This window comes from Pseudomonas sp. TH39(2020) (assembly GCF_016650715.1).
GTDB classification, from domain to species: Bacteria; Pseudomonadota; Gammaproteobacteria; order Pseudomonadales; family Pseudomonadaceae; genus Aquipseudomonas; species Aquipseudomonas mandelii_C.
In genome coordinates, this window is sequence record NZ_JAEKFF010000007.1 from 1,607,076 (window position 1) to 1,661,688 (window position 54,613).

Genomic DNA, 54,613 nt, shown 5'->3' on the forward strand with positions numbered 1-54,613 from the left:
AGCTGCTGGCAGCGTCGACCTGACCGGCTTCAACGATGCCAAGAACCAACTCACGGCGATTCTGGCCGATTACAGCAACGCCCAGAAGCAACTGGATGCTCAGCAGAAGGCCGGGCTTATCTCCCAGGCGGAGTACGCGCAGAAGCGTGATGGCCTGATCGGCAACGAACGGGATGAAGTCACGGCTGCATACGAGGCCGAGATCGCGGCGCTGGAAGCTGTAAAGAACAAGTCCAGCACCACGGCAGCGCAGCGTATTCAGTTGGACCAGAAGATCGTTGACGCACGCACAGCCATGGTCAAGGCGCAGAAGGATGCCGACAGCCAACAGGAAGTGCTGGCCACCGCCGAGACCGGTCGTCTCGACAAGCAGAAGTACGCGATCAACCAGTACGTTGCAGCCCTAGGGCAGCAGCAGAAAGCGTTGGAGCTTGCCGGGCAGCGCGCAGTCAATGGCGTCGGCCAGGGGGATCGGCAGAATGCGCTCAACGGCGAGCTGAACAGCCAGCAAGACCGGTTTGCTCAGCAGGTGCTGGATCTTGCCAATCAGCAGTCTGACCCATCACGGAAGATGGACCCCGACGAGTTCGAGAAGAAGTCGCGGGCGCTCGCAGATGCGAACAAGAAGGCAACCGACCAAATCCGGCAGAACTATGCCGATGTCGAAGTGGCGCAGGGTGACTGGACGAAGGGCGCGACATCGGCCTGGGCCAATTACCTGGACTCCGCCCGGGACATTGCCGGCCAAACTCGGAACCTGTTCACCAATGCGTTTAGCTCCATGGAGGACTCGATCGTCAACTTCGCCATGACCGGGAAGGCATCGTTCGGTGACTTCGCGAAATCGATCTTGGCCGACATGGCGCGCATTGCAACCCGGCAGGCCAGTTCGGCATTGCTGGGTAGCTTGGTGGGCGCTGCAACGAACTACTTCGTTGGTGGTGGCGGTAACGGGCTGGCCTCCGGTTCTGCCGGTGCTGCTTCGTCAGCCGCAGGAGCGTCTCAGGCCGGATACACCAACGTCGACTTCTCTGGCTACAGAGCGGCCGGCGGACCTGTCGCCCCCAACTCTCTGTATGAGGTCAACGAGCTGGGGCCGGAGCTGTACAACGAGGGCGGCAAGTCCTTCCTCATGACTGGCGCAAATGGCGGCAGCGTCACTCCGCTGACTTCCGGTGCAGGGCCCGGCGTCGCGGCCATCAGCAGCAGCGGTGGAGGCTCGTCAATCAGCATCAACGCACCGGTCAGCGTGATCACGCAGGACAGAAGCTCGGAAGGCATGCAGATCGACCAGCAAGCACTTCAGCAGAACCTCCAAACGCAAATGAAGGCGGCGGCAGAAAGAGCTGTAGCCGAATCATGGCGTGCGGGCGGCGTCAGTTTCCGAAACGTTAATGGGAGAGCCTGATGGCGATCGAGCGCTTCACCTGGCCAACACAAAATGGAGACGCACCCGATATCACCTATCGAGTGCGTACTGCCCAGTTTGGTGACGGTTACAAACAGGAGTCCGGCGACGGGCCGAACAACAAACAGGACTCCTATCCGATCTCCTATACCGGGCCAAAGACGAAGGTGCTGGAGATCATGGCGTTCTTTGATCGGCATGCCGGCGCCAAGGCGTTTCTCTGGACCACTCCACTCGGTGAACTGGGGTTGTTTACCTGCAAAAAGCCGGTTCCTACCCCGATGGGCGGGGGCGCATTCAAGCTCACGGCCACTTTCGACCGTGCATTCCAACCATAAGGGGCACCCATGCCACTGATCACTGACATCCAGGTCCTAGAGCCTGGCAGCGAAGTGCTGCTCTTTGAATTGGACGGCTCGGATTATGGGGCGGACGTGTTGCGCTTCCACGGGCACGCTATTCCGCATACTCCTGAGGAGTTGATCGCCGCCGGCGCAGATGCTGACCAACTACCCGCGAAGCCGATCTGGTTCCAGGGCAACGAGTACGGCGCCTGGCCAATGCAGATCGACGGCATCGAGGCCAATGGCGACGGCACAGCGGTACGGCCTTCGCTGTCGGTCGGCAATGTCAACGGACGCATCACTGCGCTGTGCTTGGCATTCGATGATCTGCTCGAGTTCAAGCTGACAATGCACCACACCCTGGGCACGTACCTGGACGCGGAGAACTTTCCGGCTGGCAATCCTGGTGCTGATCCGACCCAGGAGACGATCGAGGTCTGGTACATCGACCAGAAGACGAACGAGGACGGGGAGACGGTCAGCTGGGAGTTGGCCAGCCCGGGTGATGTCGGCGGTGAATCCATTGGCCGGCAGGCAACCACCTTGTGCCACTGGTGCCTCACCGGCGGCTACCGTGGGCCGAACTGCAACTACACCGGACCGTACGTGACGAAGGACGGGGTTGTTACTGATAACCCAGAACTGGATGAGTGCGACGCCACGCTGGGTCGGGGTTGCATTCCGCGCTTCGGTGAGGGCAACCCACTGCCGTTTGGTGGATTCCCTGCTGTTTCACTGATCGCCCGGAGCTGACCATGCGTAAGCACATTTTGAACGCGATCCAGGCTCACGCAGCCGCCGAGTACCCGAAAGAGTGTTGCGGTGTGCTGCTGGGCATTGGCCGCAAGCAGCAGTATTACCCGTGCCGGAACATCTCAATCGAGCCGAACGAAGAGTTTCGGATCGATCCGGAGGAGTACTCCGCAGCGGAAGACCAGGGTGAAGTGATCGGCATCGTTCACTCGCATCCTGATGCTACGAGCAGACCTTCGCCGCGGGACCTGGCCATGTGCGAAGCGACCGCGATGCCGTGGCACATCATCAGCTGGCCCGAGGGCGACCTGCGAACCGTAATGCCGACGGGCGATGTTCCGCTGCTGAAGCGACCGTTCGTGCACGGTGCCTGGGACTGTTGGCAGGTCTGCGCTGACTGGTACAAGCGTGAGTGGGGGTTGGAGTTTGAGGCCTTCAAGCGCGCGGATGGTTGGTGGGAAAGCACCGACAACACCAGCCTGTACGAAGCGAACTACGAGGCGGCCGGCTTCTATAAGGTCGACCAGCCGCAACGTGGCGACATGATCGTGATGGAAGTAGGGCGGACGGTTTACCCAAACCATGCCGGGATCTTCCTCGGCACTGATCCGACACTGCCAGACGAGGATTCGGCAACCTTCGGCCCAGGTCCGTTCCTGCTGCACCACCTGTACGGGCGCCCGAGCGAGATCATCGTCTTCGGCGGTCCTTGGCTGGACCGAACGCGCCTGATCCTCAGGCACAACGATGCACAACCAAACACATGACGCGGCAAGTCCGCGGGAGAGCGTTATGAATCAGCAAGATCCATTTGCCCCGGGCATCGCTTGGCGTCGAGGCTTTGCCAATCCTAATCGAGAGCCAGTTGTGATTGATGTTCATGATGGCCGCGCTGAGTACGTACTCAGCGGGCCTTATCGAATGGCCGAGGGATCCAAGATCGAGGTCATCGATGGCAAGGTACTCTGGACCGGCGGGCGGTCACGACTCAGTTAATGTGACCCATGATTCCCGACAATTTGCCATCGGCAAAATTGTATCGAGCTTCTTCTACTTGTACGAGCGCGAAGCCTTTTCGTTCCGCGCTAAACGCTGAAAACAGTTCAGCATAGGGCTTTTCTGTCCAGAACGAATAAATCCCGGTATCGCCTACAAACTGCCTATTTATTGAAACCGAAGAGATGATCACCATCACCTCCGGATGATCAGTTATCAGCAGATATGGGAATTGTGTTTGTCCTTCTCTCACAGTTGACCTCCAGGTCCTATCCGCGCCGAAATTGGCGCAATCCCAGTCCTTGGGCTTGCAGGCAAAGGACTGGAGAATGAGTCTTAAAGCCCTAAGTCAGCTGAAAGCTTTTCACCCAGCAAGTGATAGCCAGGGTGTGCATTCGGGCTTGTGTCGATTACTGCGAGAAAGTCGGAAAATTTATGAAGTCGATCATAATCATCAGGCGTGAGATGACGGTCGATTGGAGCGAGAATACGACAAATTTCGCTAGCATCCAGTGAGGGCGGAAGCCTTCTCGTAGCTGTGAATTGCTCCATTTCTTTATAAATTGCTGACCGAATAAGAGCCGTTTGATGGGGGCCTCTATTGGGGTTGCTTAGGGCCGCTTTTAGGATGTCACCTTTTGCCATTTTGTTTGCTTCCAATGCGTTTGGAGGCAGAAGGCTACTATTGGTCGGTTGTGGGGCGTTACTGGGGATTCGTACAGGCAACAAAAAGCCCGGACTTTGCCGGGCCTCTTTGGACATCACTCAGCGAGAATAAAGCTTCCTCACTTGCTCCGTGCGATCGTAAATGGATTTACTTCTGCGCCTTTGAATCCAGCCCCAGAATGCGTGTGCGGGGTGAAGAACGGCTCCAAGCACGCAAAGCAGCATGATGATGGAGAGCGAAATAAGCGGGATGCTTTCGTGCGAGAACATGGTGGGTTACTCCTGTATTCACTATGTCGGAACCTTGAGGGTAGACACCTACGACTGCGGCTGGATGAATGTATGTTCATCTTTCTAGGCTTGAATTGCGCCAGGTCAGCTGTTAGCCAACAAATCGTTTATAGGGGTGGAACAAGCAATTGCGGGGGGGGCTCCACTGATAAGAGTTTCATTCCGCATACGGTTCGTACAGGCGCAAACCGGTGATATGGTTGGCGCTTTCCACAGGAGTGACCTGCATGAAATGGATCGTAGGAGCCTTGGCTCTGACGCTGCTTTCGGGCTGTACCGATAGCGGCCCAATTAAGGTTGGCCCGGACACCTACACGATTTCTACTCGTGTTCCTTTCGGCGGCCCGGCGTCTGCTAAAGGGCAGGCCCTGAAAGAGGCGAACGTATTTTGTGAGTCTCAGGACAGGGAAATCCTGCTTGATCACATGCAGGCGAGTGAGTGCGCATTGCATGGCGGTTGCGGGGAGGCTGAGATCTATTTCTTTTGCCTGGCTAAAAACGATCCGCAGCTAAAACGTCAGAAGTACAGCCCTGATCCGACGCAGAAGATTGAGATCGATCAGCGCTGAAGCTGCTTGGCGATAAAGTCGGCTGCTACAGTCGCTCGCTTTCAGGACGAGGAAGAATCATGAGGATTACCAATTTCGCCGCCGCTGCCATTCTGACGCTGGTGCTTTCGGGCTGTGCCGGAACAGATTTTTCGTATGATGAAGCTAGGAAAGTGAAGATCGGAATGACTGAGGATCAGGTCACCCAAATCATGGGCCCACCGTACTCAGTGGTTTCCCGGGCAGATGGCCAGATGTGGATTTGGAGCCATGCAAACGGGATGACCGGTGCGAGCCGTGTGATTTCTTTCAGAATGGTGGATGGGAAGGTTGTCGAAGTGCCACCCATTCCGTCGAGCTTCAAATAAAGCCGCTTCAACCAAATAAGATGAGGGAACGACATGCGGATGTTGATAGGGGCGGTGACGGTGATGCTGCTGGCTGGGTGTGTGTCGCCGAGCGACTTAGAAAAAAATGATCCAAGCGTCAAGACCTCCACTACAAAGGACCCGAAGCGATACGCCTTGTGCGTATTCCCTAAGTGGCAATCAGAACGCACTGATTCGTCGATGGTCGAAACTGAAACTGGGTATCGGTTGTGGGTGGCAAGCAACAACATGGCCGATGAACTGCTAGAAATCAAAAAGACCTCAAGTGGCAGCTCTGTAACGCTTCATCAGCGAATGGCCTGGTCTGCTATGCCTGGTAGAAGTGGTATCGAATCGGCAGTCAAAAGCTGTCTCTGAATCATAAGTGTCCAATGACCGCCTCAGCAGGCGGTTTTTTTATGTCCGAGGAAAACATGGCCGCGATCGCAATCAATTACCAACCAATGACCACGATCAAATTGTCCGGATCGCTTGCAAAGAAGTTCGGACGCATTCACCGTCGTCAGCTGGACTCGGGTAGATCTTGGGAGCTGTTCAAGGCCTTGAAGTGTACGATCGAAGGCTTTGAAGAAGAAATCAGGCGCCTTGATCGTTTAGGGATGCGCTTTGCAATTTTCCGAAACGGAAAGAACGTCGGTATGGCCGGTTTTGATTTGTCCGGCACTCGCGAAGTTCGGGTTGTTCCTGTCGTTGAAGGCAGCAAGCGCGGCGGAATTCTTCAAACCGTTCTTGGGGCGGTACTACTGGTTGCCAGTATCTGGTTTCCATCACTGGCTCCCGCTGGTATTGCATTGATTGCCGGTGGTGTTATCCAGATGCTCAGTCCCCAGGCCTCAGGTCTCAAGCAAAGCGCATCCCCCGAGAACTCGCCGTCGTATGCATTCGGCTCCGCCAAAAACACCACAGCCAGTGGCAACCCAGTACCGATCTGCATTGGCGAACGCCGGTGGGGCGGCATGATCATTTCCGCATCGATCTACGCCGAAGACAAAACTTGAAAGTATGCTTGCAAAAATATTTTGACGTGCTTGCATTGCTCTGCTTATATGCAAGCATATAAATCGGAGTGCAAGCATGAGCGAGCCAACAGGAAAAGCTAAAGGCGGTTTGGCTAGGGCTAAATCTCTTACCGCTGATGAGCGGAAAACCATTGCATCCAATGCCGCTAAGCAGAGATGGAGTGCTCCACTTGCGGAATATAGTGGCAGTTTGACGTTGGGGGACTTGGTTATTCCATGTGCTGTTCTCTCAGACGGCAGTCGAGTTCTCACCGAAACCGATTTTATGAACAGCATGGGTATGTATCGTAGCGGCGCGCTTTCTGTACGACGGGAGCGTAGTGAGGACAGTGCACAAATCCCGCTTTATTTGGCATTTAAAAACCTAAAACCATTTATAAACAAGCATTTGGGCGATGTGCACGAGCTTGTTTTGAAGTACAGGACAGAGACAGGCGGGACTGCACACGGAATAAGGGCGGATTTGATACCTAAAATCTGTGATGTTTGGATGGATGCACAGGAGGCGGGTGTTCTTGGAGCGAGGCAGGAACAAATTGCAGCAAAAGCCAAGCTGATCATGCGGGCGCTGGCTCACGTCGGGATTATTGCACTTGTCGACGAGGCTACCGGATTTCAGCGTGATCGAGCGGCAAACGCTCTTGCCGAAATTTTGGAGCGATACATCGCTAAAGAGTTACAACCATGGATCAAGACATTTCCAGACGAATTCTACGAGCACCTTTTTCGGCTCAGAGGTCTTGCGTTTCCTGAAGACAGCGTAAAAAGGCCACAGTATTTTGGTCATCTCACAAACGACATAATCTATCGCCGACTTGCTCCAAAGGTTCTCGAAGAACTGAAAGCAGCTAGCCCGAAAGCTGATAGCGGCGCCCGAAAGCACAAGCTGTTTCAGAAATTGACGAGTGACCTGGGTCATCCAAAGCTTAGAGAACATATGTCCTCGGTATTGACCATGATGAAACTCAGTGACACTTACGCTGATTTCATCGAAAAGCTGGATCGTATCCATCCTGCCTACAACCGAACGTTAGAAATTGCATTTGATAATGGTAAAGGACTGTAGCAGCGCATTTTGCTGCTGATTTGTTTTGACAGTGCAGATAGCTCGAACAGATAAAACCCGCTCCGGCGGGTTTTTTTTCGCCTGGAGGAAAGCATGGGCGCAGCACAGAAGATCGACATCCACGGCGAGAAGGGCGGCAACAGCAAGCCGAAGTCGCCGACCGAGGCCAGCGATAGCCTGCGCTCGACCAACCTGGCCAAGCTGCTGATCGCCGTGGGCGAGGGCGAGTTCGACGAAATCCCGACCGATTACGACATCTATCTGGATAACACCCCGATCCGGGACGCGAGCGGCAACTACAACTTCCCCAATGTGAAGTGGGACTGGCGCTCAGGCTCTGTCGATCAGACCTATATTCCGGGCATTCCCGCAGTCGAGAACGAAACCTCATTGAACGTGGAGTTGCGCAGCGATTCCCCGTGGGTGCGATCGATCAGCAACATCCAGCTGTCTGCCGTGCGCGTGCGCCTGGCCTGGCCGGCGCTTCAGCAGCAAGACGATGAAGGCAACGTCGGCGGGTACCGAATCGACTACGCCATTGACGTGGCCACCGACGGCGGCGCCTATCAGCAGGTGCTGGTAGACGCTGTGGATGGCAAGACCACCACGCGGTACGAGCGCTCGCCGCGCATCAACTTGCCGGACGCCACCGTCGGCTGGCAGATCCGCGTCCGCCGCCTGACGCCGAACCAGAACAGCAACAAAATCGCCGACACGATGCTGATCGCCGGTTACACCGAGGTGATCGACGCAAAGCTGCGGTACCCAAACACCGCGCTGCTCTACATCGAATTTGATGCCGAGCAGTTCACCAACATTCCAGCCGTCACCGTGAAATGCCGTGCACGCAGGTGGCAGGTGCCGAGCAACTACGACCCGCTAGCGCGGACCTACACCGGGACTTGGGACGGCTCCATGAAACAGGCCTGGACCAATAACCCGGCCTGGATCACGTACGGCGTTTGTACTGAAGACCGCTTCGGCCTGGGTAAGCGCATCAAGTCGTTCATGGTCGACAAGTGGGAGCTCTATCGGATTGCGCAATATGCCGACCAGCTGGTGCCGAATGGCCTCGGCGGTGTAGAGCCGCGCTTCCTCTGCGACATGAACCTGCAAGGCAAGGCTGATGCCTGGTCGCTGCTGCACGACATCTCTGCCATTTACCGTGGCATGACCTACTGGGCTCAGGGCCAACTGGTGATGCAGGCGGATATGCCGCGTGCGCAGGACTTTGACTATGTGTTCACCCGCGCCAACGTCATCGATGGGAAGTTTTCGTACGGCAGCGCCTCGGCGAAGACCCGCTACACTCGGGCGCTGGTCAGCTACGACAACCCGGCGAACAACTATGACACTGACGTCATCCCGTTTGCTGATCTGGACCTTCAGCGCCGCATGGGTGACAAGCCGACCGAGCTCAGCGCCATTGGTTGCACTCGCGCATCGGAAGCCCAGCGCCGCGGCAAGTGGGCGATCCTGAGCAACAACCAGGACCGCACCGTCTCATTCAAAACCGGCATGGAGGGCGTGATTCCACTTCCTGGCCACATCATCCCGATAGCGGATTCGCTGTTGGCGGGGCGAGAGGTGGGCGGGCGCATCTCTGCGGCATCCGGCCGCGTTGTGACGCTGGACCGTGACACCCAAGCCATGGCTGGCGATCGCCTGATCATCAACCTGCCGGGTGGCCGGGCTGAGGGCCGCACCGTGCAAAGCGTCAGTGGTCGCGCAGTGACCGTCACCACCAACTACAGCGAGCCGCCACTGCCGCAGCTTCAATGGGCACTGGACGCCGATGATCTGGCGATCCCGCTTTACCGCGTGTTAAGTACCCGGCGTACCTCTGAGGGCGACTTCGAAATCAGCGCGCTGCAGTACGACCCGAGCAAGTTCGCCTACATCGACACTGGCGCGCGTCTGGAAGAGCGGCCGATCAGTGTGATTCCGATCACCGTCGTTCCGGCGCCGGCTAGCGTGACCGTTACGTCAAACTCGGTTGTGTCCCAGGGCATCGCCGTCACCACCATGACCGTCACCTGGCCTGCTGTGAACGGCGCAGTCGGCTACGACGTTGAGTGGCGCAAGGACAGCGGCAACTGGATCAAGCTGCAGCGCACTGGGATGACCAGTGTTGACGTGGTCGGCATCTACGCCGGGGCCTACGTGGCCCGCGTCCGCGCGGTGAGTGCTTTCGATATCTCGTCGATCTGGCGTAACTCGATCCTGACCAACCTCAAGGGGAAGGAAGGTTTGCCACCGGCGGTGTCGTTCCTGACGGCCACGCCGCTGCTGTTCGGCATTTACCTGAAGTGGGGCTTCCCGGCTGGGGCAGAGGACACGCAGCGGACGGAAGTCTGGTACGGCCCGACGACCAGCCTTGAGGCTGCCACCAAGCTGACGGACCTGTCCTACCCGCAAAGCGATTTCTCCATGCTTGGCCTGAAGGCTGGTGTGACCTTCTACTTCTGGGCGCGGCTGGTGGATCGGATCGGCAATATCGGTCCATGGTATCCGATCGGCATGGGCGTGCAGGGTCAGTCCAGCGCAAGCGCAGCGGACATCCTTGAGATGATCGCCGGGCAAATCACTGAAACAGAATTGGGCCAAGATCTGCTGGACGAGATCAATAAGATTCCCGGATTGCAGGATCAGATCGATGCGCTGGACGGCCTGTCCGCTTACAAACCGGATCAGGTTTACGAGAAAGACCAGATGGTCGTGGAGGACGGTCGTATCTTTCAGGCCAAGGTCGAGGTGCCAATCAACACGCCACCGCCGAACGCGACTTACTGGCTGGATGTCGGTCAGTCGATCGAGACCGCGAACGGATTGGCGCAACAGGTTTCCTTCAATACCAACGATATTACCGAACTGGATGGCGTTGTAACTGCCCAAACGACAGCGTTCCAGGCATTGCGGGCGTCTTCCCGGGATGACAGTGGGGAAGGGGATTTGGCGGATGCCCTGAAGGGCTGGACCAGCACCGCTGCGATCGCTTCGGAATCAAAGGTTCGCACCTCTGAAAACGAAGCGATGGCGCAGCGGATCACTACCTTCGACGTCGCCATCGGCGAGAACGCGGCGAACATCACCGAACTGGAACAGGTGGTCGCCACCAACGATTCAGCAACGTCCACGAAGATCGATCAGTTGAATGTGTCGGTGGGACAAAACACCGCCGCGATTCAGCAAACATCGACGGCCTATGCCGACACCGCTGGCAAGCTGAACACGATGTGGTCGGTGAAGATGCAAGTCACGGCGGGCGGGCAGTACGTCGCCGCCGGTATCGGTCTGGGCATCGAGAACACCGGTGCAGGCTTGCAAAGCCAGTTCCTGGTGAGCGCTGACCGGTTTGCTGTCGTCAACACAATCGCCGGCGGTGCCATCTCGGTTCCGTTTGCGGTGCAGGGTGGGCAGGTCTTCATAAATTCGGCATTTATCGCGGACGGCACCATCACCAACGCCAAGATCGGCAGCTACATCAGCTCGACCAACTACATCGCCGGTCAACAAGGCTGGATTCTCAATAAAGACGGAACGCTTGAAATTAACGGCATTGTTCCGGGGCAAGGGCGGTTGGTCATCAACTCGCTGAATGTCTCTGTTTACGACGCCAACAACGTGTTGCGTGTACGTCTCGGCTATTTGGGGTGAACTATGGCTTCATTTGGCCTGCGTGTTTTTGATGAAAGCGGTGGCCTATCCATGGACACCAACAGCTTCACCTACCAGGTGATCTGGCAGGGCGTGATCGACTTCAGTGGAGTCGCGCCCGACTACACGCTGAGCATTCCGGGGTTCAACCCGGCCAACTGCGTGTTCATGATCATTCCGACCAGGGCACAGGATGTGCAGTCATCCGAAACCGACGGGAGCGGGAACCAAAAGTCCTATCCGTTCGTCACGACTGCGGTGGGCCAGGTGGTTGTCAGGAGAAAAAATCCATCTTCAAGTGCTTCCACTATCGGCTCAACGGTTGCCGCCAAGGCCTACGCGATAAGGTACTCGACATGAGTTTTGGATTTCAGAGCATCAACGACAATGCATTTGTTCAGATTGACGCCGAAGCCCCTAGACTTTGTATGCTCACCAAAGGGGCGTATTCGGGGACTACCAATGCGTCGGGGGTGTTTGCCAGAGCAATCACAAGTCAGGACCCGCCGCTAGTGTTCGTTCGACCGGATCAGGGGGCGATCCAGGTTCCGATATCGGTGTGGTTCACCGGCGGGCCGGGAAACTGGACCGGGTTCACCATGAAGGCATCCAACGTCAACGCCACGTTAAGCGGTCAGTATTTCGTGGCCGCCTGGGCGTCCATGGGTACGGCAGCCTATGGACTGCGGTTGTGGGACCAGAACGCGGCGCTTGTTTACGACAGTGGCGCGCCGGCGGTTGTCGTGACCTTCGCGGCAGGAAACTGGACGTACCTCGGAGACGAGCAACTGACCGTGGGTCACCGCTATTTCTGGGGAATTAACAAGATGCTCGGCTCAGGCGAGTATGTCTCCCTGAACCCTTTCGCCATGAACTGCCACAACAATGCGTCGGGTGGCGGTTGCGCACTTGGCGTCGATTACGCCAATGGCCGGATCATGATGTACAGCCTCGCAACAACTGCCTGGACTGACCAAGGTCACCGTCCATTCCTCTGCGCCAAATTACTGGCCTGACTTCTTCCGCTTCGCACCTATTCATTCTGGAGATACTCAATGCCCTGGTACAAATCAGGAACGGTCTCTGTCGCCCTAAATTCCAATGCCGTGATCGGTACCGGCACCGCTTTTATAGCCAATGGCCGCGTGGGCGATGGCTTTCGCGGTCCCGACGGCGGCTGGTACGAGGTGACCAACATCGTCAGCGATACCGCGATGTCGATCTCGCCGCCGTTTCAAGGTGCGACCAATGCATCAGGCAGCTACGCGCTGGCGCCACTGCAAGGCTACGTGAAGGATTCAGCCGATACGCTGAGAGCCTTGGTCAATACCTACGGCGCCAAATTGGCTGCACTCGGTACGACCGGCAACTACGATGTCCTGCCGCCGAGCAAAGGAGGGACCGGGATCACCGACCTTGCACCGTTCGCCCAAGGGCTTCTCAATGACACGGACGCAGCTGGTGCGCGCTCTACATTGGTCGCCGCAAAGTCTGGCGCAAACTCTGATATTACATCGCTTGCTGGGTTAACTACGGCGTTATCTGTGTCACAGGGCGGTACCGGTGGAACAAGCCAGTCTGCGGCCAGAACAGGGCTGGGCCTGGGCTCCGCCGCTGTTGCTCCGATGGTCGGCACCGTATCCCAATCGGGCGGCTCTCCGACCGGGGCAATCATCGAGCGCGGGAGCAATGCTGCCGGTGAGTTCACCAAGTACGCCGACGGGACAATCGTGCTGTCAGGCCGAATGAGCCTGGCCGGTCTGACCTGGACAACGGGGGTCGGGGTTCGATACGCATCTTCTCCTAATGTGAGCATACCGGCGCCGATCGTCTCTGGGCGAATTGCCTTCCATACCAATAATGGGGACGTGAGCGGACTTTCCGCTTACGTGGCAGCCGCCACGCTTGGGACTTCGGCGATCACCAATATTTATTACGCCGCGCCAAGCGGAACGAGCGGCTCAGCCGTACCAACAACCGATTACGTCATTCACGGGAGATGGTTTTGATGAATATCATTCTCACACCACAGCGCCGCGACGATACGCTGGAAGTTATCAAGGCTGGGAGCGTTCTGACGGTGAATGGGCAGGTGTTCGATTTCTCAAGGATGCGCGATGGCGACACATTGGCCAACTCGGCAATCAACTCCGAATGGTTCGCGGGTGATGTCGAAAAGGTGGAAGGCGAACTCACTCTCACCCTGCTGCTTCCAAACCCGTGGAATTACAGCCCCGAGCAGGCGTTCCCGGTGCCGCTGGAAAACCTACCGGATGGACAGGTTGTGTTTCCCAGACCTCTACCAGAGCCAGAAGTCGAAGCAGTATCAGAGGGCATTGTATGAACATCGACTGGTCCCAGCTAATTACCAAAGCCATGAAGGACGCCGCCGCCCAGGCTGCTCAGCTTGCCGCCGCAAGGGCAGAGTTATCGGCAAGGAACGCAAAGGCGGTGACGCAGATAGCCCGCATTCAGGATCGCATCGATACGATCGGTTACGGCATTGATGCTGGCGAGGCGACAGAAGAAGACGAGGCAGAGCAGGCAGCACTGCTGATCAGCATTGCGGCCTGGAAGACCTACAAGTTTGCCTTGGGCAAGGTCACCGTTCAGCCAACCTGGTACGCCGCTCCTGTTTGGCCCGTCGAGCCCGCGGCCCCCGTGATCATCGCCGACCCTGAGGCTCGCGCCGCAGACCTGATGTAACGCGCCTACGTCGCACAAAGCACCCGCCATCGAGCGGGATTTTTTTTGCCTGGAGAAAAGTGATGACTGCAACCGAGAAAGACCGCGACATCCTCGCGCGCACGTTGTGGGGTGAGGCCCGGGGCGAGAGCCTGGCCGGCCAGATCGCCGTGGCCTGGACGATCCGCAACCGCGTGAACGATGGAAAGGAAAAGTCATGGTGGGGTGAGGGCTACGCCGGAGTGTGCCAAAAGCCGTATCAGTTTAGCTGCTGGAACAAGACCGACCCGAACTACCAGTTCCTGATCGGCCTGAAGCAGATCCCGTTCCGCGAATTGGCTCAAGCACGAATCGTTGCTGATCAGGTGATCGACGGCAAGGTGCCAGATCCCACCGGAGGGGCCACGCACTATTACGCAATCGCTATGAAGACGCCACCGGCCTGGGCAGCGAAGGCGAAGCAGACCCTCAAGCTGGGCGGGCACGTCTTCTTCAAGGATGTGCCGTGATGACGCTGGCGCAAAAGTTGATCGGTCTGCTGGCGCTGATTCTGGTTCTGATGGCCGGCACCGCGACATCCGCCTGGAAGGTACAGGACTGGCGCTACGGTAAGCAGCTCGTCGAGCAGGCCGGTCTGCATCAGGACGACCTGACCGCCATCAGCAACGCGGCGCTGCCCAGGTTCGTGCCGATCAGGAAAAGCGCTTGGCGCTCGAACGGAGAGTGTCGGCCAGCGACAAAACCCACCACAAGGAACTGACCGATGCTCAAACCAATCAGGCTCGCCTGCGCGATCGCCTTGCCACTTCTGATTTGCGGTTGTCAGTCATCCTTGCCGAGGATTCAGCCAGTGGCGGATCAGTGCCTGCCACCGCCTGTGCCGGCAGCGTGGTTCATGGAAAAACGCGTGCCCGACTTGACCCAGCGCTTGCTCAACGAATTGTCGCCATTACCGACGCCGGCGATCAGGGATTGATCGCGCTGCGTGCGTGCCAAACCTACGTGCGAGAATTGTCGCAATGACGATCGGGATAAGACAGGGCTATTTTACTGTGAAGCGGTGAGCGTGCTTGTTGTGTCCTTGCATGCCTCAGACAACAGGGAAGGAGGCACGAAGGTCTCACCCACTTTCGAAAAATATTTATCCTGCAGCCCTGCGTCGAAACCGGTAGGACTAGCGCTAGATCCAAGGTAACGAACAGTGGAATCAGCGCAATTAAATTCTAGCTTCACGTACGTCTTGTAATCCCCAAAGTCCCTTTTCGTGATGACGATTCGGGTTTGGTCGGCTTGGCTGATTGAAACGGTCGAGTCTTGGCTGAGTGAATGCGAGGGCAAGATAATAGAGTCAGCACCATGGGCAGCAGAGCAGGAAAATACGGCGCAGGCGATAAGAACGCGACTCATGGGGAACCTTCCGTGGAGAATATGATCGAGTGGGGGGGATGATAGCCATTTCGTAGACATTGCATAGTAATTATTGCAACTGTATGTCGAACCTAAATGATCGTTTTGGGCCGGGGCGTCAGGCCCTCCAGCATTCCCTTGAGCCGCTCAGCCTCGCGTTTGTGACCTCTGGCCGAGATTTCGAGGTTGTACAATTCCTTTCGGACGCTTGCCAGTTGAGCTGACCTCTCCCGAAGATTGCTCATTGCGTCGTCTCGTTGCGTGATCGCTTCGTCATACATCTGCACCAGGCCGAAGATATCCTCTCGCGCCTTCCGAAGGTGCAGGTTTAGTTCTTGGACCTCGTTTTCCAGCATGCGCAAATAGTGGGTGCACGTTTCAAGTTCGGTGGGGCAGCCCAGCCAGTCGGAGGTGTCTTCGATTTCGTACGGGTCCACGGCCATGCCTTATCGATACTGTTCGCATATACAGTAGTCGAGGCGGGCGGGATCGGGCGAGGGTGAGGCGACGAACCGTAGGTTATGAGAGATGTACGGTCGGTGGAACACTTGAGCTAAAAACTGACCATTAGGTCAGGATAGTTGGCTGTACTTCTCCCATTATGAGGATGTCCCCATGCGCAACTTCACCTTGGAATACCTGTTCAATGGCGAGCCTCGCACATACATGTTCGAATTAAAGCAGCCTCAGCTGCCCGTCCATGAGGCGGCAATGCACCTGCTACAGCTGCATTTTGGGGATGGAGAGAACAGCCTGATCATGCCCACTGCGGACGCGACGCCGGAGGAGATTTTAGAGCAGGCTGAGCTGGTAGGGCTGGCGCAGATTAGGGTCGTCGATCAACCCAGTTGATGCCAGGTGCAGCGACCGGTTGAATTCCCAGCCGATAGCAGTCACTCCGGCGTCATTAGGACCGCGAGCGTCAGCTTGATGAACTCTTCGTTCTTGTCGATGGTGTCCAGAGCGCCGCGTACGTTGTCGGCGACGTCAGCCGAACCGCGAGCCTCGACCCAGTTGGAAAGCTCCAGGATGGCGGCTTCGAGGGCGAGTTGGTTTTCGTTGATCTTGAAGAGCAGGGAAGGGAGCAGGTCTGAATGGGGCATAGGCGATTACTCGGCGGATGAGGGCATTGCAGCAGTGGCAGTTCTGGTTCGCGTGATTGCCATGTAGTGGCCATGTGTCTGCACTTTTCAGCTACCATTGCGCATCTAGGAATAGTTAGCGACTACTCGCACGCGTTGCACATGGAAGGTAATCAATAACATGGATGGTGTGCGTTCTGTACAAGTTATCGCCGTGACCGGCGGAAAGGGCGGCGTCGGTAAGACGACGGTGGCTGTGAATCTTTCATTGGCGCTGGCGAAGTTTGGAAAGCGAGTCGTATTGCTTGATGGCGATCTTGGCTTGGCGAATATCGATGTCCTGTTGGGGCTTTCCCCGCAGTACACGCTTATCGATTTAATCGAAGGTCGCTGTGAGCTATCCGATGTACTTTTGCGCGGTCCAGGCGGGATACGAATCGTCCCCGCGGCTTCAGGCATCCAGAGCATGGTGCATTTGTCTCCGACTCAGCACGCAGGCCTGATCCAGGCCTTCAGTGAAATCGGTGACAGTCTCGATGTGCTGGTGATTGACACAGCTGCGGGCATCGGCGCGTCGGTGGTCAGTCTCGTCCGGGCGGCCCACGAAGTCCTGCTGGTGGTCTGCGACGAACCGACTTCGATCTCCGATGCCTACGCAGTGATCAAACTGCTGAACCGCGATTACGGCATGAACCGCTTCCGCGTCCTGGCCAACATGGCCCAGAGCCCGCAGGAAGGGCGCAACCTGTTCGCCAAGTTGACCAAGGTAACGGATCGCTTCCTTGACGTCGCCTTACAATACGTCGGCGCGGTGCCTTACGACGAAAGTGTGCGCAAGGCTGTGCAGAAGCAGCGAGCGGTCTACGAACACTTTCCGCACTCGAAGTGCGCCCAAGCATTTCACGGAATCGCTTTAAAGGTCGACGCTTGGCCTTTGCCGGTTACCCCTAGAGGGCATATGGAGTTCTTCGTTGAGCGACTTGTCCATAATTCGGGAAGGTGACATGTCTCAGGCCGTATGAATGGTGCGATTGGGCGTCCGCTTTCGCCTGGTAAGCATGGAGGCGCTCATAGGGAGGCCACTTCATACGTCAAGATATTCGTGCTGATTGGCGTTGAGGCAATCGACGGCTGCCTGTATGCGCAGTCTTGGTGGTGCAGGGAGGTGTGATTGTCGGCAGAACGCCGGAGGAGAGGTTGCGTGACTTTTGCGTGACTCTCTCACGCACTTGTAAGCACTTGTGGGCATTCGATTGCAGCGAGCGCCAATAAAAACGGCCATTTCACAAGGTCTTACAGGGGTACTGCGTGCATGGGGTGCTAGGGGTCGAGTGTTCGAATCACTCCGTCCCGACCATATAATTCAAGGGGTTGCGAGATTTTATCTCACGACCCCTTTTTATTTTTAGGAGTTTTTACCCCTACAAAACGACTGGCTCTTGGTGGAATCTTCAGTTGATACCAAGGTCGGAATTTATCCCCAGTTTGATGAGTGAGTTGGACCGACAACTTTGGCCACAATGACGCAGCGCGATCCAGCAGTAAGAGCGTCCTCAGAAGCTTTGTTTTCAATCTTTCTCTGCCATCTACAGCTGTGTGACAGATATTGCCAGAGCACACTAGGTGACGATGCGCATCACCCAGTGCGTCGATTTTTACAGAATATTTAGCGGATAGCTGATGATCACGCGATGCTCGTCGCTGTCCCGTTGCGTGGACACTTCAGTGCGTAGCGAAGCATGACGCAAGGCAATGCTCAGGTCCTTCAGCGGCCCCTGCTGAACGACGTAGCTCACCGTCAGGTTGCGTTCCCACTCGCTTTTGTCACCTGTCGGGGTACGGATGTTCGAGCCGCTTTCGTACATGCCGAGGAAGCTCAAGCCCGGAACCCCGACCCTGGCGAAATCATAACCGTATCGAACCTGCCAGGTGGTTTCCCCGGCGCGCTGGAACTTGCCGATCATCGACTCCGTCATGAAGTAAGCCGTAGAACCGTCACCCTGGTTCAACCAGACGGCATCGCTGTCGCCGCTGACTTGCTGCAGGCCGGCGGCGATGGTGTGGCCGTTCACCAGATAGGTGAATTGCGCACTGTCCAGGCGGCTGTCGACCTTGCCTTTGGTGACGCCATTGCCGTAGTAACCGAAGGTGTAGAAATCCGGATCGTGGCCGTTGGCGCCATCGGAGCGGTTGTCGAAGTGACGCAGGTCGGTACGCAGGGTGCCAGGACCCACCTTCATATCGTATTTGAGACCGAGGAAGTTCTGTTTGTAGAAGTCCTGCAGGTTGCCGTAGTAGTACTGCAACGTCAGGTCTTTAGTCGCTTTGTAATCCACGCCGCCGTAGTAGAACTTGTTCACGAACTCGCCGGTCTGCGCGTTGTTCGCGCCGGGAATCGACATGCCCATCTGGTTACTTGAGCCGCGACCTTTGACGTGCTCCAACTGGCCCACGGTGAAAGTGAAATTCTCCAGGTCTTTGGACTGAATCTGCCCGCCATTGAAAGTCTGTTGCAGCATGCGGTCGGTGGACATCACCACCGGCAACATCGGCACCAGCGTGCCGTATTTCAGTTCGGTGTTGGAGAACTTCGCCTTGGCCGTCAGGCCCAGGCTGCCGAACTCATCCACGGCACGCCCATCACTGTCGGTCGGGAAGATATTGCCGTTGAAGGCCTTGCTTTCAGGGTTGTAGTGCCGACCTTTGCCAGAGTCCAGCCGCACCCCGAACATGCCAATCGCATCCACGCCGAAACCGACGGTGCCCTGAGTAAAGCCTGACTGAAAGTTGGCGATGAAACCCTGGCCCCATTCCTGAGTGTAATTGGGGTCGGCGGCGCCGCTGCGGTTGTCGGCATTACTGAAAAAGTTACGGGCCAGCACACTGAGCTTGCTGTCTTCCACCAGACCGGCGGCGTAACCCTGTTGAGCGATAATCAGGCCGCAAATGCCGGCCACTACTTTAGGTGCGCGATTGAAAAGCTCCATCGGAGTCATCCCCATGAGTTGTCGAATGTTGTGAGAGGCAGTCAAAAGCGGCAGTAGAAGTTTTTATTGTTTTTCAGGAGCGACGATGGCCGGTGAAACGTTCAGTTTCACGGGCGGCAAGCGGTACAGGATGAACAACGCCAACACGCCGAGGCCGGTGCACAGCAGCAGGCCGACGCCCACCGATTGGGCCAGTGCATCACGGGCCAGGTTCAGCCATTGCGGGTGTTCGAGCAGGGCGGCGTCGGGGCGCAAAATGACCTGTGGGTCGGCGTACAAGGCCAATTCCCCGAGGTGCCCTTGGGCAATGAACAGTCGTTGCAGGTTGGCGCTGTACAGCAGGTTGACCAACACCCCCATTCCCGCCGTTCCCAGCAAACCACCGACCAAGCGCAGCGATTGGGTCAGCGCGGTGGCGATCCCCAGGAACTGACGCTCGGCCAGGGTCTGGGTGAAGACCGTCAGGTTCAGCAGGATGAAGCCCAGGCCAAGCCCCGCCAGCAGGATCAAGCCGAGTAGCGCATTAAACGAGGCACTGCGTCCAGCAATGGCCAGCCCAAGGCAGGCCAGCAACAGCGCGACAAAACCACACAGCGGCAACAGGTTTGGATTGCGCAAGCGGGTGACGATGCGACTGTTAACGATGGCGCCCAGGGTGATGCTCAACGCCAGTGGTGTAATCAGCAGGCCGGCATCTTGCGGCGAGTAGCCATAGCTGCCTTGCAGTAACAGCGGCAGATAGAACAACAACGAAAACATGATCGCCCCGGCGGCCATCGACAGCAGAAACAACAGGCGCATGCTCGGTAATCCGAGTAACGCCGCTGGCAGCAGCGCGTGTCGGCAGCGCCGTTCCCAGTGCCATAGGGCAACGGTCGCCGCGATGCAGCTCAGTCCCAGCACCGTGCTCACTATCAGACTGGAATGGCCCAACCATTCGACGAACAACTGCAGGCTGCCCAGCGCCAGGGCAATCAGTAATGCGCCGGGCCAGTCGAGGCTGATTTTTGCCCGTTGCTGCGGGCGGTAATAGGGCAGATAGCGCCAGGCAAAAAACAATGCCAGGCAACCCAGCGGCAGATTGATGTAGAACACCGAACGCCAACCGTAGGCCCCGGTCAGATAGCCGCCCAGCCCAGGCCCGATGGCGTTGACCACGCTGAACAAGGCACTTAGCAACATTTGCCAGCGCAAGCGTTGGCGGGTGTCGGGAAACAGTTCCGGGATGCAGGCGAACGCGGTGCCGATCAACATGCCGCCGCCGACACCCTGCAAGGCGCGGCCGATCACCAGCCACAGCATGTCGTTGGCCACGGCGCAGGCCAGCGACGCCAGGGTGAAGATCACGGTGGCGGCGATGACGAAGGGTTTGCGCCCGTAGTAATCCCCCAGTCGGCCGAAGATCGGGATGGTGACAATCGACGCCAGCATGTACCCCGTGGCCACCCAGGCGTAGAGTTCAAACCCCTTGAGCTCGGCGACGATGCTCGGCAAGGCATTGCCGATCACGGTCTGATCGAGCGCCGAAAGCATCAGCACCAGCGAGATGCCAAGCATTGCCAGCAAGGCCTGCTTGAAGCTCAAAGGAGGGTGGGTGGCCGCGGTCATTGTCGGTCCTCAGCCCAGCGCCGAAACGGCAGCGGCAATCCGCGAACACCCTTCGTCGAGGGTCTTGATGTCGGTGGCGATCGACATCCGGAAGAACGGCGCCAATCCATACGCGGTCCCGGCGACCACGGCCACTCCCTGGCTTTCCAGCAGGTACATGACCACGTCGTAATCGGTGTTCAACTGCTTGCCTTGAACTGTGGTTTTACCGAGCAGCCCCGAGCAGTTCACATAGAGATAGAACGCGCCATCGGGTTTGCGGCAACTCAGACCGTCGATGGCGTTGAGCAGGTCCAGGCAACGATCACGGCGTTGCTGGTAAACCACCACACTGTCCTTGACGAAAGTCTGGTCGCCGTTGAGCGCTTCAACCGCTGCGGCCTGACTGACCGAGCAGGCATTGCTGGTCGATTGCGATTGCAGGGTTGCCATCGCGCCGATCAAATCAGCCGGGCCGGCGGCATAGCCGATGCGCCAGCCGGTCATGGCGTAAGTCTTGGACACGCCGTTGACCACGACGGTGCGCTCGGTCAACGCCGGTTCGATGGCGAGGATGTGCGGGTTTTCCAGACCTTCATAGCGGATGTGCTCGTAGATGTCGTCGGTCATCAGCAACACCTGCGGATGGTCGAGCAGCACATCGGCCAAGGCGCGCAGTTCGGCAGCGCTGTAACTGGCGCCGGTCGGGTTGCTCGGCGAGTTGAGCAGCAGCCACCGAGTGCGTTCGGTAATCGCACTGCGCAGTTGATCCGGGGTCAGTTTGAAGGCGTGTTCTTCCGGGCAGGCGAGGGTGACTGGTTCACCTTCGCAGGCCAGCACCATGTCCGGGTAAGACACCCAGTACGGCGCCGGAATCAACACTTCATCGCCAGCGCCCAGGGTCGCGGCGAAGGCATTGAAAATTGCACTCTTCGCGCCGCTGGTGACCAGAATCTGATTCGCGCCGTAAGTCAGGCCGTTTTCCCGAGCCAACTTGTCGGCAATCGCCTTGCGCAGTTCCGGGGTGCCGGCATTTTGTGTGTAACGGGTTTCGCCACGTTCGATGGCAGCACCGGCCGCTTGCCGAATGTGCAGCGGGGTATCGAAGTCCGGCTCGCCGACCACCAGATTGATAATGGATTTGCCCTGCCGGCGAAGTTCGTTCGCACGGTCAGAAGCGGCGCTGCTTGGGGACGGCTTGATACGTTGCACACGGGCGGCGATGCGGGAGGCGGTCACGTGTCGTTCCTCGTTGATGACATTGACGAGGCCCTACAGTACGAGTCGCTGCTCGCACCGCCATAAGACGAGATCGTTCTGGTCGGATAGGAATCGCTTATGGCTGGAACTGAACACGGCTCGCACCAAGGTGGTGCGCTCAAGCCTGTATGCCCGTGGCGGGTGTTGAGCAAGATCGCCCCGATCCAGCCATAGCAAAGGCTTATGGTTGAAACGCAAAACTTGTAGGAGCGAGGCTTGCCCGCGAAGAATGCACCGCGGTTTTTCAGGTATTACGCGTCATCGTTCTTCGCGGGCAAGCCTCACTCCTACAGGTTCCGGGACTGCTGGCCTGGCTCTTGCTAAAGCCTGTGGGTTGTCTCCCTTTTTCAAGCAAGAGCATCGCCACCGTGAACCTGCGCCGTTTGAAGTATTTCGTGAAACTCGTCGATATCGGCAGCATGACCCAGGCCGCCGATGTGCTGCATGTCGCGCAACCTGCGCTCAGTCAACAACTGGCGACGCTGGAAGCGGAGCTGCAACAGCAACTGCTGATTCGGACCAAACGCGGCGTCACCCCGACCGAAGCGGGCAAGGTGCTCTACGGCCATGCGCAAATCATTTTGCGCCAGTGTGAACAGGCTCAAAGCGACATCAATGCCACGGGGCATGCCTTGTCCGGGCAGGTGTCGGTCGGCCTGGCACCGGGCACCGCTGCGTCGACGCTTTCGTTGCCGCTGTTGCGCCGGGTGCGCGAGCGTCATCCGGGCATTCTGCTGTACCTCAATGAAAACTTCGGCACCACCTTGAGCGAGTTGATCATGAACGGTCGGATGGACATGGCGGTGCTGTATGGCGGGCGCGAAGTCCATGGCTTGAGCTTCGTTTCGCTGCTGCGCGAGAACCTTTACCTGGTCAGCGCCGATCCGGCTGTCAGCGCGCTCGACGAGATTCCTCTGGCCGAGCTGGCGGACATGGACATGCTCCTGCCGCGTCCCTACAACGTCATGCGGCGGCTGGCGGATGAAGCCTTCCAGCGCATCGGCATGAGCGCGCGAGTGGTGGCGGAAATCGAATCGTCGATCACCCTGACCGCTGCCGTCGCCGAGCATTTCGGCTCGACCATCCTGCCTGAGTCCTCGGCACGGGTGATGGTCGCCGCCACCTCGGTGCACATGTGCCGCATTGTCGAGCCTGAAATCGAAGCGCCACTGGCGCTGTGTTTGTCCGGGCACCTGCCGCTGTCGGTGCCGGCCCAGGCGGTCAAGGCGATCCTGCTGGAACTGGTCGCGGAGATGCGCGGCAGCCTGATCTGAACGGTCATAAGGACGGCTTATCACCCCAAAGCCAAAGCGTCTTGGTCGCCGCCGGACAGGCTCGCTACATTGACCCCATCCACTCAGACACGCTCGACAGGCAGGGGCCCACGCATGGATTCAGAACGCATCAAAGGGTTGATCGATCTGCTCGCCGAATCCGATTTGCTCGAACTGAGTCTGACCGAAGGCGACAGTACGATTCGTCTTTTCAAGCAGGCAGGGAAGGTCGTGACGACCCAGTCGATGGCTGAGCCTTCGCGGACACCGACCGTGGATTTGCCCACGTCAGACACCCCGGCGACGGCCGCTACCGAGATCAAGGCCAGCCTGTATGGCGTGCTGCATCTGACGCCAGCAGCCGGGGAAGCACCATTTGTTGCGGTCGGTGACCAGGTTGAAGCCGGACAGACCCTGGCGGTCCTCGAAGCGATGAAAATGTTCCACCCGGTCAAGGCTAAAACCGCAGGCCGGATCACCGCGATCCTTGCCCAGAGTGGCGCCGAAGTCGAAGCCGGACAGTCGCTGTTCCGCCTCGGCTGATCTCACGCCCAATCTCTTTCAGGTGAATTCAATGTTCGACAAAGTGCTGATCGCCAACCGTGGCGAAATCGCCCTGCGCATTCAGCGTGCCTGCCGTGGCCTGGGGATAAAGACCGTGGTCGTGCACTCCGAGGCTGATCGCCACGCGCAGTACGTACAAAACGCTGACCAGGCCCTGTGCATCGGTCCGGCTTCTCCCAGCCAGAGTTATCTGAACCAGACGGCGTTGTTGTTTGCCGCCAAGGTCAGCGGCGCACAGGCGATCCATCCGGGTTATGGATTTCTGTCGGAGAGCGCCGGGTTTGCCGAGCGTATTGAAGCCGCTGGGCTGACCTTTATCGGGCCCAGCGCAGCCTGTATTCGCACCATGGGCGACAAGGTCGCCGCCAAACGGGCGATGCGTGAAGCCGGCGTTCCGTGCGTGCCGGGGCCGGACTCGGTGATGCCCACCGACGATGCCAGCATCCAGGCGATTGCTCGTGACATCGGTTACCCGGTGATCGTCAAAGCCGCCGGCGGCGGCGGTGGTCGTGGCATGCGTGTGGTGAAGGAAGAGCGCGAGTTGCTCGACGCCATCGCCCTGACCCGCGAAGAAGCGCGGCTGGCGTTCGGCAATCCAGAACTCTACATCGAGAAATTTCTCGGCCATCCACGGCATGTGGAAATCCAGGTGTTGTGCGATGCCCATGGTCACGCGATTTGGCTCGGTTGCCGCGATTGCTCCTTGCAGCGTCGACACCAAAAAGTCCTGGAAGAAGCGCCGGCGCCCGGCATCGATCCGGAACTGATCGCCAAGGTCGGTGAACGCTGCGCCGCCGCTTGCCGGCAAATCGGCTATCGCGGTGTCGGTACGTTCGAGTTTCTGTACGAGGACGGTGAGTTCTTCTTTATCGAGATGAACACCCGGCTGCAAGTCGAGCATCCGGTGACGGAGATGACCACTGGCATCGACATCGTTCAGCAGCAATTGCGCATGGCCCGTGGCGAAGTGCTGGAGCTGCGCCAGCAAGACGTGCAGCTCAACGGTCATTCACTGGAATGCCGGATCAACGCCGAAGACCCGGTCACCTTTATGCCGACGCCGGGGCTGATCCAGCGCTGGGAAGTGCCTGGCGGTTTTGGTGTGCGGGTCGACTCCCACGTCACCACCGGGTACCGGGTGCCACCGTATTACGACTCGATGGTGGCCAAGGTCATCACCCACGGCGCGACCCGCGACGAGGCCATGGCCCGTATGCGCCTGGCCCTGAGTGAGCTGGTTGTGGAAGGCATCTCGACCAACATTCCCTTGCACCGCGACATTCTCGACGACCCGGCGTTCTGTGCCGGTGGCGTGGACATTCATCACTTGGAGCGCTGGTTGCAGCAACGGAGTCCGACATGAGTATTGCTTCTGTATCGCTGCGTCCGCACATCAGCCTGCTCGGCTCGACCGCTCTGTTGTTCGAAGCGCCGGGCGAACTGGATCTGGCGCCGCAACAACGGATTTGGAGCCTGGCCTTGCAGGCTGGTGAATGGGCCGAAATCCACGAAGCGGTGCCCGGCATGAACAACCTGATGCTGACGTTCATCAAACCGCCGCGCGACCTCAACGGGTTGTGCGAGCGATTGCTGGAGGCCTGGGAAACCAGTCAACCGCTGCCACTCGAAGGACGCATCGTTGAGTTGCCGGTGGTGTACGGCGGCGAGTTCGGCCCGCACATGAATGACGTGGTGGCCCACACCGGGCTCGACATCGAGACCATTGCGAACCTGCATTGCGAGCCGTTGTACCCGGTATACGCCTTGGGCAGCCACCCGGGCTATTGCTACCTCGGCGGCATGGATTCGCGCCTGGCCACACCACGACGCCAAGTGCCGGTGATCAGCATCGCCGCCGGCTCGGTGTCAATTGGCGGGGTGCAGACCGGCGTCTCCGCCTCGGCCGGCCCCAGTGGCTGGAACACCATCGGCCGCACTGAAATGTCGTTTTTTGACCCGAACCAAAACCCTCCGGCGATGCTCAGGCCGGGCGACATGTTGCGTTTGCGAATCGCGAGGATCATTCGATGATCGAGATTTTATCGGCCACCGCTTTGGCCACCGTGCAGGACTTCGGTCGTTTTGGCAGCCTCGGTTTCGGCGTCGGAACCTCCGGCGCAATGGACCATTTGGCGCTGGCGCTGGGTAACCTATTGCTGGGCAATCCCGAAGACGCGGCAGCGATCGAAATCCCGTTGTTCCCATTCGAAGTACGGTTTACCCAGGACTGTGCGTTTGCGTTCACCGGTGCAGCTTGCGAAGCAACCCTCGACGGTCAGCCATTGTTGCCGTACTGGGTGGCGCAGGCTCGGGAAGGCCAGGTACTGAGCCTCGGCTACCCAGCCTGCGGCAGTCGGGCTTATCTATGCCTGGCCGGCGGCGTCGATGTGCCATCGGTGCTCGGTTCGCGCAGCACGCAATTGCGCGGCGAGTTCGGTGGCTTGCAGGGGCGGGCGTTGCAGCAAGGCGACCGGATCGCGGCGCTGCGTCCAGGCATGAGTGCGCTGCCAACGGATTTCGGCGTCGTGTCACCGAGTCTGGCCTTGCCATTGCAACGCGATGGACTGCCGGCGATGCGCGTACTGCCTGCGGCCGAATACGAGTGTTTTCTGGACGAATCCCGTGCGGCGTTCTGGGCCGGCGAGTGGAAGGTCACGACCCAGAGCAACCGCTACGGCTACCGGCTCGAAGGCGCGCCGATCTTGCCCAAGGTGCCGATGGAAGTCCGTTCCCACGGCATCGTCCCCGGCGTGATTCAGGTGCCCCACGGTGGCCAGCCGATCATCCAGATGCGCGATGCGCAACCGAGTGGCGGTTATCCGAAATTTGGCACCGTGATCGAGGCCGATCTCTGGCGTCTGGGTCAGGCGCCGATTGGCAGCAAGGTACGGTTTATCGAGTGCAGCTATGCCGAAGCCGTCGCGGCCCTGGAAGACAATCAGCGCTATCTCGCGGAGGTCAGCCGCCTGGTTGACCTTCACGGGCTGGCCTCGCGTTAAGGACATTCAGACATGACAAATCAGGAAATCCGCCAGTTGGCGGTGTGGCTCAAGGAGACCCACCTGGCTGGCGCGGAAATCCGTCGTCCGGGGCTTTATTTGGTGCTCAAGCGCTGTGTCGACGAGGTCGCGGCGCCGGTTCAGATCACGGCGCCAGAACCTTTGAAGGCGCCCGATGAACAGCTGTTGAAGACCCCCGGCCTGGGCCGGTTGCTGCTGACGCACCCGCAACAGAGCGAGGTGCTGGTATCGGTTGGCAGTCGGGTGGCGCCAGGGCAACTGGTCGCGTTGCTGCAAGTCGGCGATTTGCTGTTGCCGATTCTCAGCCAGAAGGCCGGACGGGTGGCGGCGGTGTTGACGGTGTGTGGCACGACGGTGGGTTTTGGCGAGGCGTTCATGCGCCTGGATGCGGCATGACGAGTGAGGGCAAGTGATGAAGATTGATTTGAACGCGGATCTGGGCGAGGGCTTCGGACCTTGGCGCATGGGTGAAGATGAAGCGTTGATGAGCCTGATCTCATCGGCCAACGTGGCGTGCGGTTTTCATGCCGGCGATCCGCTGATCATGGATAACACCGTGCGTCTGGCCAAGGCCGGCGGCATCGATCTGGGTGCCCATGTGGGCTTCCCCGATTTGATGGGTTTTGGCCGGCGGCAGATGAACATTGAACTCAAGGAACTGGCGACCTACGTGATTTATCAGCTCGGGGCGCTGGCCGGGATGGCGGCGGTCAATGGCCATCGCATAACCCACATGAGTTTTCACGGCGCGCTGGGCAACATGGTCGCCGCCGACGCGGCGTTGGCCGAGCCCCTGGTCTGTGCGGTGGCGGCGTTCGATCCGACGCTGATTATCAGTTCATCGAGCAGTCGGGCCATCGAAAACGCCGCTGACAAATGCGGGTTGCGGGTCGCCACCACGTTTCTGGCTGACCGTGCCTACGACGACGACTGCCTGCTGGTGCCGCGCAAGGTGCCGGGCTCGGTGATCAAGGAACCGGCGGCCGTGTTGCAACGGGTTCGACAGTTGCTGGAGGAGGGCACCGTGACCACGCTCAACGGCAAGCACATTGCGGTGCCGGCGCATTCGATCCTGCTGCACGGCGACACCCCTGGCGCAGTGGACCTGGCCCGCACCATCCGTCGAGAAATCGAGCTGGCGGGCGGTTGCATCACGCCTATTTCGCAACTGTTGGCGTAACGGTTGCACGGTCATAAGCAGGGCTTATTGCCACACAGTCATTCCGTCTTGGTCCACGGCTTCAGGGCTGGATAGAGTCGAAGTCATCGCGATCACCGAGTGATCCGCACACGTAATACGAGGACAAACTCATGCCATTTTCAGATTACAAAACCGCGCTGGTGACCGGCGCCTCTTCCGGGATTGGCGCCGCCGTCGTCGAGCGCCTGTGTCAGGAAGGCGTGCAGGTGCATGCCTTAGCTCGCAGCGCTGAGAAGCTACAAGAACTGGCGGCGAAAACCGGCTGCATCGCACATGCCATCGATGTTACCGACCTGGCCGGGTTGACCCGTCTGTTCGGAACCCAGCAGTTCGACATTCTGGTGAACAACGCCGGGGTCGATAAACCGGGTTCGATTCTCAAGGCTGACGCCGAAGGCATCGACTTGCTGATCGACGTCAACCTGCGGGCGGTCTTGCACCTGGCACGTCTGGCGTTGCCGGGTATGGTTGAGCGCGACTGTGGCCACATCATCAACATCAGTTCGATTGCCGCGGCTTACAACTTCGGCGGCAACTCGACTTATCACGCCACCAAAGCGGCCGTGAGCATGCTCTCGCGACAGCTGCGCATCGACGCGTTCGGCAAGCGGGTTCGGGTCACCGAGATCTGTCCAGGCCGGGTGGCCACCGACATCTTTGCCCACGTCCATGGCGATTCCGAAGATACCTACAAGCGTTTCGTCGAAGGTTTCGAACTGCCGCAGGCCAAGGACATCGCCGACGCCATCGCGTTTGCCATCGCCGCGCCGATTTCGGTCAACGTCGGGCACATGGAAATCACCCCGACCCTGCAAGTGCCAGGCGGTCTGTCGACGGCCCGTCCGCAGGATTATCAGGGCTGAGATCCTCCACGAAAGACGCCTGCCAGAAGAACGGATCAATCCGTCATGCCATACCCACGCCACGCTTGTCGCTGGCGACTTAATTCTGCCCTAGCCCAATGCCGATAGGGATTGACCATGAAGCATGACTTCGATTTGGCCGCGGTTCTGCAAGGCGAATATGCCGAGCTGATCGTCAAGGGCATTGAAAAGACTCTACAACTGGCGCTGTTCGCCTGGCTGCTGGCGATGGCCCTGGCGCTGTTGCTGGTGACCGTGCGCCTGACCGGAAACAAACTCGCCGACCGGTTAGTGGCCGGTTACGTGTCCTACCACCGAAACGTGCCGACGCTGGTGCAACTGATGCTCTGGTATTTCGGCGTACCGACCTTGCTCAGCGAGTCCACTCAACTGTGGCTGGCGAACTACAGTACTGAATACCTGTTCTCGGTAATTGCCCTGGGGTTGTGCCAAGCCGCGTATTTCTGTGAGGACATCCGCAGTGGCCTGCGCGCCATTCCCGCCGGGCAGACCGAAGCGTCCCGAGCGCTCGGGTTGGGTTATGTGCGCTCGATGCGCTACGTGATCCTGCCGCAAGGTGTGCGCAACTGCCTGCCATCACTGATCAACCACACCGTGCTGTTGTTCAAGAACACCAGTCTGGCTATGGCCATCGGTGTGGTCGAGCTGACTTACGCCACCCGCGAAGTCGAGAACTACACCTTCCGTACCTTCGAGTCGTACCTGGTTGCCACGGTGTTCTACCTGGTGTTTTCACTGCTGTTGATGGGGCTCGGCGCGTTGTTGGCGCGACGCTTCAACAAAGCGCTGGCGAGGTAGATGACGATGTTTGATCTCTTCTCGATTTTGCAAAACAACTGGACGCTTTTTCTGATCGGCCAATATCCCCACGGCCCGTTGGGCGGTTTGGCCAGCACCTTGATTCTGGCAGCGCTGGCGCTGGTGATGGCATTCCCGTTTGGCTTGCTGCTGGCGCTGGCTCGGGTTTCGCCGTGGAAGGGCCTGCGTTGGGCGGCCACGGTCTGGGTCTATGTACTGCGCGGCATTCCATTGCTGATGGTGATTTTCTGGACGTACTTCCTGGTGCCGTTGCTGATCGGCCACAACATCACCGGGTTCGTCACCATGCTCTGTACATTGGTGATCTACCAAAGTGCCTACCTGTGCGAAATCATCCGTGGCGGTATCCAGGCGTTACCGCCGGGTCAGTACGAAGCGTCCCGCGCACTCGGCCTCGGTTACCTGCGCACGACGATCTGGGTGATCTTGCCGCAAGCGTTGTACAACGCGTTGCCCAGCCTGATCAGCCAGTTCATCTCGATCATCAAGGAAACCTCGCTGGGCTATGTCATCAACGTCCAGGAAGTGACCTTCGCTGCCAACCAGGTCAATAACCAACTGCTGACCAAGCCGTTCCAGGTGTTTTTCATCCTGGCGATCATCTACTACCTGCTCTGTTTCGGCCTGACCCATCTGGCGGGCTGGGTGGAACGCCGTATCGCTCGCAAGCGCCTGGGTAATGGCGGTCCGGCCGTGGCTGCCGACCCTTTATTGGCCATCGATAATTGAAGAGGGTTGCGACCATGCATCCAATGATCATGTTTTCGAATATCAACAAATGGTACGGCGAGTACCACGCACTGACCAACATCACCGCGGAGGTGAAACCCGGTGAAGTGGTGGTGTTGTGTGGCCCGTCAGGGTCCGGCAAGTCGACGTTGATCCGCACGGTCAATCGCCTGGAAGACATTCAGAAAGGCCAGATCCTGTTCGACGGCCAGGACGTCCACGGCACGGACGCGCACATCAACCGACTGCGCAGCCGTGTGGGTTTCGTGTTCCAGAGCTTCAATCTGTTTCCACACCTGTCGGTGCTGGAAAACATCACCCTGGCGCCGAGCAAAATTCGCAACCTGAAAGGTTCGGCCGCCAAGCAACACGCCATGCAATTGCTGGATCGGGTCGGGCTGGCGCACAAGGCCGGCGCCTATCCTGCGCAGTTGTCCGGCGGTCAGCAGCAGCGGGTGGCGATCGCCCGGGCGTTGGCGATGGAGCCGCCCGTGATGTTGTTCGATGAACCCACCAGTGCCCTCGACCCGGAAATGGTCGGTGAGGTGCTGAGTGTGATGAAAGGCTTGGCCAAGGAGGGCATGACCATGATGTGCGTGACCCACGAGATGAACTTTGCCCGTGAAGTCGCTGACACCATCTGGTTTATGGACGCGGGTCAGATTCTGGAAAAGAGCACGCCCGAAAGCTTCTTCAATCAGCCCGCGCACCCGCGAGCGCAACGTTTCATTGCCGATCTGCGGGCTCATTGAGTCGCAACGGTTTTGCTTGCTCTGCCATTCGACTTTCTCATCCCCGGAGTTTTTCCATGCGTATGAAGCATCTGTTAGTCACGCTGGCGTTAGGTCCTTTGGCTGTTGCCGTCGCCCAGGCCGATCAATTGAGCGACATCATGGCCAAGAAGTCGTTGAGCTGCGGCGTGTATGCCGACGTGCCACCGTTCTCGGCGCCTGATCCGAAAACCCGCGAACTGGTGGGCATGGATGTCGATTTGTGCAAGGCCCTGGCCAAGACCATGGGCGTTGAACTGGAGCTCAAACCGCTGTCGGTGGAAGCGCGGATTCCTGAGGTGAAAATGGGCCGTGTCGATGTGATCTTCGCCAACCTGGCCTACACCAAGACCCGCGCCGAACAGATCCAGTTCAGCGACCCGTACTACATCGCCAAGGAAACCCTGGTGGTGCGCGCGGTCAACGCCGATCAGCCGAAAAGCTTCTTCAAGGACAAGCGCATCAGCTCCACCAAAGGCTCGACCTCCGAGCAGTCGATCCGAATTGCCGGGGCAACTCCGGTGACGTTCCAGGACACCGGTTCGGCCTACATGGCCTTGCAACAAAACAAGGTCGTGGGCCTGGTGACCAACACCATGACCGCGTTGAAACTGGTGGGTCAGGCCAAGGAAAGTGGTGTCGAACTGGCATTGGCCAAGGAGCCGATGGCCCTCGAACCAATTGGCGCGGGCATGCGCCGTGATGAGCCGGCCTTTCTGGCCAAGGTCAACGAATCGCTGGCGTCGATGGAAAAGTCCGGCGAGATCGATGCAATCTGGGACCGCTGGATCGGCCCAAACACCGCCTACAAAATGGTTCGTGAGGACAAAGTACAGAGCCTTGGCAACTTGAAGTTCGATCCATTGCCTTGAGCCCGATGCACCGTCATTGTTGAGCAATGACTCGCTGAAAAAGCCCGACGACTGTGACAGCGCCGGGCTTTTTCACGTGGAGTAAGCGTTGGCTTGTAGCTCAGCTCAAACGCTGATAAGCCAATAAACGGCGCTCGACCAGCCGGAATATACCCACCAGCGCACACGCCACCAGCATGTAGAGCAGGGCGGCAATCCCATAGGCCTGAAAGGTCTTGAAGGTGGCCGCGTTAACATCTGCTGCGATTTTCAGGATGTCGGGAACGGTTGCGGTAAAGGCAATGGCCGTGGCATGGAGGACAAAAATCACTTCGTTACTGTAAGCGGGGAGTGCTCGACGCAGCATGCTCGGGATCAGTACGTGAACGAACAGTTGGCTGCGGGTCATGCCCAAGGCCAGCGCCGCCTCGATCTCGCCGCGTGGGGTGGTACGCAGTACGCCGGCAAGAATTTCAATGGTGTAAGCGCACGTATTCAAGGCCAGCGCCAGAATCACACAATGCATGCCGTCACGAAAGAACCACCACAGGCTCGATGATTCTCTGATGAAGCTCAAACTGGCCAGGCCGCTGTAGATGATCAGCAGTTGCACGAACAGTGGGGTGCCGCGAAACACCAGGGTGTAGAGCCGAATGGGCAGTGCGAGCCACTGACTGCCGTAGGTGCGAATCAGCGCCAGCGGTATCGCCGCGCACAAACCGATGACGGCGGACGTCACCAACAGCCATAGCGTGATAGACAGACCGCTCCAGCGGTAACCGTCGGACCACAGGAAATTCGGCCCGAACTCTTTCAGTATCTCGATCATGACGCTCTCCGCTGCGGTTCGACGCTGTAGCGCCGCTCAAGGTGCTTAAGCGCCAGACTTGAAAGGATCGCAAAGGCAAAAAATATCGCGGCAATCACCAGGTAGAAAAACATTTGCCTTGAGGTCGCGTTGCCCGCCTGTTTGGCGACCTGAACCATGTCATTGAGGCCCAGCAGCGAAATCAGGCCGGCACTTTTCAACAGCACTTGCCAGATATTGCCGATGCCGGGCAATGCGAAACGCATCATCTGTGGGAAGCGGATACGCCGCAGTACTTGCCAGTGGCTCATGCCATAGGCTCGAGCCGCCTCCAGTTGCCCGAACGGGATGGCCTGGAAGGCCCCGCGAAAGGTCTCGGTGCAGTAGGCACCGTAGATGAATCCCAGCGTACCGATCGCGGTGCCGTAAGGGTTCAACTGAAAAGAGTCCTGGCCGAACGCTTCCGCCACCTGGTTCAGCCCGATTTGCGCGCTGTAGTAAATGAGCAGCATCAAGACCAGATCCGGGACACTGCGCACCAGCGTGGTATAGACCGTTGCGATCAGCCGTAGCGGTGCCAGTGGCGAGAGTTTCGCCAAGGCCCCGAGCAGGCCAAGCGTGATGGCCACGCAGGCAGCCCAGGTGGCCACCTGCACCGTCAACCATGCGCCCTGAAAAATAAGATGGCTGTATCCCTCAAGAAACATGGTTCCTGGCTCCGCGATGGTGGTTTATTTAGGCGAGATGTCGAAGTCGAAGTGTTTTTTGGCGATGCGCTCATAGGTGCCGTTTTGGTGGATCCGCTCGAGCGCCTGATTGATGTCGCTGGCCAGCGCGGTATCGCTTTTGCGCAAGCCGATCCCGGTTCCCGGCCCGAAGATTTCAGGGGATTTGACGATCTCACCGGCATAGCCGAAGCCTTTGCCAATCGGCTTCTTGAGCAGGCCTTCGGAGACCGCAATGGCATCGTCGAACGCTGCATCCAGCCGACCGTTGATCAAGTCCGAGTAGGTCAAGTCACTGCTTTGGTAAGGCACCACCTCCACGCCTTTCAAGCCCCACATCTGCTTGGCATAGACTTCGAACACGCTGCCTTGCTGCACGCCGATGCGCTTGCCGCGTAAGGATTCGGCTGTCGGTTGCAAGGGGCTGCCCTCTGGTGCCACCAGGCGGGCCGGGGTGTCATACAGGGTGTCGGAAAAGGCGATTTCGGTTTTGCGTTCTTCGGTGATCGACAGGGCGGACAGGATGCCGTCGAATTTCTTGCCTTTAAGCGCCGAGACCATCCCGTCGAAGGCGTTTTCTACCCAGACGCAACGACGTTTCAACTCGGTGCACAGGCTTTCCCCCAACTCGATATCGAAACCTGTCAGCGAACCGTCCGGGCGCTTGGACTCAAAGGGTGGGTAGGTGGGGTCGACCCCGAAACGCAGCTCTTCGCTGGCGCCCCAGCTCATCAGCGGGCTGGCCACGAGCATCAAACCGATCAGACATTTTTTCATCGACAGGTATCCACGACAGGTTGGTTGAACAGCCCCGGGATTGGCCCGGGGCAGCACGCATCAGCCTTGAGTGTTCAAGGCTTGTTTCAATTGCTGGGAACGCTCGGCGTCCATGGCTTGACCATGGCCGAAACCACCAGTCCAGCCACACACGCGGGCGGCATAATCGACGCCGTGCAAAAGGCACTCCGCGAGGCTGTGCCGGGCTTGCCATGTCAGCAGAAACGCGGCGATGAAGCCGTCACCAGCGCCCATGCTGTCGACAACCGTGCAGGGCAGGCTGGGCTGTTCATGGATGCCGTGGGCATCGACCGCGAGGGCGCCCAGAGCACCGCGTGTGATGACCACAATCGAGGGGCCCAGCGCCCGCATCGAGTGCGCCAGTTCATAGGCTTCTCCCGAAGACAGGTCGGCCGCCGAGAAAAAGGCAATATCGACATGCTTGATCAGGGCCGGCCAATCGAACTCGACCCAGTTGTCCGAGAAGTCGAAGGACAGGCAGCCGCTGGCATGACGAATCTGCGCCAGCTGGTTTTCGAGACCGCTGTAGAGGCTGCTGTATGCCAGCGGGAACTTCGTGATGTAGGCCAGATCTTCGGCAGTGAGTCGCAGTTGACGACAGACACCAGAATCGCTGCCGAGAAAGACGCGTTCGCCGTCGATGCTGTCGACACACGCCCAACCATTGGCGCCCGGCAGCGTTCGGCAACGGGAAGCATCGACTTCTTCTTCTTGCAGGCAATCGAGCAAGCGCTGGCCATACCGATCATCACCCACGCAACCCAGGTAGGCGCTGCGAGTGCCAAGCCGGGAAGCGAATACCGCAACGTTGAGCGCATTCCCGCCCGGATATTCAATATTCCGGTCCAGGTACACATCGAGGGTGTTGTCGCCGACCGCGATCAGGCTGGCCATGCTCAGTACTCCGTTTTCCACATGTAGCGGCGAGTCGTCAGCGGTTGCTGATGCCAGACCGCCAGATGGGCAGCGATGCGTTCAGCGGCGATGCCGACGACGTAGGGCGCGACAATCGCGCGGATCTCCGGGTCGATCCCGACCATCGGGAAGTCCTTGGAGTCATAGACCATGACCCGTTCGGTATACCGTTGGCAGAAGCTCACGACCCGTTCCATCTGCGCTCGGCTCGGGTCTTCCCCGACCAGCAGAAGCAGTGGGGTGGAGGCATCGATGGCTTCGAACGGGCCATGGAAAAATTCCGCCGCTTCCACCGGCAGGCAATGCAGCCATTGGCTTTCCATCACCACACAAACGCCGAACACATAGGCGGTGGTGAACATCGGGCCCGACGCGAGGAAGTACATGACGCGATCATCTTTGTAGAGGCGTGCCTCTTCGGTCGCGCGTTGGTCGTTGTTGATCGCCGCATCGGCCAGCGCCTGCGGCAGCGCTTTGAGTGAACGGGTGAGCTTGTCCAGCAGTGGCCAGCCTTCACGTTTGGCCAAAATACCGCCGATCAATGCTTGAAGGATCATGAAGCAGCCGAAGTAAGCCTCGTCCGTGCGTCCCAGCAGGAAGCAATGTTGAACGGCTTGGGCCAGCGGTAGCTCGGCGGTCTGTGTCACGCCCACAGTGAGGCATGGCTTGCCTTGCAGGAAGCGTGCAGCGGCGATGGTTTCCTGGGTCGTTCCGGACTTGGAGGCGAGGACGACCAGGGTGCGCTCATCCAGGCGCGGCGGATCGATGTCCATGAAGTCGGCCGGGAAATATCGACGGACTTCCAGTGAGTGGCTATAGCGCTCAAGCCAGTACTGCAGGCCGAGCATGATGCGGTTGGGGGCGCCGCAGCTGACGAAATAGATGCGGTCAATCCGCGTTGCAAGCTCTTGGCCAAACTGCTGGGCGTCGTCGACGATTTGAACGGATTGCTGCAAGGAAGTGATGAAGCCTTCCCGGTTGAACTGGATCGCCATGTGGACTCCTTGGTGCCTTGTTAAGGGGGGTTCATGTTGCTGTTCATGACCACCATTTAGACCAAAAGCTATACCATGAAAAATACCATTACAAGGCTTTTTCCCCGTGGTCTAATGGGCCGAATAAGCGGTTTTCAGGGTTTTCCTGAGCCGGGTATTCTTTGTCATTGCCAAGTTGGCGGGTTTGCGTCGGTTCTTGGTTTTTACAGTCGCAGTGGATCGCCAGAAAAATAATCCAGGATGTAGACCATGAAAGTTACCAGCACAAAACCCTCCGAAGTAGCGTTTCCCGCGCCCCAACGCAAGCAGGTTGCCTGGCAGGCCGTCCAGGCGCTGCTTGAAATGCTGGAACGCCCGGAGTTCGGACCGACTGAACGTATCCCGGCGGAAAGGGACCTGGCCGAACACCTGGGTATCAGCCGGATGACCTTGCGCAAGGCTCTGCAAACGCTGATCGATCGAGGGATCCTCGAGCGCCGAGGCAATCGCGGCACCTTCGTCACCGCTCCGGGCGTCGAGCGGCCACTCAATACGGTGGCGCGTAAAGGCATCGCTGAAGTGGTTGAACAGGCGGGGGCCAGGCCCGGCAGTAAATTGCTTTACTTCGAGCAAACCCAGGCCAGCGCTCGTGTCGCCAAATTGCTGAAAATCCAGGAAGGGGATGCGTTGCTGACAATTCGACGCCTGCGCACAGTGGACCAAAAGCCGTTCTGCATCGAGACCAGCTACATTCCTGCCGCCCGCGTGCCGGAACTGGTAGCGGGGGATCTGATCGAGGGGGCCTCGTTGTATGCCTTGTTGTTGGCGCGGTATCAGATCGAAATAGAAAGCGACGAGGGCACGTTAAGCATTGCCGCGATGAACGACCAAGAAGCGCGCCTGTTGGAAGTCGAACCCGGGACGGCCGCGCTGGTTTATCGGGGCGTGATTTTCGACACCCAAGGGCAGCCAGTTGAGTATCTGGTTTCGATCAACCACCCGCAGCGTGTGGTGTTCAAATTGGCAGACAGCCGGGTCAATAGTTTTCATTCCAGTCATCAGGCCTGAATCGTCGGAGGGACTATCGCAGGCACAATCGAGTCCGGCATTGTTAGTTCATGAATTTCTGAACTAACTATTTGCTGAAACCTATTCAATTATTTGCCGTCGTAGGCTTAGGATCCGTCGCACGGGACCGAAGCCATCAGAGCAGCAGCCCGCAGTACCCCCTTTCGACTGCCCAGTAACGCCAACAGCTCAAATAGCTGGTGGCCTGACGCAGCCGAGAGGAATGCATGAAGTTAGACATTTTTCGTACCTTGTGGGGCTATACCGCCAGTCACACATCCGCCCTGGATGAATTGCTCGCCGCCGGCTTCGATGGCATCGAAGCACGCCTGCCACTGCAGGCCGATGAGCGTGGCGAGTTCGGCGCTTTCCTGCGCAGTAATCACGTCCCCTACATCTGCACCCTCTTCAGTGCTTACGATGTGTTGCCCGATCAGCGCGCCACGCCTGCCCAGCATTTGGCCGACATTGATCGCAAGCTGGGCTGGGCCTCGGAACTGACACCTCGTTTCGTCAATCTGCTCGCGGGCAATGACCGCTGGTCATTGGCGCAGCAGGTCGAGTTCTTTGGCCAGGCCATGGAACTGGCCGCCAGGCATGGGGTGTTCTGCAGTTTCGAGACTCACCGCGCCCGCTCTCTGTACAGCCCTTGGGTGACTCTGGAACTGATTCGCCAACTGCCGGAACTGCGTTTCACCAGTGACATCAGCCATTGGGTGGTGTGCTGTGAGCGGTTGCTGGACGACCCGGCCGACGATCTGTCGTCCTTCGTCGAGCGTGTGCATCACATTCAAGCCCGGGTCGGTTATGACCAGGGCCCGCAAGTTCCCCATCCCGCCGCCCCGGAATATGCCCGTGAACTGGCGTTTCACCAGCGCCACTGGGAGGCGGTCTGGGCCTCTCAGGTTCAGCGCGGCTATGCAGTCAGCACCCTGACCCCAGAGTTCGGTGCCGACGGTTATCTGCATCATTTGCCCTTCACCAACATGCCGGTGGCCGATCTCTGGACCTTGAACCAGTGGATGGCGCGAACCGAGCGCGAACACTTCGACCGTTTCACCCGTGAAGGAGCCCGCCATGAGTAAGACGTCGCCGACCCAGGCCAATTTCAACAGCATCCCGGTGGTGAACATCGCCGGCCTCTTCAGTATCGAACTGGAGCATCGCCTCGCCGTGGCCGAGCAACTGGGCCGTGCCGCCAGTGATGTGGGCTTTCTGTACATCACCGGGCACGGCATCGATCCGGCGTTGATCGAGGGCCTGCGCCAGGCGGCCAGGGATTATTTCGCGCAGCCCCTGGAGACCAAGATGCGCCATTACATCGGCGCCTCGGAAAGCCACAAGGGCTTCGTGCCCGAAGGTGAGGAGGTGTACTCCAAGGGCAAGCCGGACCACAAAGAGGCGTTCGATATTGGTTTTGAAGTGCCGGTGGATGATCCGCTATTCCTGAGTCGAACGCCGCTGCTGGGACCGAACCACTGGCCCGACGTGCCGGGGTTTCAGGCTGCAGTACAAAACTACTATCAGGCCGTGTTTGCCCTCGGCCGCCGACTGTTCGATGGCTTCGCCCTGGCCCTGGGCCTGGAGGAGGGCTACTTCGACGCACTGGTCACCCGTCCGCCTTCCAAGCTGCGGCTGATCCATTACCCCTTCGACGCCACCGCCGTGGACGCTCCGGGCATCGGCGCGCATACCGACTACGAGTGCTTCACCATCCTGCACGCCGATCAGCCGGGGCTGGAGGTGCTAAACGACCAGGATCAGTGGATCGACGCACCGCCAATGCCCGATGCGTTTGTGGTGAACATCGGCGACATGCTGGAAGTCATGACCGCTGGGACCTTTGTGGCCACCGCTCACCGAGTGCGCAAGGTGGCTCAGGAGCGCTATAGCTTCCCGCTGTTTTACGCCTGCGACTACCACACGCTGATCAAGCCGTTGCCGGCATTCATCAATGACGCTCAGGACTACGAGGCGCTGGCGATTGGCGAACACATGTGGAGTCAAGCCCTGCAGACCTACCAGTACCTGCGCAAACGCATCGAGAACGGCGAGCTTGAGCTGCCGTCCCGAGCCCGCAAGCCATCGAGCTTCGGTCGCCTGAAGAACACCGCCACTCATTCCTAAAAAAACAACCAACGGAGCTTCCCATAATGAAAACCCCCTACGCCTTGACCCGACTGAGTCTGCTCGCCGCTAGTCTGTTCTGCGCCAGTGCGGCCTTCGCCAGCACCGCGACCCCCGGTGTGTTGAAGGTCGGTATGGAAATCACCTACCCGCCGTTCGAGTCCTATGACGCCAACAAGAACGTGGTCGGCTCCGACCCTGAGTTGGCCCATTCCCTGGCCAAGGCAATGGGCGTCAAGGCCAACTTCGTCGATACCAAGTTTCCCAATCTGCTCAACGGCCTCAACTCCGGGCATTACGACGCAATCATTTCCGGCATGTACATCACCCCGGAGCGCCAGGCCCAGGCCCGGACCATCGCCTATGCCAATACCGGTGCGGCGATCATGGTGCCCAAGGGCAGTGAGTTGAACCCGCAGGTTCCCGAAGACTTGTGCGGCCTGAAGGTCGGGCTGGAGCAGGGCACCACCTGGGTTGGCAAGTTCCGTCAGTTGTCCAACGACTACTGCGTCCCGAACAACAAAGGCGCCATCACTGTCAGCGAGTTTCCCTCGGCACCCGAGGTGACGCAGGCGCTGTTGTCAAAGAACATCCAGGCCCAAGTGGAAATCGCCGGCGCCGCGCACATGATCGCTCAGCGTACCAACGGCCGTGTGATCGTCAGCTCGCAGAAGCTGGTTTACCCCCAAACCTTGGGCATCTACGTCAAGAAAGACGCCGACGCGACCTATCAGGCGCTGGTCAAGGCGTTGGCTGAGAGCAAAGCCAACGGCGAGTACGCCGCCATTCTCAAGACCTATGACCTGGAACCGGTCTCCGAGTAATGCCTGAAACCGCGCCCTCGATCGGGGGCGCGGCTTGCGCGAGGTGTCTATGCAATTCGATTGGGCTTACTTTGTTTCGCTGTTCACCATGGCTGACTTCTGGACGGCGAGCCTGACCGTCATCGAACTGAGCACCCTGGCCTGGTTCCTGGGCATGCTGCTGGGGTTCGTCCTGGCATCGGCCAAACTGTCGAGCGTGCGCTGGCTTCGCATACCCGCATCACTCTACATCTGGTTCTTTCGCAGTATTCCGCTGCTGGTGCTGGTGGTCTTCGTCTACAACCTGCCGCAGTTGCTGCCCGGTGCCGGGCCGGTATTGTCGGTGCCGTTTTATTCCGGTCTGTTGGCGCTGGTGGTCACTGAGGCCGCTTACATGGCCGAAATTCATCGTGGCGGGCTGATTTCGGTCGCCAAGGGCCAGAAGGAAGCGGGCCGTGCCCTGGGCATCGGGCTGCTTGGCCTGCAACGGCTGATCGTGATTCCTCAAGCGTTTCGTATCTCACTGCCGACCTTGATTAACGAATACATCACGGTGGTCAAACTGACCTCGTTGATCTCGGTGATTTCACTGACCGAGCTGCTGACGGTCGGCCAGCGCCTGTATGCCCAGAACTTCCTGGTGATGGAGACCCTCGCGGCCGTGGGTGTGTACTACGTGTTGATCGTCACAGTGTTTGGCTTCGCCTTGCAGCGTCTGGAACGTTTCCTGGACTTGAACCTGCGCACACCACAAACCCTGGAGAGCGCCGCGTTACAAGCGTTGCGTGACAGCCTGGCGCCGATAGTACCGGACAGGGTCAGCCTGCCGGCCAAAGGCGCGGCCCCGGCCCTGCAACTGCAGGACGTGCACAAACGCTACGGCGATCATCATGTGCTCAAAGGCATCGACCTGAAGGTGCAAAGCGGCCAGGTGATTTCCATCATCGGCCCGTCCGGCTCCGGCAAGACTTCGTTGATCCGCACCATTAATGGCCTGGAACGCATCGATCAGGGCGAAATCCTGTTGTTCGGAGAGGGCTTCATCAATGCCGAGGACAAACCGGATGGCCGCCGGGTTCGTCAGGGCGTGCGGCGCATCGGCATGGTGTTCCAGAACTTCAACCTGTTCCCGCACCGGACACTGTTGGACAACATCAGCCTCGCCCCGCGTTATCACGGTGTCAGCCGGGCACTGAGCGAACAACGCGCCTGCCAACTACTCGACAAGGTCGGCCTGCTGGCCCACGTCCACAAATATCCGCATCAACTGTCTGGCGGCCAGCAACAACGTGTGGCGATTGCCCGGGCCATGGCCATGGACCCGGACATCCTGCTGTTCGACGAACCCACCTCGGCACTGGATCCAGAGCTGGTCGGCGAGGTACTCGCGGTCATCCGCAGCCTGGCCCGCGAAGGCATGACTCTGCTGATTGTCACCCACGAAATGGACTTTGCCCTGTCGATCTCCAACCGGGTGATTTTCATGGAAAACGGTCACGTGCAGCTGGATGCATCGCCCCAGGCGATCCGCAAGGAGCCAGAGGCTCAAAGAGTGCGACGGTTCATCGGGCTGGAGGAACCGGAGCAGGAGGAGTGCCTGGACATCTAAAACCGATAATCCGGCGGAACCTCCCGAGCGATGAAGTGCTGCATGTGCTGGAGAAAGCTGACTTGCAGTTTCGACGCCGGTCCTTGAACCGGCAACAGCATGCTGAAGTCCATTTCGATCGCCGGTTCGAACGCTCTGAACACGATGCCATTGCCCCGGTACTCGACGGCGCTGATGGCATCGACCAGCGCGACCCCCAGTCCTTGTTCGACGAACGCGCACATTGGCAGCGACAGCTGGGTCTCCAGACGCAGTTCACGCTCGACCCCATGAGCGGCAAATATCGCGTCGATGTGTTGGCGCGAACCGATGGATTGCGGATAGGAAATAAACGCTTCGCCTCGTAGATCCTCCGGCCGGATCGTGGCCTTGTCCTGTAAGCGATGATGGGCCGGTAGGGCGCACAGCATGCGGGTTGCCAGCAGTTTTTCTGCGCGCGGGCTGGGATAGGTGTTGGGCAGTACGATGATGCCCAGGTCGCAGCGCTGACCGACCACCAGATCCACGACTTCCCGCGATGAATGCACAACCAGCGATATCTGTACTTGATCGTGCTCGGCCATGAAGGCGGCGATGGCTCGCGGCAGGAATGACAGGCCCATGGCCGGCGCGCAGGCGATGTGCAGTGAACCGCGTTTCAGGCTGCGGATGTCCTGCGCCGTTCGGGCAATGCGTTCGACACCGAGCAGTGAGCGTTGCACTTCCTGATACAGCGTCATGGCCTCGGGAGTGGGCTGAAGTCGGCCTTTGATCCGGTCGAACAGGCTGAAGCCGATGTCCTCCTCAAGGCTGGCAATCAGTCGAGTCGCAGCAGGTTGGGAGATGTGCAGCATCTCGGCGGCGCGGGTCACCGTCTGGCCCAGAATCACGGCGCGAAAGGCTTCCAGCTGACGAAGGTTCATGGCGTTATCCCTTGAAGAAATCCATAACAAAAAGACATGGGCTTGCCAAAATAAAGCATTTTTCACGACGCTGTCAGCTCTCTAGGATCTTCTAAATCAAGATAATCCAGGTGTAGTGCCTGCGCTGCAGGTGATTCCTCAGCGTTGAGAGAGCGATCGCGGGACTTATGCAAAAAACTGATGTCATTGTCGTTGGCGGTGGTTTGGTGGGGCTGTCCATTGCTTATGGGCTGGCCATGCTCGGTCGCCAGGTCAGCGTCCTGGATGAGGGTGATGACGCCTTTCGGGCTGCGCGCGGCAACTTCGGCCTGTTGTGGGTTCAGGGCAAGGGTTTTGGGATGAGCCCCTATGCGCAATGGACTCGCGAATCGGTGGTGATGTGGCCGCGGTTCGCCGCCTCTTTGCAGGCCGACACCGGCATCGACATCCATCTGCGCCAACCAGGCGGATTCCAGCTGTGTTTGAGTGACGATGAGATGGCCGAAGAAAGCCGCCGACTGCTCTGGCTGCGCGAAGCCATGGACGGTGATTATCCGTTCGAACTGCTGGATCTGGCACAACTGCGTGCCCGCTTGCCGGGCGTTGGGCCGACTGTAGTGGGGGGCTGTTACTCGCCCATGGACGGTCACGTCAATCCGTTGAAGTTGTTGCGCGCGCTGTACGCCGCCTGCCGGATGCGCGGGGTCACGATCATCAATGGTCACCGGGTCAGCACCATTGGCCAGCGAGCCTCGGGCTTCGAACTGCGCGCCGGTGAGCAGCGCTGGTACGCCGAACAGGTCGTACTGGCTGCCGGACTCGGTAATCGCGAACTGGGCGCGGCGTTGGGCATTGATGTGCCGGTGAGTCCCAATCGTGGGCAGATTCTGGTCACCGAGCGACTCAAACCTTTTCTGCATTACCCCACCACGTACGTGCGCCAGACCGACGAAGGCACGGTGCAGTTGGGCGACTCCCATGAGTCGGTGGGTTTCGACGACGGCACTGGCAGTGAAGTGATGGCCAGCATCGCCCGGCGTGCCGTGCAGTGTTTTCCGCAGTTGGGACAGGTGCGGCTGGTTCGTGTATGGGGTGCGCTGCGGGTGCTGAGCGCCGACGGTTTTCCCATCTATGAAGCGTCTCAGAGCTGCCCTGGAGCGGTTGTGGTCAGCTGCCACAGCGGCGTGACGCTGGCGGCGATCCACGCGTTGCGCCTGGCGCCATGGATTGGCGGTGAGTTCGACGATCCGGCTGTGGAGCCTTTCAGTCTGCGGCGTTTCAGTCTCAAACGTGAGGTGCGCCATGCCGGCTGACAGCTTGTTTCGGGGCTTAGGCGCGGCGGAAAACACCGTGCAAATCGAATTCGAAGGCGCGTCATTAAGGGTGCCTGCCGGTGTTTCGCTGGCTGCCGCGTTGCTGGTCAGCGGCATCACTCATACCCGCGAAAGTGCTGTCAGCGGCAGGCCCGGCGCGCCCTATTGCATGATGGGTGTGTGCTTCGAATGCCTGGTCGAGGTGGACGGGCAAGCCAATTGTCAGGCGTGCCTGCTGCCGGTTCGAGGGGGCATGCGTGTTCTCAGGCAGCGCGGCGCTCGTGATTTCCTGGTCTGTGACCACGACGAGGAGGGCAATGATGAATAATCAAACGGTCGACCTGATTGTGATCGGCGCCGGCCCTGCGGGAATGAGCGCGGCCCTTGAGGCCACGCGACATGGGCTCTCTGTTGTTGTGCTGGATGAACAGGGCAGCCCCGGGGGGCAAATTTATCGCAACGTCCTGCAGGTCGATGCGCGCAGCCGCACCGTATTGGGCGATGACTATGAGGCGGGCGCGGGGCTCGCCGCGCAGTTCCTCCAGTGCGGTGCCCGTTACCTGGCCAACGCTGCGATCTGGCAAGTGACGCCGCAGCGTCAAGTGCATTACCTGATTGATGACCGTGCCGAAATCTTGCAGGGGCGTCATGTCTTGATCGCCACCGGTGCGTTCGAACGACCGATGCCCATCCCTGGCTGGACCCTGCCCGGCGTCATGACCGCCGGGGCAGGGCAGATCTTGCTTAAAAGCGCAGCGATGGTGCCGGACGGGCCAGTGGTGTTGGCCGGCTGCGGGCCCTTGTTGTACCTGCTTGCGGTGCAATACCTGCGTGCCGGCATTGCGATCGAAGCGCTGGTGGACACCAGTGGTCCGGGCGATCTGCTGCGCGCCTGGCGCAAAGTCCCTGGCGCATTGCGTGGCTGGCGTGACTTGCTCAAGGGCCTGCATTTACTGGTCGAATTGAAACGCGCCGGGGTCAGGCATTTTCGTGGTGCTCGGGATTTACGTATCGACGGCGCGACACAGGTCAGCGCTCTGAGCTTCGACAGTAACGGTCGTCGCTGGACAATTCCCGCCTCGCTGATTTTGCTGCATCAAGGCGTTGTGCCCAACACCCAGATCAGTTGGTCGTTACGCGTCGAACATGACTGGTGCGAACAACAATTGTGCTGGGTCGTGCGCCGCGACAGTTGGGGTGAAACCAGCCTGCCGGGAATGTTTGTCGCCGGTGACGGTGGTGCCATCGGCGGTGCTCAGGTAGCGCTGCTCGAAGGCCGTTTGGCCGGGCTGGCGATTGCCGCAAGGTCGAGAAAAGTTGAGCCGCAACAGTTGCAACAACTCGCCGCCCCTTATCGAAAAGTCCTGTGTCGCCAACGTGCTGCGCGGCCGCTGATCGATGCGTTGTATCGCCCGCAACAGCAAAACCGCATTCCCGCCGACGAGGTCATTGTCTGTCGTTGCGAAGACGTCAGCGCCGGTGCGATTCGCCACTACGTCGAGCTCGGTTGCCTGGGACCCAATCAGACCAAGGCTTTCGGTCGGTGCGGCATGGGGCCTTGCCAGGGCCGTTTGTGTGGTTTGAGCGTCACCGAAATCATTGCCGAGCATCGCCAGGTATCTGCCGCAGAGGTCGGCTACTACCGCATCCGGTCGCCGCTAAAACCCATCACCCTTGCCCAATTGTCCACTGAGACACCTCACACCCAGGAGCACTTATGAGCCGTATTCAACGCATCGAAAGCAACCCACGCCTGAGCCGCAGTGTCGTGCATAACGGCGTGGCCTGGCTCAGCGGCATCGTTGCTGCCGATTTCAGCCAGGACATTCGTGGTCAGACGCTCCAGGTTTTGCAACGAGTGGACGAGTTGTTGGCTGCTTCTGGCAGTGACAAGAGCCGTCTGCTCAGCGTGCAGATCTGGATGAAAGACATGGGTGCCGATTTCGCCGGCATGAATGAAACCTGGAGCGCCTGGGTCGATGCCGGGCAAACACCGGCACGGGCAACGGCTCAAGTGATGTTCGATGACCCGCAGATCCTGTTGGAGTTGATTGTCACCGCCGCCGTCTGAGCCTCTCCGTTGTAATCGTTGTGCCGGGTGAAGCCTTGCGCAACGCCAGAGTAGTCGGCCGACAGAGCCGCCATCTCAGCTTGTTCACATTGCTGCTGCCATAACGGACGCCTTCTTTTGCGGAGCGCCCGACATAAACAACATCGCATCTGGAGCTATGAATGAACGTAAAAAACACGGTATTGAACGTCGGCCTCATCTCGCTGCTAGTGTTTGGCGCCAACCTGCACGCGGCGGAGCAACCTCTGCGTCTGGGCATCGAAGCGGCTTACCCTCCGTTCGCTTCGAAGACACCCGATAACACCATCGTGGGTTTTGACTACGACATCGGTCAGGCGCTGTGTGCCGAGATGAAAGTCCAATGCCAGTGGCAAGAGCAGGAGTTCGACGGATTGATTCCGGCGCTAAAAGTGAAGAAAGTCGATGCAGTGATTTCTTCGGTATCGATCACCCCTGAGCGGCTGAAGTCGGTCGATTTCACCGACCGCTATTACCGCATTCCGGCGCGTCTGGTGTTCAAAAAGGGTAGCGGCATCAGCGACATTCCAGCTCAGCTCAAAGGCCAGCGGATCGGCGTGCAGCGGGCAACCAACTTCGATCGCTACGTCACCGAGAAATTCGCCCCGGCCGGTGCCGAAGTGGTTCGCTACGGCTCGCAGAATGAAGTGTTCCTCGACCTGTTAGGCGGGCGACTCGATGCAACCATGGCCAGTTCGGTGGTGATCGATGAAAGCCTGCTGAAAAGACCGGAAGGACGCGACTATGAGTTCGTCGGCCCGAGTTTTGCCGAAGAGCAATTCTTCGGTACCGGTATCGGTATTGCAGTGCGCAAGAACGATCCGCTGGCAGGTCGTTTCAATCAGGCATTGGCGACGATTCGTGCCAATGGCACCTACGACAAAATTCGCCAGAAGTATTTCGACTTCGATATCTACGGCGAGTAATGACCGGGCGTTCATTCGGCGCGCATGCTTGAGCATGCGGCCGTTCTCTTCATTGATCGGAGTAGAGATGCAAACCAAGGCGTTACTGAGCGAGCAAAACGTTTCGCAAATGCTGTCGGCGGCAAAAGACCTGGCCCAAAGCCGCAACTGGCCTGTGGCGATTTGCGTCGTCGATGACGGAGGTCATCCGCTGGGGCTGCTACGTCTGGATCATACGGCGCCGATTGCGGGTTACATCGCCACGGAAAAAGCACGTACAGCGGCGCTCGGTCGTCGCGATAGCAAGGCTTATGAAGACATGATCAATGGCGGGCGTCAGGCATTTCTAAGTGCCCCCAACCTGCACGGCATGCTCGAAGGGGGTGTGGCCATCTGGCACGAAGGCCACTGCATTGGCGCAATCGGTGTGTCCGGCGTCAAGGCTGAGCAGGATGCCGAACTGGCCCGGTTGGCGGTTGACGCCATGTTGCGTCGCTTCCAGACGAATCCGGCGCCATAAATTTCAGGTCGTCCCTGAATAACAGGTTTCCATCACGATCGACAGTGCGTCGGGGCGCCAGAATTCCTGGTCGAACTCCACCGCCTGGTTCTCTTCGCCGAAGTTCAGGCGCTCCAGGTAGACGCTGGTCGAGCCAGGGGAAAGTTGCAGCAGTTCCGCCTGATCCTCGTTGACGGTGCCGATGTGCATCTCCAGCTCGCAGCGTGATTGCACCCGCGAAAAGCGCTCACGCAAGACGCGCGTCAGGGAGGTGTTCAAGTCAGCGTCGAGCAAGAAGCATTAAATGGCAAGAATGTTGAGTGGCTGGAAAAGGTCACCGATGAACAATATCAGGTTGGTCCAGGCGCAAGCGTTGTCCCGCCTCACAACCATTGACAACTTGAGGGCTGGCCGTAAGAAACGTGTTGTGGGTTCCGCCTACCAGCGGGACTTCCGGTCACTATCGTCGGCCAGGTTCATTTGCCCCGATACCTCACCGCATCCACGAACGCGGTGAAGGCGGATGATGCTTGTCGCCGGTTCGGGTAATAAAGGTGGAAGCCCTGGAAGTAGGGGCACCACTCCGGCATCACTTCTTGTAGCCTGCCATCAGCGAGATAAGGCTTTGCCATGAAGTCGGGAACATAGGCCAGCCCTATACCGTCGAGGGCACCGTTGACGACATGAATCATGCTGTTGGCGGTCAGTTGGCCGGTCACACGAATATTGAGCTTCCGGTCACCATTCTCGAATTCCCACGCATAGCACCCGCCATCCATCGTGTGACGGATGTTAATGCAATTATGCTGGGTTAAATCCTGCGGGATGACGGGAGCTGCGTGGCGAGCGAAGTATGCCGGTGCTCCCACCACAACCAAGCGCCAGTCCGGACTGACTCGAACAGCGATCATGTCTTTGCTGATCGATTCGCCCAAGCGTATGCCTGCATCGAAACGGTCGGTCACGATATTGGTGAAGCCGTAGTCGATGCTGATTTCCACAGTGACGTCGGGGTACTGTTCAAGAAACCCTGTAAGCATTGGCCTGATGATGCTTTCAGCTGCATCGTCCGAGCAAGTCACTCGAATCCTTCCCGCTGGCTTATCTCGCAGCTCACCGAGCATTTCGACTTCGGCAGTGATCTGGTCGAACAGCGGCCCAATCGAGAGCATCAACTTTTCGCCTGCTTCGGTCGGCGCCACGTTTCTCGTAGTTCGCGCAAGCAGGCGCACACCCAAACGCGCCTCCAGCCCTCTGATGGTGTGACTCAGGGCTGAGGGTGTGACGCCCAACTTTGCAGCAGCCTTCGTGAAACTTTGATCACGGGCAACAGCGAGAAAGGCTTGCAGATCGTTGATCTTGGGCGCGCTCATTACTGATTTTTTCTCATTACTGCATGAAAATTATGGTGGCTAATCACGGTAATGGTTTCACCTTAAGCTGTCATTCAAATTCGGAACCCACCTGTCACCCACTGAAGCCGCACGGTCCACACCCTAGCTGAAGTGGATGCAGATCCATCAGGTAAAAGATATATGAGCACATTTGATGCCACGCTTGGGCGAGCAACAGCCGCTTCACATCCACCCGCATGGGGCGCCGTTTTTTCAATGGCGCTGTGCGTTGTTGTTCTGATCGCCTCAGAGTTCATGCCAGTCAGCCTCCTTACACCAATTGCTCAGGATCTTGGTATCAGCCAAGGCCAGGCTGGCCAAGCTATTTCGATCTCGGGTTTTTTCGCAGTACTCACCAGTTTGCTGAACACACCACTGACAGGACGATTTGATCGGAAAAAGGTACTGCTCGGCTTCAGTCTGCTTCTGACAGTCTCGGGGTTAATCGTCACCTTTGCGCACAACGGATTGATGTTCATGACCGGGCGGGCGTTGTTGGGGGTAGCCATCGGTGGCTTCTGGTCGATGTCCACAGCAACAGTCATGAAGCTCGTCCCTAAAAATTCCGTCGCGAAGGGATTAGCGCTCATCAACGGCGGCAACGCATTAGCCGCTACCGTTGTTGCTCCGTTGGGCAGTTTCCTGGGTCAATACATTGGATGGAGAGGTTCCTTTTTCCTGGTAGTTCCATTGGCAGTCCTGGCGTTTGCTTGGCAGTGGGCAAGTATTCCAGCTATGCGTAGCGAGTCTAGCGTCCGGTCCAGCAACCCGTTCCGACTGCTGGGTAACTCCCAGGTCGCAATTGGGATGCTCGCAATCATGCTGTTGTTCATGGGCCAGTTTGCCGTCTTCACCTACCTGCGCCCATTTCTTGAAACGGTCACGCAGGTGAGCGTGACCACTCTGTCTCTCATGTTGCTGCTACTGGGTGTTTTTGGGGTCATCGGCACCTACTTGATTGGGTCGCTCCTGCAACACCGCATGTATGCGTACCTGATCGGGATTCCGTTATCGATGGCACTGGTTGCAGCGGTTTTGATCGCCATGGGCAGTTCGACCTTGGCCGTCGGATTCCTGCTCGCCGCTTGGGGGCTGGTCGCTACGCCAGCACCGGTAGCGTGGGGTCTTTGGTTGAGCAAAACGCTGACAGATGATGCTGAGGCAGGCGGCGGCTTGATGGTAGCGACGATCCAGATGGCAATCACCTTAGGGGCAGGCTTGGGCGGATTTATGTTCGACGCCCTGGGCTGGTGGAGTCCATTTGCATTCGGTGTTGCTGCTCTAGCTGGCTCCGCAGCATTTGCCTGGGCCGCCCTTCGGAACGCTCACCCATAAAACAAACTGGGCATTTGAGTTTTACAGGTCTCTGGATATAGCGGCCTGGCTATTTGGTTATCTCTTGAATCGATATTAGAGGGACGCATCATGAAACATATCATTGCAGCGATGGCATTGGGCGCAAGCGTAGCCACCGGTGGCAGCTATGCGGCTGAAGAAGAAAAATGGGATAAAACCTTTCCGCGCAGCGATAAGGTGACTGTTGAGAAGGTCACCTTCAAAAACAGGATCAATCTCTCTGTCGTGGGCGACCTGTACCTGCCTAAAGGTCTGGATAAGACCCAGAAGCACGCAGCGATTATCGTAGGGCACCCGTTCGGCGGCGTGAAAGAACAGACAGCGGGTCTCTATGCGCAGCGTATGGCTGAGGAAGGGTTTGTTACCCTAGCTTTTGACGCCTCTTTTGGTGGTGAAAGCGGCGGTGAACCCCGCCACATTTCATCACCTGAAATCTACACCGAGGACTTTAGCGCTGCGGTCGACTTCATCGGCACTCGACCGTTTGTGAGCAAAGAGAAGATCGGTGTCATTGGTATCTGCGGCTTCGGTGGCTTTGCTGTCAGCGCAGGTCAGATTGACCCACGCATGAAAGCGATCGCTACTGTATCCATGTACGACATGGGCCGCGCTCGTCGCCAAGGCCTGGAGCCTAACGTCGACAAAGAACAGGTGGCAGCAACGTTGAAAGCCATTGGCGAGCAGCGCTGGGCTGAGTTTGAAGGCGGTACGATTAAGTACGATCCAGGCGTTCCTACTGCTCTGGATAAAGAATCCTACGAGGTCGAAAAGGAGTTCTTTGACTATTATCGTACGCCAAGGGGCCAGCATCCACGTGCCTCGACGGATATGTCGATGACCAGCACTGGACCGCTGCTGAATTTCTACCCTTTTGAGCATATCGCCAATATCTCCCCTCGACCGCTGCTGTTCATTGCAGGTGAACATGCTCATTCGCGGTTTTTCAGCGAGGAGGCCTACTCGCTCGCAGCTCAGCCCAAGGAGCTTTACATCGTTCCTGGTGCAGGACATGTCGATCTGTACGACAAGGTCAACCTCATTCCTTTCGATAAGTTGACAAGGTTCTTTGAGCAATACCTGGATTGATTCCGGGTTGAGGCAATTACCTTCAGGACTACGGGGACATCAACAGTAGATGCAACCAGACGGTTGGGATCAAAAATCCTGCCCACGTGGAGATGTCCTTCAGATTCATCCCGTGAACAATCTGCGGTCTAATGTTGGTGCACTTCGATGAAACCGTAATTGGAAATTTCAGGAAGGACCTCTTTTGGCCCATTTCTGCCGGTCATGACGGGGTGAGAGTCGACCTGAAGAAAACACGCGGCGATCTCTACGACGCTATGAGGAGGCAGCATTAAAGAAGCCGACTTATGAAGGAGGCAGTGATCTTGTCGCGGTGTATTCTGGAAAAAACATCATCGACTCGGTCGTTGAATGCTCGTAGGTTGAGGGCAAGACGGCACTGAGTCGATCACCCAACAGGTTCCAGGCGTGTTTCTTCTCTTCGGCGTAATCATGATGCAGGTAGTGACGTCTCACTCGAGAACCGGCCAGCACATGGTTTTGGCAGCGATCGATGACGTCCAGGCTGACGCCTAGGGCCTGCATCATGGTTGCGCCCGTGCGGCGCAGGCCATGCGGTGTCCAGTCATCGTTCTGGCCCCGTCGGCAAGGACCAGCGTATCGTCGTGACGCCGTCTTGAGAGGGCCTTGCGGTTTTTGAACCGGGCCTGGCGATCGCCGACCTGTTTACTCACTACCTTCACGTCCACATGCCCATCATCCTGCTTATTGGGGAAGCACCGCTGTGAGTCTCCCGTCAGGCTCTTGAGTTCCTGAAAGAAATGCAGGGCGAAGGATGAGAGGAAGACATGGTGGTCCTGTTTCTTGCCGCGAGAGCCTTTGACATTTTCACTGGGGAGGAGGGCGGATCAGCGCCCGAGTATCGTACTCGGACACACTGCTTACCGATGTTCTGCCAAGCGCTGGGTAACGGTCCTTGTTAATACACCGCTGCAATTCAGCATTGCCATCTTTCCGCGCCGCGCCATCCAACAGCCAGCCTTGGCCAGATCCTGGACGGTCAGCGTTTGCACCTTCGTCGTTTTTACTTGTTCGGCCTCTACGTTAGCAGCGGCGTATGCCTGTGCCTTGGCGGTTTTCTTCTGCTCGTTGGGATTGATCTGCTCATCGATGAGCGCCCGGGCCTGGTTGCGTGCCTTGCGGATGTCCGTCAGGGATTTGCGCGGCCAGGACTCCGCAGGAGTACTCTTTATTCTGATCGCCCCACCGATACCGATAGAAAAAGCTGACCGACACGCCGCCCTTACGGACTGAGATTCGACCGGCCAGATTGCCATCCTCCCTGAGGATTCGGCCGGCATCGTTGGCGGTCAGCGACTCGAGTTCTTTGATGGTGATTTTGGCCATGAAATGGACTCCCCCTACTTTTCCCCCCACAAAAACGTCGGCTCTTGATGGACGTTACTGGACTCTCGTAGAGCAGAACACCGCTGGAGCTCAAGTAAATACTAGCTTAGAAAAATCCAGAGTAAAATTTGAAAGCTTTCAAGAAGTAAGAAAAAGGAGATGGGGTGCTAGGGGTCGAGTGTTCGAATCACTCCGTCCCGACCATATTTCGTAAGGGGATCAAGCACTTAGCGGCTTGATCCCCTTTCTCGTTTCAGGCCTGCGCAAAACTACCCCGGTGATTTCGCTGATATTCAGGTCAGAAATTGCTTCGGACCAGACGATTTCTTGTTGTCCCGCTGGTAGTTTTTGGCCATGCCTTCGTTCGCATGTCCTGCAATTTTCTGCCCATCCTTTCCGGACAATGACCGAGACAATCTCGCCCACACCTTACGGGGTGAGGCCCAATGCCATCGGTGGACGCCTCAAGCTCACAGGTTCATCCTTGCTTCCTGTGAAAAGATCGGGACAGTTGAATGAATGGTTTGTGGTCCAAGGCTCTGTTTGCTGGAATGTTACTTTCGTTAAGCGCAGCCAGCTTTGCTGGTCAGGAAAGCGATCTCTATTCAAACCTTGATGCTGGCAAGGTGCAGACCGTCGTAGCTTATGGTACGAGCTTGACGGCCTTTGGCGCCTGGGTGCAGCAGCTTGGGGATGATCTGAATCAGCGTTACCCTGGACGTGCCACGATTATAAATAGTGGCAAGGGTTCGATGTGGTCGGGATGGGGTGTTGAAAATCTCGAAAGTCGAGTTATCTCCAAAAGCCCGGACACGGTGTTTATCGAATTCGCGATCAACGACGCTTTCCTTCCCAACAAAACCACTGTCGAACAAGCGCGGAAAAACCTCGAGCTAATGATTGACCGGCTCAAGGCTGCCAAGTCATCGACGGAGATCATTTTAATGGTGACGAATCCAGTAATTGGAGGCTCTGGAGTGCAGAGACCGAAGTTAAGGGATTACTTCCAGATGTACCGGGATGTCGCAAAAGCCAGGGGACTTCGTCTGATCGACAATTATCCAAGGTGGGAGGCGGTCTTGAAATCAAATCCCGACCTGTTTAATCAGTATGTTGCGGATGGATTGCACCCAAATGCTGATGGATATCGCGCAGTGGTGATCCCGTCATTGATTGAAAATTTGAGTGGCTCCTCGCCAAATTGACCCGAACATGGATGAAAAACCCGCTTCGGCGGGTTTTTTCGCCTGGAGACCTGGAGAAAAGCAGCAGTGTGACCCGTATCGCCAGAGCACACTGGATGACGATGTGCATCACCCAGCAGTACAAATTGTTAAATTGATATTTACTAATTCCAGAGAGCATGAAAACCACTCGTAGCTGCTCGTAGTGGCGATTCAATGGTGATAAATTCCGCGTTGTTAGCAAGATGTATGGGCGATTAGGGCGCGCCTATTCCTGGGCTCGGACGACGGCAACAGCTTCACCGAGCCTCAGAGCAGCACTTGTTCCGATGGGCGATGTATTCGCGCTAACAATTGAAAGACAGAGCAATGCCCTGCAGAAGGGTTACTGAATGCCGAAGAAAAAGCCGGAAAGTAAAGTAGCAGCGACGGCTACAGCTAATGAAATTGAGCACGCGATCCAAGCCCTGAACAG

61 protein-coding genes and 3 pseudogenes (2 of these 64 only partly in view) are annotated in these 54,613 nt (G+C 58.1%); 47 read left to right on the forward strand and 17 right to left on the reverse strand.

Translation table 11 applies throughout. The annotated features are described in order from the left end of the window. The 5 genes in view from JFU47_RS27935 to JFU47_RS27955 are tightly spaced (at most 25 nt apart) and all read left to right on the forward strand, a layout consistent with a single transcriptional unit that may run on beyond the window. On the forward strand, positions 1–1,408 hold the 3' portion of the coding sequence (locus tag JFU47_RS27935) for a phage tail tape measure protein (protein ID WP_201187172.1). 1,832 nt of this gene lie to the left of the window's left edge; 1,408 of the gene's 3,240 nt are visible here — the last part of the coding sequence; its start codon lies beyond the left edge, outside the window; its stop codon occupies positions 1,406–1,408. Beyond that, positions 1,408–1,746 carry a phage tail protein gene (locus JFU47_RS27940; RefSeq protein ID WP_201187174.1) on the forward strand — a complete coding sequence of 113 codons (339 nt, stop codon included), beginning with the start codon at positions 1,408–1,410 and terminating at the stop codon, positions 1,744–1,746. Before JFU47_RS27935 ends, JFU47_RS27940 begins: the two co-directional genes overlap by 1 nt. Positions 1,747–1,755: 9 nt before the next feature. Continuing rightward, positions 1,756–2,505 carry a phage minor tail protein L gene (locus JFU47_RS27945; RefSeq protein WP_201187176.1) on the forward strand — a complete coding sequence of 250 codons (750 nt, stop codon included), beginning with the start codon at positions 1,756–1,758 and terminating at the stop codon, positions 2,503–2,505. Between the two features lie 2 nt (positions 2,506–2,507). After that, complete coding sequence (locus tag JFU47_RS27950) at positions 2,508–3,272, forward strand: C40 family peptidase (RefSeq protein ID WP_201187178.1); 765 nt, start codon at positions 2,508–2,510, stop codon at positions 3,270–3,272. A gap of 25 nt (positions 3,273–3,297) precedes the next feature. Then, positions 3,298–3,501, forward strand: coding sequence for a hypothetical protein (locus JFU47_RS27955; RefSeq protein WP_201187180.1), 204 nt, complete (start codon positions 3,298–3,300; stop codon positions 3,499–3,501). Here the strand turns inward: JFU47_RS27955 and JFU47_RS27960 are convergent. Together JFU47_RS27960 and JFU47_RS27965 are read right to left on the reverse strand one after the other, a co-directional pair. Further along, positions 3,494–3,754, reverse strand: a complete 261-nt coding sequence (locus tag JFU47_RS27960) for a hypothetical protein (RefSeq protein ID WP_201187182.1) — start codon at positions 3,752–3,754, stop codon at positions 3,494–3,496. The two genes, JFU47_RS27955 and JFU47_RS27960, sit on opposite strands and share 8 nt — an antisense overlap. Positions 3,755–3,837: 83 nt before the next feature. Further along, positions 3,838–4,146: a hypothetical protein gene (locus JFU47_RS27965; RefSeq protein ID WP_201187183.1), complete on the reverse strand. Its 309-nt coding sequence runs from the start codon at positions 4,144–4,146 to the stop codon at positions 3,838–3,840. Between the two features lie 539 nt (positions 4,147–4,685). Here JFU47_RS27965 and JFU47_RS27970 point away from each other — a divergent pair. The 13 genes and pseudogenes from JFU47_RS27970 to JFU47_RS28030 all read left to right on the forward strand — a co-directional run bounded on the left by JFU47_RS27970 (position 4,686) and on the right by JFU47_RS28030 (position 14,845). Further along, positions 4,686–5,027 carry a hypothetical protein gene (locus tag JFU47_RS27970; RefSeq protein ID WP_201187185.1) on the forward strand — a complete coding sequence of 114 codons (342 nt, stop codon included), beginning with the start codon at positions 4,686–4,688 and terminating at the stop codon, positions 5,025–5,027. A 59-nt stretch (positions 5,028–5,086) separates the two neighbouring features. Then, positions 5,087–5,374, forward strand: a complete 288-nt coding sequence (bamE, locus tag JFU47_RS27975; protein ID WP_201187187.1) for an outer membrane protein assembly factor BamE domain-containing protein — start codon at positions 5,087–5,089, stop codon at positions 5,372–5,374. 33 nt (positions 5,375–5,407) lie between these two features. Next, the gene (locus JFU47_RS27980; protein WP_201187189.1) at positions 5,408–5,752 is read left to right on the forward strand and encodes a hypothetical protein; all 345 of its coding nucleotides are present in this window, start codon (positions 5,408–5,410) and stop codon (positions 5,750–5,752) included. A gap of 56 nt (positions 5,753–5,808) precedes the next feature. Then, the gene (locus tag JFU47_RS27985) at positions 5,809–6,393 is read left to right on the forward strand and encodes a tail assembly protein (protein WP_201187362.1); all 585 of its coding nucleotides are present in this window, start codon (positions 5,809–5,811) and stop codon (positions 6,391–6,393) included. 76 nt (positions 6,394–6,469) lie between these two features. After that, a complete protein-coding gene (locus JFU47_RS27990; RefSeq protein WP_201187191.1) occupies positions 6,470–7,480 on the forward strand; it encodes a P63C domain-containing protein in 1,011 nt (336 codons plus the stop codon). Positions 7,481–7,573: 93 nt separating this feature from the next. Then, positions 7,574–11,137, forward strand: coding sequence for a host specificity protein J (locus JFU47_RS27995; RefSeq protein ID WP_201187193.1), 3,564 nt, complete (start codon positions 7,574–7,576; stop codon positions 11,135–11,137). Positions 11,138–11,188: 51 nt separating this feature from the next. Further along, positions 11,189–11,497: a hypothetical protein gene (locus JFU47_RS28000; RefSeq protein WP_223527010.1), complete on the forward strand. Its 309-nt coding sequence runs from the start codon at positions 11,189–11,191 to the stop codon at positions 11,495–11,497. Further along, entirely contained in the window at positions 11,494–12,153 is a 660-nt protein-coding gene (locus JFU47_RS28005; protein ID WP_201187197.1) for a hypothetical protein, read from the forward strand. The genes JFU47_RS28000 and JFU47_RS28005 overlap by 4 nt, the downstream gene beginning before the upstream one ends. Positions 12,154–12,192: 39 nt before the next feature. Continuing rightward, positions 12,193–13,146 (forward strand): phage tail protein, encoded by a 954-nt coding sequence (locus JFU47_RS28010; RefSeq protein ID WP_242485169.1) that lies wholly within the window; start codon positions 12,193–12,195, stop codon positions 13,144–13,146. Further along, entirely contained in the window at positions 13,146–13,481 is a 336-nt protein-coding gene (locus tag JFU47_RS28015) for a hypothetical protein (protein ID WP_201187199.1), read from the forward strand. Before JFU47_RS28010 ends, JFU47_RS28015 begins: the two co-directional genes overlap by 1 nt. Beyond that, the gene (locus JFU47_RS28020) at positions 13,478–13,843 is read left to right on the forward strand and encodes a phage tail protein (RefSeq protein WP_201187201.1); all 366 of its coding nucleotides are present in this window, start codon (positions 13,478–13,480) and stop codon (positions 13,841–13,843) included. The genes JFU47_RS28015 and JFU47_RS28020 overlap by 4 nt, the downstream gene beginning before the upstream one ends. 62 nt (positions 13,844–13,905) lie before the next feature. Continuing rightward, positions 13,906–14,331: a cell wall hydrolase gene (locus JFU47_RS28025; protein WP_201187202.1), complete on the forward strand. Its 426-nt coding sequence runs from the start codon at positions 13,906–13,908 to the stop codon at positions 14,329–14,331. Further along, positions 14,331–14,845, forward strand: a pseudogene (locus JFU47_RS28030) (lysis system i-spanin subunit Rz). The gene JFU47_RS28025 and the pseudogene JFU47_RS28030 overlap by 1 nt, the downstream one beginning before the upstream one ends. A gap of 476 nt (positions 14,846–15,321) precedes the next feature. Here the strand turns inward: JFU47_RS28030 and JFU47_RS28035 are convergent. Continuing rightward, positions 15,322–15,672, reverse strand: a complete 351-nt coding sequence (locus JFU47_RS28035) for a hypothetical protein (protein ID WP_129444600.1) — start codon at positions 15,670–15,672, stop codon at positions 15,322–15,324. A gap of 172 nt (positions 15,673–15,844) precedes the next feature. Here JFU47_RS28035 and JFU47_RS28040 point away from each other — a divergent pair, with 172 nt between their 5' ends. After that, positions 15,845–16,081: a hypothetical protein gene (locus JFU47_RS28040; protein WP_129444598.1), complete on the forward strand. Its 237-nt coding sequence runs from the start codon at positions 15,845–15,847 to the stop codon at positions 16,079–16,081. A gap of 41 nt (positions 16,082–16,122) precedes the next feature. On the opposite strand, the gene JFU47_RS28045 is transcribed toward JFU47_RS28040, so the two are convergent. After that, entirely contained in the window at positions 16,123–16,332 is a 210-nt protein-coding gene (locus tag JFU47_RS28045) for a hypothetical protein (protein WP_056740692.1), read from the reverse strand. 160 nt (positions 16,333–16,492) lie between these two features. Here JFU47_RS28045 and fleN point away from each other — a divergent pair, with 160 nt between their 5' ends. Further along, positions 16,493–17,314: a flagellar synthesis regulator FleN gene (fleN, locus tag JFU47_RS28050; RefSeq protein ID WP_201187209.1), complete on the forward strand. Its 822-nt coding sequence runs from the start codon at positions 16,493–16,495 to the stop codon at positions 17,312–17,314. A 652-nt stretch (positions 17,315–17,966) separates the two neighbouring features. Here fleN and JFU47_RS28055 read toward each other — a convergent pair. From JFU47_RS28055 to JFU47_RS28065, 3 genes are all read right to left on the reverse strand, one after another. Next, entirely contained in the window at positions 17,967–19,298 is a 1,332-nt protein-coding gene (locus JFU47_RS28055) for an OprD family porin (RefSeq protein WP_201187211.1), read from the reverse strand. Between the two features lie 63 nt (positions 19,299–19,361). After that, positions 19,362–20,906 (reverse strand): MFS transporter, encoded by a 1,545-nt coding sequence (locus JFU47_RS28060; RefSeq protein ID WP_201187213.1) that lies wholly within the window; start codon positions 20,904–20,906, stop codon positions 19,362–19,364. 9 nt (positions 20,907–20,915) lie between these two features. After that, positions 20,916–22,124: an aspartate transaminase gene (locus tag JFU47_RS28065; RefSeq protein WP_201187214.1), complete on the reverse strand. Its 1,209-nt coding sequence runs from the start codon at positions 22,122–22,124 to the stop codon at positions 20,916–20,918. A 389-nt stretch (positions 22,125–22,513) separates the two neighbouring features. Between JFU47_RS28065 and nac the strand changes: the two genes are divergently transcribed. From nac to JFU47_RS28125, 12 genes are all read left to right on the forward strand, one after another. Continuing rightward, positions 22,514–23,419: a nitrogen assimilation transcriptional regulator NAC gene (nac, locus tag JFU47_RS28070; RefSeq protein ID WP_201187216.1), complete on the forward strand. Its 906-nt coding sequence runs from the start codon at positions 22,514–22,516 to the stop codon at positions 23,417–23,419. Positions 23,420–23,533: 114 nt separating this feature from the next. Next, positions 23,534–23,962: an acetyl-CoA carboxylase biotin carboxyl carrier protein gene (locus JFU47_RS28075; RefSeq protein ID WP_201187218.1), complete on the forward strand. Its 429-nt coding sequence runs from the start codon at positions 23,534–23,536 to the stop codon at positions 23,960–23,962. 31 nt (positions 23,963–23,993) lie between these two features. Next, on the forward strand, positions 23,994–25,346 hold the full coding sequence (accC, locus tag JFU47_RS28080; protein ID WP_201187220.1) for an acetyl-CoA carboxylase biotin carboxylase subunit: 1,353 nt from the start codon (positions 23,994–23,996) through the stop codon (positions 25,344–25,346). Beyond that, positions 25,343–26,014: a 5-oxoprolinase subunit PxpB gene (gene pxpB, locus JFU47_RS28085; protein WP_201187228.1), complete on the forward strand. Its 672-nt coding sequence runs from the start codon at positions 25,343–25,345 to the stop codon at positions 26,012–26,014. The genes accC and pxpB overlap by 4 nt, the downstream gene beginning before the upstream one ends. After that, positions 26,011–26,982, forward strand: coding sequence for a 5-oxoprolinase subunit C family protein (locus JFU47_RS28090; RefSeq protein WP_201187230.1), 972 nt, complete (start codon positions 26,011–26,013; stop codon positions 26,980–26,982). Before pxpB ends, JFU47_RS28090 begins: the two co-directional genes overlap by 4 nt. A 12-nt stretch (positions 26,983–26,994) precedes the next feature. Continuing rightward, positions 26,995–27,399 (forward strand): acetyl-CoA carboxylase biotin carboxyl carrier protein, encoded by a 405-nt coding sequence (locus tag JFU47_RS28095; protein ID WP_201187232.1) that lies wholly within the window; start codon positions 26,995–26,997, stop codon positions 27,397–27,399. Positions 27,400–27,415: 16 nt separating this feature from the next. After that, complete coding sequence (locus tag JFU47_RS28100; protein WP_201187234.1) at positions 27,416–28,183, forward strand: LamB/YcsF family protein; 768 nt, start codon at positions 27,416–27,418, stop codon at positions 28,181–28,183. Positions 28,184–28,314: 131 nt separating this feature from the next. Next, positions 28,315–29,067 carry an SDR family oxidoreductase gene (locus tag JFU47_RS28105; protein WP_201187236.1) on the forward strand — a complete coding sequence of 251 codons (753 nt, stop codon included), beginning with the start codon at positions 28,315–28,317 and terminating at the stop codon, positions 29,065–29,067. A gap of 117 nt (positions 29,068–29,184) precedes the next feature. Then, positions 29,185–29,886, forward strand: coding sequence for an amino acid ABC transporter permease (locus JFU47_RS28110; protein WP_201187238.1), 702 nt, complete (start codon positions 29,185–29,187; stop codon positions 29,884–29,886). A gap of 6 nt (positions 29,887–29,892) precedes the next feature. Further along, positions 29,893–30,636 (forward strand): amino acid ABC transporter permease, encoded by a 744-nt coding sequence (locus JFU47_RS28115; protein ID WP_201187240.1) that lies wholly within the window; start codon positions 29,893–29,895, stop codon positions 30,634–30,636. A 23-nt stretch (positions 30,637–30,659) separates the two neighbouring features. Further along, positions 30,660–31,388 (forward strand): amino acid ABC transporter ATP-binding protein, encoded by a 729-nt coding sequence (locus tag JFU47_RS28120; protein ID WP_201187364.1) that lies wholly within the window; start codon positions 30,660–30,662, stop codon positions 31,386–31,388. A gap of 56 nt (positions 31,389–31,444) precedes the next feature. Further along, positions 31,445–32,278, forward strand: coding sequence for an ABC transporter substrate-binding protein (locus tag JFU47_RS28125; RefSeq protein ID WP_201187248.1), 834 nt, complete (start codon positions 31,445–31,447; stop codon positions 32,276–32,278). A gap of 100 nt (positions 32,279–32,378) precedes the next feature. Here the strand turns inward: JFU47_RS28125 and hisM are convergent, their stop codons facing one another. Genes hisM through JFU47_RS28150 form a run of 5 tightly spaced genes read right to left on the reverse strand, consistent with a single transcriptional unit; the run spans position 32,379 to position 36,498 of the window. Beyond that, a complete protein-coding gene (gene hisM / locus JFU47_RS28130; RefSeq protein WP_201187250.1) occupies positions 32,379–33,086 on the reverse strand; it encodes a histidine ABC transporter permease HisM in 708 nt (235 codons plus the stop codon). Then, positions 33,083–33,772 carry an ABC transporter permease gene (locus JFU47_RS28135; protein WP_201187252.1) on the reverse strand — a complete coding sequence of 230 codons (690 nt, stop codon included), beginning with the start codon at positions 33,770–33,772 and terminating at the stop codon, positions 33,083–33,085. Before JFU47_RS28135 ends, hisM begins: the two co-directional genes overlap by 4 nt. A 24-nt stretch (positions 33,773–33,796) precedes the next feature. Further along, complete coding sequence (locus JFU47_RS28140) at positions 33,797–34,567, reverse strand: ABC transporter substrate-binding protein (RefSeq protein WP_201187254.1); 771 nt, start codon at positions 34,565–34,567, stop codon at positions 33,797–33,799. 60 nt (positions 34,568–34,627) lie between these two features. After that, positions 34,628–35,482, reverse strand: a complete 855-nt coding sequence (locus tag JFU47_RS28145; protein ID WP_201187256.1) for a PfkB family carbohydrate kinase — start codon at positions 35,480–35,482, stop codon at positions 34,628–34,630. A gap of 2 nt (positions 35,483–35,484) precedes the next feature. After that, complete coding sequence (locus tag JFU47_RS28150) at positions 35,485–36,498, reverse strand: SIS domain-containing protein (RefSeq protein ID WP_201187258.1); 1,014 nt, start codon at positions 36,496–36,498, stop codon at positions 35,485–35,487. Between the two features lie 249 nt (positions 36,499–36,747). Between JFU47_RS28150 and JFU47_RS28155 the strand changes: the two genes are divergently transcribed. The 5 genes from JFU47_RS28155 (at position 36,748) to JFU47_RS28175 (ending at position 42,084) form a co-directional block, all read left to right on the forward strand. After that, positions 36,748–37,545 (forward strand): GntR family transcriptional regulator, encoded by a 798-nt coding sequence (locus JFU47_RS28155; protein WP_201187259.1) that lies wholly within the window; start codon positions 36,748–36,750, stop codon positions 37,543–37,545. Positions 37,546–37,772: 227 nt separating this feature from the next. Continuing rightward, the gene (locus JFU47_RS28160) at positions 37,773–38,630 is read left to right on the forward strand and encodes a sugar phosphate isomerase/epimerase family protein (RefSeq protein WP_201187261.1); all 858 of its coding nucleotides are present in this window, start codon (positions 37,773–37,775) and stop codon (positions 38,628–38,630) included. Continuing rightward, positions 38,623–39,672 carry an isopenicillin N synthase family dioxygenase gene (locus JFU47_RS28165; RefSeq protein WP_201187263.1) on the forward strand — a complete coding sequence of 350 codons (1,050 nt, stop codon included), beginning with the start codon at positions 38,623–38,625 and terminating at the stop codon, positions 39,670–39,672. Before JFU47_RS28160 ends, JFU47_RS28165 begins: the two co-directional genes overlap by 8 nt. A gap of 26 nt (positions 39,673–39,698) precedes the next feature. Then, entirely contained in the window at positions 39,699–40,496 is a 798-nt protein-coding gene (locus tag JFU47_RS28170; protein ID WP_201187271.1) for an ABC transporter substrate-binding protein, read from the forward strand. A 49-nt stretch (positions 40,497–40,545) separates the two neighbouring features. Further along, positions 40,546–42,084 (forward strand): amino acid ABC transporter permease/ATP-binding protein, encoded by a 1,539-nt coding sequence (locus JFU47_RS28175; RefSeq protein WP_201187273.1) that lies wholly within the window; start codon positions 40,546–40,548, stop codon positions 42,082–42,084. Here JFU47_RS28175 and JFU47_RS28180 read toward each other — a convergent pair. Continuing rightward, positions 42,081–42,986: a LysR substrate-binding domain-containing protein gene (locus JFU47_RS28180; protein WP_201187275.1), complete on the reverse strand. Its 906-nt coding sequence runs from the start codon at positions 42,984–42,986 to the stop codon at positions 42,081–42,083. The two genes, JFU47_RS28175 and JFU47_RS28180, sit on opposite strands and share 4 nt — an antisense overlap. Before the next feature lie 167 nt (positions 42,987–43,153). Between JFU47_RS28180 and JFU47_RS28185 the strand changes: the two genes are divergently transcribed. From JFU47_RS28185 to JFU47_RS28210, 6 genes are all read left to right on the forward strand, one after another. Then, on the forward strand, positions 43,154–44,278 hold the full coding sequence (locus JFU47_RS28185; protein WP_201187277.1) for an NAD(P)/FAD-dependent oxidoreductase: 1,125 nt from the start codon (positions 43,154–43,156) through the stop codon (positions 44,276–44,278). Then, the gene (locus JFU47_RS28190; RefSeq protein WP_201187279.1) at positions 44,268–44,606 is read left to right on the forward strand and encodes a (2Fe-2S)-binding protein; all 339 of its coding nucleotides are present in this window, start codon (positions 44,268–44,270) and stop codon (positions 44,604–44,606) included. The genes JFU47_RS28185 and JFU47_RS28190 overlap by 11 nt, the downstream gene beginning before the upstream one ends. Then, the gene (locus tag JFU47_RS28195; RefSeq protein WP_201187281.1) at positions 44,599–45,999 is read left to right on the forward strand and encodes an NAD(P)/FAD-dependent oxidoreductase; all 1,401 of its coding nucleotides are present in this window, start codon (positions 44,599–44,601) and stop codon (positions 45,997–45,999) included. Before JFU47_RS28190 ends, JFU47_RS28195 begins: the two co-directional genes overlap by 8 nt. Continuing rightward, positions 45,996–46,349, forward strand: coding sequence for a RidA family protein (locus JFU47_RS28200; RefSeq protein ID WP_201187283.1), 354 nt, complete (start codon positions 45,996–45,998; stop codon positions 46,347–46,349). The genes JFU47_RS28195 and JFU47_RS28200 overlap by 4 nt, the downstream gene beginning before the upstream one ends. A gap of 161 nt (positions 46,350–46,510) precedes the next feature. Further along, on the forward strand, positions 46,511–47,293 hold the full coding sequence (locus JFU47_RS28205) for an ABC transporter substrate-binding protein (RefSeq protein WP_201187285.1): 783 nt from the start codon (positions 46,511–46,513) through the stop codon (positions 47,291–47,293). Positions 47,294–47,360: 67 nt separating this feature from the next. Beyond that, entirely contained in the window at positions 47,361–47,792 is a 432-nt protein-coding gene (locus JFU47_RS28210) for a heme-binding protein (protein WP_201187287.1), read from the forward strand. Positions 47,793–47,795: 3 nt separating this feature from the next. Here the strand turns inward: JFU47_RS28210 and JFU47_RS28215 are convergent, their stop codons facing one another. Continuing rightward, the gene (locus tag JFU47_RS28215; RefSeq protein WP_242485170.1) at positions 47,796–48,050 is read right to left on the reverse strand and encodes a UTRA domain-containing protein; all 255 of its coding nucleotides are present in this window, start codon (positions 48,048–48,050) and stop codon (positions 47,796–47,798) included. 197 nt (positions 48,051–48,247) lie between these two features. Continuing rightward, entirely contained in the window at positions 48,248–49,144 is an 897-nt protein-coding gene (locus JFU47_RS28220) for a LysR family transcriptional regulator (RefSeq protein WP_201187289.1), read from the reverse strand. Positions 49,145–49,306: 162 nt separating this feature from the next. On the opposite strand from JFU47_RS28220, the gene JFU47_RS28225 reads away from it, so the two are divergent. Both JFU47_RS28225 and JFU47_RS28230 read left to right on the forward strand, forming a co-directional pair. After that, on the forward strand, positions 49,307–50,500 hold the full coding sequence (locus JFU47_RS28225) for an MFS transporter (RefSeq protein ID WP_201187291.1): 1,194 nt from the start codon (positions 49,307–49,309) through the stop codon (positions 50,498–50,500). A 90-nt stretch (positions 50,501–50,590) separates the two neighbouring features. After that, positions 50,591–51,607, forward strand: a complete 1,017-nt coding sequence (locus JFU47_RS28230) for an alpha/beta hydrolase (protein WP_201187293.1) — start codon at positions 50,591–50,593, stop codon at positions 51,605–51,607. 285 nt (positions 51,608–51,892) lie between these two features. On the opposite strand, the pseudogene JFU47_RS28235 reads toward JFU47_RS28230, so the two are convergent. After that, positions 51,893–52,954: pseudogene (locus JFU47_RS28235) on the reverse strand (integrase arm-type DNA-binding domain-containing protein). Positions 52,955–53,173: 219 nt separating this feature from the next. Continuing rightward, a pseudogene (locus JFU47_RS33185) lies at positions 53,174–53,355 on the reverse strand (hypothetical protein); the annotation flags it as partial. Positions 53,356–53,469: 114 nt separating this feature from the next. Between JFU47_RS33185 and JFU47_RS28240 the strand changes: the two are divergent. Then, positions 53,470–54,159, forward strand: a complete 690-nt coding sequence (locus JFU47_RS28240; protein ID WP_201187295.1) for an SGNH/GDSL hydrolase family protein — start codon at positions 53,470–53,472, stop codon at positions 54,157–54,159. A gap of 371 nt (positions 54,160–54,530) precedes the next feature. Further along, on the forward strand, positions 54,531–54,613 hold the 5' end (the start) of the coding sequence (locus JFU47_RS28245) for a hypothetical protein (protein WP_033053546.1). Its footprint extends 133 nt past the window's final position; the window shows 83 of its 216 coding nt (coding positions 1–83); it begins with the start codon at positions 54,531–54,533; its stop codon lies off the right edge, out of view.

Bases quoted from the DNA above. Each gene is read 5' to 3' on its own strand.
- JFU47_RS27940 (WP_201187174.1), top strand. From the start codon at position 1,408: ATGGCGATCGAGCGCTTCACCTGGCCAACACAAAATGGAGACGCACCC.
- JFU47_RS27945 (WP_201187176.1), top strand. From the start codon at position 1,756: ATGCCACTGATCACTGACATCCAGGTCCTAGAGCCTGGCAGCGAAGTG.
- JFU47_RS27950 (WP_201187178.1), top strand. From the start codon at position 2,508: ATGCGTAAGCACATTTTGAACGCGATCCAGGCTCACGCAGCCGCCGAG.
- JFU47_RS27955 (WP_201187180.1), top strand. From the start codon at position 3,298: ATGAATCAGCAAGATCCATTTGCCCCGGGCATCGCTTGGCGTCGAGGC.
- JFU47_RS27965 (WP_201187183.1), bottom strand. From the start codon at position 4,146: ATGGCAAAAGGTGACATCCTAAAAGCGGCCCTAAGCAACCCCAATAGA.
- JFU47_RS27970 (WP_201187185.1), top strand. From the start codon at position 4,686: ATGAAATGGATCGTAGGAGCCTTGGCTCTGACGCTGCTTTCGGGCTGT.
- bamE (WP_201187187.1), top strand. From the start codon at position 5,087: ATGAGGATTACCAATTTCGCCGCCGCTGCCATTCTGACGCTGGTGCTT.
- JFU47_RS27980 (WP_201187189.1), top strand. From the start codon at position 5,408: ATGCGGATGTTGATAGGGGCGGTGACGGTGATGCTGCTGGCTGGGTGT.
- JFU47_RS27985 (WP_201187362.1), top strand. From the start codon at position 5,809: ATGGCCGCGATCGCAATCAATTACCAACCAATGACCACGATCAAATTG.
- JFU47_RS27990 (WP_201187191.1), top strand. From the start codon at position 6,470: ATGAGCGAGCCAACAGGAAAAGCTAAAGGCGGTTTGGCTAGGGCTAAA.
- JFU47_RS27995 (WP_201187193.1), top strand. From the start codon at position 7,574: ATGGGCGCAGCACAGAAGATCGACATCCACGGCGAGAAGGGCGGCAAC.
- JFU47_RS28000 (WP_223527010.1), top strand. From the start codon at position 11,189: ATGGACACCAACAGCTTCACCTACCAGGTGATCTGGCAGGGCGTGATC.
- JFU47_RS28005 (WP_201187197.1), top strand. From the start codon at position 11,494: ATGAGTTTTGGATTTCAGAGCATCAACGACAATGCATTTGTTCAGATT.
- JFU47_RS28010 (WP_242485169.1), top strand. From the start codon at position 12,193: ATGCCCTGGTACAAATCAGGAACGGTCTCTGTCGCCCTAAATTCCAAT.
- JFU47_RS28015 (WP_201187199.1), top strand. From the start codon at position 13,146: ATGAATATCATTCTCACACCACAGCGCCGCGACGATACGCTGGAAGTT.
- JFU47_RS28020 (WP_201187201.1), top strand. From the start codon at position 13,478: ATGAACATCGACTGGTCCCAGCTAATTACCAAAGCCATGAAGGACGCC.
- JFU47_RS28025 (WP_201187202.1), top strand. From the start codon at position 13,906: ATGACTGCAACCGAGAAAGACCGCGACATCCTCGCGCGCACGTTGTGG.
- JFU47_RS28035 (WP_129444600.1), bottom strand. From the start codon at position 15,672: ATGGCCGTGGACCCGTACGAAATCGAAGACACCTCCGACTGGCTGGGC.
- JFU47_RS28040 (WP_129444598.1), top strand. From the start codon at position 15,845: ATGCGCAACTTCACCTTGGAATACCTGTTCAATGGCGAGCCTCGCACA.
- JFU47_RS28045 (WP_056740692.1), bottom strand. From the start codon at position 16,332: ATGCCCCATTCAGACCTGCTCCCTTCCCTGCTCTTCAAGATCAACGAA.
- fleN (WP_201187209.1), top strand. From the start codon at position 16,493: ATGGATGGTGTGCGTTCTGTACAAGTTATCGCCGTGACCGGCGGAAAG.
- JFU47_RS28055 (WP_201187211.1), bottom strand. From the start codon at position 19,298: ATGGAGCTTTTCAATCGCGCACCTAAAGTAGTGGCCGGCATTTGCGGC.
- JFU47_RS28060 (WP_201187213.1), bottom strand. From the start codon at position 20,906: ATGACCGCGGCCACCCACCCTCCTTTGAGCTTCAAGCAGGCCTTGCTG.
- JFU47_RS28075 (WP_201187218.1), top strand. From the start codon at position 23,534: ATGGATTCAGAACGCATCAAAGGGTTGATCGATCTGCTCGCCGAATCC.
- accC (WP_201187220.1), top strand. From the start codon at position 23,994: ATGTTCGACAAAGTGCTGATCGCCAACCGTGGCGAAATCGCCCTGCGC.
- pxpB (WP_201187228.1), top strand. From the start codon at position 25,343: ATGAGTATTGCTTCTGTATCGCTGCGTCCGCACATCAGCCTGCTCGGC.
- JFU47_RS28090 (WP_201187230.1), top strand. From the start codon at position 26,011: ATGATCGAGATTTTATCGGCCACCGCTTTGGCCACCGTGCAGGACTTC.
- JFU47_RS28095 (WP_201187232.1), top strand. From the start codon at position 26,995: ATGACAAATCAGGAAATCCGCCAGTTGGCGGTGTGGCTCAAGGAGACC.
- JFU47_RS28100 (WP_201187234.1), top strand. From the start codon at position 27,416: ATGAAGATTGATTTGAACGCGGATCTGGGCGAGGGCTTCGGACCTTGG.
- JFU47_RS28105 (WP_201187236.1), top strand. From the start codon at position 28,315: ATGCCATTTTCAGATTACAAAACCGCGCTGGTGACCGGCGCCTCTTCC.
- JFU47_RS28110 (WP_201187238.1), top strand. From the start codon at position 29,185: ATGAAGCATGACTTCGATTTGGCCGCGGTTCTGCAAGGCGAATATGCC.
- JFU47_RS28115 (WP_201187240.1), top strand. From the start codon at position 29,893: ATGTTTGATCTCTTCTCGATTTTGCAAAACAACTGGACGCTTTTTCTG.
- JFU47_RS28120 (WP_201187364.1), top strand. From the start codon at position 30,660: ATGATCATGTTTTCGAATATCAACAAATGGTACGGCGAGTACCACGCA.
- JFU47_RS28125 (WP_201187248.1), top strand. From the start codon at position 31,445: ATGCGTATGAAGCATCTGTTAGTCACGCTGGCGTTAGGTCCTTTGGCT.
- hisM (WP_201187250.1), bottom strand. From the start codon at position 33,086: ATGATCGAGATACTGAAAGAGTTCGGGCCGAATTTCCTGTGGTCCGAC.
- JFU47_RS28135 (WP_201187252.1), bottom strand. From the start codon at position 33,772: ATGTTTCTTGAGGGATACAGCCATCTTATTTTTCAGGGCGCATGGTTG.
- JFU47_RS28140 (WP_201187254.1), bottom strand. From the start codon at position 34,567: ATGAAAAAATGTCTGATCGGTTTGATGCTCGTGGCCAGCCCGCTGATG.
- JFU47_RS28145 (WP_201187256.1), bottom strand. From the start codon at position 35,482: ATGGCCAGCCTGATCGCGGTCGGCGACAACACCCTCGATGTGTACCTG.
- JFU47_RS28150 (WP_201187258.1), bottom strand. From the start codon at position 36,498: ATGGCGATCCAGTTCAACCGGGAAGGCTTCATCACTTCCTTGCAGCAA.
- JFU47_RS28155 (WP_201187259.1), top strand. From the start codon at position 36,748: ATGAAAGTTACCAGCACAAAACCCTCCGAAGTAGCGTTTCCCGCGCCC.
- JFU47_RS28160 (WP_201187261.1), top strand. From the start codon at position 37,773: ATGAAGTTAGACATTTTTCGTACCTTGTGGGGCTATACCGCCAGTCAC.
- JFU47_RS28165 (WP_201187263.1), top strand. From the start codon at position 38,623: ATGAGTAAGACGTCGCCGACCCAGGCCAATTTCAACAGCATCCCGGTG.
- JFU47_RS28170 (WP_201187271.1), top strand. From the start codon at position 39,699: ATGAAAACCCCCTACGCCTTGACCCGACTGAGTCTGCTCGCCGCTAGT.
- JFU47_RS28175 (WP_201187273.1), top strand. From the start codon at position 40,546: ATGCAATTCGATTGGGCTTACTTTGTTTCGCTGTTCACCATGGCTGAC.
- JFU47_RS28180 (WP_201187275.1), bottom strand. From the start codon at position 42,986: ATGAACCTTCGTCAGCTGGAAGCCTTTCGCGCCGTGATTCTGGGCCAG.
- JFU47_RS28185 (WP_201187277.1), top strand. From the start codon at position 43,154: ATGCAAAAAACTGATGTCATTGTCGTTGGCGGTGGTTTGGTGGGGCTG.
- JFU47_RS28190 (WP_201187279.1), top strand. From the start codon at position 44,268: ATGCCGGCTGACAGCTTGTTTCGGGGCTTAGGCGCGGCGGAAAACACC.
- JFU47_RS28195 (WP_201187281.1), top strand. From the start codon at position 44,599: ATGAATAATCAAACGGTCGACCTGATTGTGATCGGCGCCGGCCCTGCG.
- JFU47_RS28200 (WP_201187283.1), top strand. From the start codon at position 45,996: ATGAGCCGTATTCAACGCATCGAAAGCAACCCACGCCTGAGCCGCAGT.
- JFU47_RS28205 (WP_201187285.1), top strand. From the start codon at position 46,511: ATGAACGTAAAAAACACGGTATTGAACGTCGGCCTCATCTCGCTGCTA.
- JFU47_RS28210 (WP_201187287.1), top strand. From the start codon at position 47,361: ATGCAAACCAAGGCGTTACTGAGCGAGCAAAACGTTTCGCAAATGCTG.
- JFU47_RS28220 (WP_201187289.1), bottom strand. From the start codon at position 49,144: ATGAGCGCGCCCAAGATCAACGATCTGCAAGCCTTTCTCGCTGTTGCC.
- JFU47_RS28225 (WP_201187291.1), top strand. From the start codon at position 49,307: ATGAGCACATTTGATGCCACGCTTGGGCGAGCAACAGCCGCTTCACAT.
- JFU47_RS28230 (WP_201187293.1), top strand. From the start codon at position 50,591: ATGAAACATATCATTGCAGCGATGGCATTGGGCGCAAGCGTAGCCACC.
- JFU47_RS28240 (WP_201187295.1), top strand. From the start codon at position 53,470: ATGAATGGTTTGTGGTCCAAGGCTCTGTTTGCTGGAATGTTACTTTCG.